Origin of the sequence: uncultured Martelella sp. (genome assembly GCF_963677965.2) — a bacterium.
Classification (GTDB): domain Bacteria; phylum Pseudomonadota; class Alphaproteobacteria; order Rhizobiales; family Rhizobiaceae; genus Martelella; species Martelella mangrovi.
Genome location: NZ_OY782683.2, coordinates 114,311 through 171,981 on the forward strand (window position 1 = coordinate 114,311; position 57,671 = coordinate 171,981).

At 60.5% G+C, this 57,671-nt stretch carries 48 protein-coding genes and 2 pseudogenes (1 of these 50 cut by a window edge); 30 read left to right on the forward strand and 20 right to left on the reverse strand.

The features are described from left to right. Positions 1-53: 53 nt before the first annotated feature. Positions 54-779, forward strand: a complete 726-nt coding sequence (locus ACHZCU_RS21580) for a response regulator transcription factor (RefSeq protein WP_319520674.1) — start codon at positions 54-56, stop codon at positions 777-779. Then, complete coding sequence (locus tag ACHZCU_RS21585) at positions 776-2,122, forward strand: HAMP domain-containing sensor histidine kinase (protein ID WP_319520675.1); 1,347 nt, start codon at positions 776-778, stop codon at positions 2,120-2,122. The genes ACHZCU_RS21580 and ACHZCU_RS21585 overlap by 4 nt, the downstream gene beginning before the upstream one ends. A 58-nt stretch (positions 2,123-2,180) precedes the next feature. Here ACHZCU_RS21585 and ACHZCU_RS21590 read toward each other — a convergent pair whose 3' ends face one another. The 3 genes from ACHZCU_RS21590 to ACHZCU_RS21600 all read right to left on the reverse strand — a co-directional run bounded on the left by ACHZCU_RS21590 (position 2,181) and on the right by ACHZCU_RS21600 (position 5,578). Next, positions 2,181-3,218 (reverse strand): Ldh family oxidoreductase, encoded by a 1,038-nt coding sequence (locus ACHZCU_RS21590; RefSeq protein WP_319520676.1) that lies wholly within the window; start codon positions 3,216-3,218, stop codon positions 2,181-2,183. A 35-nt stretch (positions 3,219-3,253) separates the two neighbouring features. Next, on the reverse strand, positions 3,254-4,249 hold the full coding sequence (locus ACHZCU_RS21595) for a 4-hydroxyproline epimerase (protein ID WP_394706172.1): 996 nt from the start codon (positions 4,247-4,249) through the stop codon (positions 3,254-3,256). Between the two features lie 189 nt (positions 4,250-4,438). After that, positions 4,439-5,578: a Xaa-Pro peptidase family protein gene (locus tag ACHZCU_RS21600; RefSeq protein ID WP_319520677.1), complete on the reverse strand. Its 1,140-nt coding sequence runs from the start codon at positions 5,576-5,578 to the stop codon at positions 4,439-4,441. Between the two features lie 180 nt (positions 5,579-5,758). Between ACHZCU_RS21600 and ACHZCU_RS21605 the strand changes: the two genes are divergently transcribed. The 5 genes from ACHZCU_RS21605 (at position 5,759) to ACHZCU_RS21625 (ending at position 13,360) form a co-directional block, all read left to right on the forward strand. Then, positions 5,759-7,501, forward strand: a complete 1,743-nt coding sequence (locus ACHZCU_RS21605) for an ABC transporter substrate-binding protein (RefSeq protein ID WP_319520678.1) — start codon at positions 5,759-5,761, stop codon at positions 7,499-7,501. A gap of 250 nt (positions 7,502-7,751) precedes the next feature. Next, a complete protein-coding gene (locus tag ACHZCU_RS21610) occupies positions 7,752-9,617 on the forward strand; it encodes an ABC transporter ATP-binding protein (RefSeq protein WP_319520679.1) in 1,866 nt (621 codons plus the stop codon). Beyond that, a complete protein-coding gene (locus ACHZCU_RS21615; RefSeq protein WP_319520680.1) occupies positions 9,614-10,591 on the forward strand; it encodes an ABC transporter permease in 978 nt (325 codons plus the stop codon). Before ACHZCU_RS21610 ends, ACHZCU_RS21615 begins: the two co-directional genes overlap by 4 nt. Beyond that, positions 10,588-11,547 (forward strand): ABC transporter permease, encoded by a 960-nt coding sequence (locus tag ACHZCU_RS21620; protein ID WP_319520681.1) that lies wholly within the window; start codon positions 10,588-10,590, stop codon positions 11,545-11,547. The genes ACHZCU_RS21615 and ACHZCU_RS21620 overlap by 4 nt, the downstream gene beginning before the upstream one ends. A gap of 16 nt (positions 11,548-11,563) precedes the next feature. Next, a complete protein-coding gene (locus ACHZCU_RS21625) occupies positions 11,564-13,360 on the forward strand; it encodes an aminopeptidase P family protein (protein ID WP_319520682.1) in 1,797 nt (598 codons plus the stop codon). Between the two features lie 4 nt (positions 13,361-13,364). On the opposite strand, the gene ACHZCU_RS21630 is transcribed toward ACHZCU_RS21625, so the two are convergent. Continuing rightward, complete coding sequence (locus ACHZCU_RS21630; RefSeq protein WP_319520683.1) at positions 13,365-14,624, reverse strand: FAD-binding oxidoreductase; 1,260 nt, start codon at positions 14,622-14,624, stop codon at positions 13,365-13,367. A gap of 162 nt (positions 14,625-14,786) precedes the next feature. Further along, positions 14,787-15,494: a GntR family transcriptional regulator gene (locus ACHZCU_RS21635; protein ID WP_319520684.1), complete on the reverse strand. Its 708-nt coding sequence runs from the start codon at positions 15,492-15,494 to the stop codon at positions 14,787-14,789. A 2,310-nt stretch (positions 15,495-17,804) separates the two neighbouring features. Between ACHZCU_RS21635 and repA the strand changes: the two genes are divergently transcribed. The 5 genes from repA to ACHZCU_RS21660 all read left to right on the forward strand — a co-directional run bounded on the left by repA (position 17,805) and on the right by ACHZCU_RS21660 (position 22,303). Further along, on the forward strand, positions 17,805-19,022 hold the full coding sequence (repA, locus tag ACHZCU_RS21640) for a plasmid partitioning protein RepA (RefSeq protein ID WP_319520685.1): 1,218 nt from the start codon (positions 17,805-17,807) through the stop codon (positions 19,020-19,022). Next, positions 19,019-20,032 (forward strand): plasmid partitioning protein RepB, encoded by a 1,014-nt coding sequence (repB, locus tag ACHZCU_RS21645; protein WP_319520686.1) that lies wholly within the window; start codon positions 19,019-19,021, stop codon positions 20,030-20,032. The genes repA and repB overlap by 4 nt, the downstream gene beginning before the upstream one ends. A 206-nt stretch (positions 20,033-20,238) precedes the next feature. Further along, entirely contained in the window at positions 20,239-21,534 is a 1,296-nt protein-coding gene (repC, locus tag ACHZCU_RS21650) for a plasmid replication protein RepC (protein WP_319520687.1), read from the forward strand. 95 nt (positions 21,535-21,629) lie between these two features. Next, complete coding sequence (locus tag ACHZCU_RS21655) at positions 21,630-21,872, forward strand: type II toxin-antitoxin system Phd/YefM family antitoxin (RefSeq protein ID WP_319520688.1); 243 nt, start codon at positions 21,630-21,632, stop codon at positions 21,870-21,872. Next, on the forward strand, positions 21,872-22,303 hold the full coding sequence (locus ACHZCU_RS21660) for a type II toxin-antitoxin system VapC family toxin (RefSeq protein WP_319520689.1): 432 nt from the start codon (positions 21,872-21,874) through the stop codon (positions 22,301-22,303). Before ACHZCU_RS21655 ends, ACHZCU_RS21660 begins: the two co-directional genes overlap by 1 nt. 404 nt (positions 22,304-22,707) lie before the next feature. Here the strand turns inward: ACHZCU_RS21660 and ACHZCU_RS21665 are convergent, their stop codons facing one another. Further along, entirely contained in the window at positions 22,708-23,310 is a 603-nt protein-coding gene (locus ACHZCU_RS21665; RefSeq protein ID WP_319520690.1) for a sulfotransferase, read from the reverse strand. Positions 23,311-23,611: 301 nt separating this feature from the next. Beyond that, the gene (locus tag ACHZCU_RS21670; protein ID WP_319520691.1) at positions 23,612-24,691 is read right to left on the reverse strand and encodes a site-specific integrase; all 1,080 of its coding nucleotides are present in this window, start codon (positions 24,689-24,691) and stop codon (positions 23,612-23,614) included. 179 nt (positions 24,692-24,870) lie between these two features. On the opposite strand from ACHZCU_RS21670, the gene ACHZCU_RS21675 reads away from it, so the two are divergent. After that, a complete protein-coding gene (locus ACHZCU_RS21675) occupies positions 24,871-25,788 on the forward strand; it encodes a DUF1403 family protein (protein ID WP_319520692.1) in 918 nt (305 codons plus the stop codon). A gap of 2 nt (positions 25,789-25,790) precedes the next feature. Next, positions 25,791-26,477, forward strand: coding sequence for an SMC-Scp complex subunit ScpB (locus ACHZCU_RS21680; protein ID WP_319520693.1), 687 nt, complete (start codon positions 25,791-25,793; stop codon positions 26,475-26,477). Positions 26,478-26,773: 296 nt separating this feature from the next. Here the strand turns inward: ACHZCU_RS21680 and ACHZCU_RS21685 are convergent, their stop codons facing one another. Further along, the gene (locus ACHZCU_RS21685; protein WP_319520694.1) at positions 26,774-27,334 is read right to left on the reverse strand and encodes a recombinase family protein; all 561 of its coding nucleotides are present in this window, start codon (positions 27,332-27,334) and stop codon (positions 26,774-26,776) included. Positions 27,335-27,468: 134 nt separating this feature from the next. Continuing rightward, positions 27,469-27,687: a hypothetical protein gene (locus tag ACHZCU_RS21690; RefSeq protein ID WP_319520695.1), complete on the reverse strand. Its 219-nt coding sequence runs from the start codon at positions 27,685-27,687 to the stop codon at positions 27,469-27,471. Between the two features lie 213 nt (positions 27,688-27,900). Between ACHZCU_RS21690 and ACHZCU_RS21695 the strand changes: the two genes are divergently transcribed. From ACHZCU_RS21695 to ACHZCU_RS21745, 11 genes are all read left to right on the forward strand, one after another. After that, positions 27,901-28,344 (forward strand): Rrf2 family transcriptional regulator, encoded by a 444-nt coding sequence (locus ACHZCU_RS21695; protein WP_319520696.1) that lies wholly within the window; start codon positions 27,901-27,903, stop codon positions 28,342-28,344. A 256-nt stretch (positions 28,345-28,600) separates the two neighbouring features. Then, the gene (locus ACHZCU_RS21700) at positions 28,601-29,644 is read left to right on the forward strand and encodes a sulfate ABC transporter substrate-binding protein (RefSeq protein ID WP_319520697.1); all 1,044 of its coding nucleotides are present in this window, start codon (positions 28,601-28,603) and stop codon (positions 29,642-29,644) included. 1 nt (position 29,645) lies between these two features. Continuing rightward, positions 29,646-30,503: a sulfate ABC transporter permease subunit CysT gene (cysT, locus tag ACHZCU_RS21705; RefSeq protein WP_319520698.1), complete on the forward strand. Its 858-nt coding sequence runs from the start codon at positions 29,646-29,648 to the stop codon at positions 30,501-30,503. After that, the gene (gene cysW / locus ACHZCU_RS21710) at positions 30,496-31,356 is read left to right on the forward strand and encodes a sulfate ABC transporter permease subunit CysW (RefSeq protein WP_319520699.1); all 861 of its coding nucleotides are present in this window, start codon (positions 30,496-30,498) and stop codon (positions 31,354-31,356) included. The genes cysT and cysW overlap by 8 nt, the downstream gene beginning before the upstream one ends. A 16-nt stretch (positions 31,357-31,372) precedes the next feature. Beyond that, positions 31,373-32,455 carry a sulfate/molybdate ABC transporter ATP-binding protein gene (locus ACHZCU_RS21715; protein WP_319520700.1) on the forward strand — a complete coding sequence of 361 codons (1,083 nt, stop codon included), beginning with the start codon at positions 31,373-31,375 and terminating at the stop codon, positions 32,453-32,455. Between the two features lie 49 nt (positions 32,456-32,504). After that, positions 32,505-32,960, forward strand: coding sequence for a hypothetical protein (locus ACHZCU_RS21720; protein ID WP_319520701.1), 456 nt, complete (start codon positions 32,505-32,507; stop codon positions 32,958-32,960). After that, on the forward strand, positions 32,933-34,801 hold the full coding sequence (locus tag ACHZCU_RS21725; RefSeq protein WP_319520702.1) for an SLC13 family permease: 1,869 nt from the start codon (positions 32,933-32,935) through the stop codon (positions 34,799-34,801). The genes ACHZCU_RS21720 and ACHZCU_RS21725 overlap by 28 nt, the downstream gene beginning before the upstream one ends. 547 nt (positions 34,802-35,348) lie before the next feature. Next, on the forward strand, positions 35,349-36,356 hold the full coding sequence (locus tag ACHZCU_RS21730; protein WP_319520703.1) for an ABC transporter substrate-binding protein: 1,008 nt from the start codon (positions 35,349-35,351) through the stop codon (positions 36,354-36,356). A gap of 137 nt (positions 36,357-36,493) precedes the next feature. After that, positions 36,494-37,543, forward strand: a complete 1,050-nt coding sequence (locus tag ACHZCU_RS21735; RefSeq protein ID WP_319520704.1) for an ATP-binding cassette domain-containing protein — start codon at positions 36,494-36,496, stop codon at positions 37,541-37,543. Next, positions 37,540-39,222, forward strand: a complete 1,683-nt coding sequence (locus tag ACHZCU_RS21740) for an ABC transporter permease subunit (RefSeq protein WP_319520705.1) — start codon at positions 37,540-37,542, stop codon at positions 39,220-39,222. Before ACHZCU_RS21735 ends, ACHZCU_RS21740 begins: the two co-directional genes overlap by 4 nt. A 14-nt stretch (positions 39,223-39,236) precedes the next feature. Continuing rightward, on the forward strand, positions 39,237-39,965 hold the full coding sequence (locus ACHZCU_RS21745) for an HAD family hydrolase (RefSeq protein WP_319520706.1): 729 nt from the start codon (positions 39,237-39,239) through the stop codon (positions 39,963-39,965). Positions 39,966-40,009: 44 nt separating this feature from the next. Here the strand turns inward: ACHZCU_RS21745 and ACHZCU_RS21750 are convergent, their stop codons facing one another. Continuing rightward, a complete protein-coding gene (locus ACHZCU_RS21750) occupies positions 40,010-40,786 on the reverse strand; it encodes a DeoR/GlpR family DNA-binding transcription regulator (protein WP_183487863.1) in 777 nt (258 codons plus the stop codon). Positions 40,787-40,978: 192 nt separating this feature from the next. On the opposite strand from ACHZCU_RS21750, the gene ACHZCU_RS21755 reads away from it, so the two are divergent. Continuing rightward, a complete protein-coding gene (locus ACHZCU_RS21755; protein WP_319520707.1) occupies positions 40,979-44,716 on the forward strand; it encodes an autotransporter domain-containing protein in 3,738 nt (1,245 codons plus the stop codon). Between the two features lie 401 nt (positions 44,717-45,117). Here the strand turns inward: ACHZCU_RS21755 and ACHZCU_RS21760 are convergent, their stop codons facing one another. After that, the gene (locus ACHZCU_RS21760; RefSeq protein WP_394706173.1) at positions 45,118-45,654 is read right to left on the reverse strand and encodes a hypothetical protein; all 537 of its coding nucleotides are present in this window, start codon (positions 45,652-45,654) and stop codon (positions 45,118-45,120) included. Between the two features lie 472 nt (positions 45,655-46,126). Between ACHZCU_RS21760 and ACHZCU_RS21765 the strand changes: the two are divergent. Continuing rightward, a pseudogene (locus tag ACHZCU_RS21765) lies at positions 46,127-46,324 on the forward strand (transposase); the annotation flags it as partial. Between the two features lie 48 nt (positions 46,325-46,372). Next, positions 46,373-46,595, forward strand: a pseudogene (locus tag ACHZCU_RS21770) (IS3 family transposase); the annotation flags it as partial. 157 nt (positions 46,596-46,752) lie between these two features. Here the strand turns inward: ACHZCU_RS21770 and ACHZCU_RS21775 are convergent. The 6 genes from ACHZCU_RS21775 to ACHZCU_RS21800 all read right to left on the reverse strand — a co-directional run bounded on the left by ACHZCU_RS21775 (position 46,753) and on the right by ACHZCU_RS21800 (position 52,753). Then, a complete protein-coding gene (locus ACHZCU_RS21775) occupies positions 46,753-47,787 on the reverse strand; it encodes a carbon-nitrogen hydrolase family protein (RefSeq protein ID WP_394706174.1) in 1,035 nt (344 codons plus the stop codon). An 84-nt stretch (positions 47,788-47,871) separates the two neighbouring features. Next, a complete protein-coding gene (locus tag ACHZCU_RS21780; protein WP_319520709.1) occupies positions 47,872-49,062 on the reverse strand; it encodes a M20 aminoacylase family protein in 1,191 nt (396 codons plus the stop codon). Positions 49,063-49,156: 94 nt separating this feature from the next. Further along, positions 49,157-49,936 carry an amino acid ABC transporter ATP-binding protein gene (locus ACHZCU_RS21785; protein ID WP_319520710.1) on the reverse strand — a complete coding sequence of 260 codons (780 nt, stop codon included), beginning with the start codon at positions 49,934-49,936 and terminating at the stop codon, positions 49,157-49,159. Next, positions 49,933-50,871, reverse strand: coding sequence for an amino acid ABC transporter permease (locus tag ACHZCU_RS21790; RefSeq protein ID WP_319520711.1), 939 nt, complete (start codon positions 50,869-50,871; stop codon positions 49,933-49,935). The genes ACHZCU_RS21785 and ACHZCU_RS21790 overlap by 4 nt, the downstream gene beginning before the upstream one ends. Beyond that, positions 50,868-51,755 carry an ABC transporter substrate-binding protein gene (locus ACHZCU_RS21795; protein ID WP_319520712.1) on the reverse strand — a complete coding sequence of 296 codons (888 nt, stop codon included), beginning with the start codon at positions 51,753-51,755 and terminating at the stop codon, positions 50,868-50,870. Before ACHZCU_RS21795 ends, ACHZCU_RS21790 begins: the two co-directional genes overlap by 4 nt. 44 nt (positions 51,756-51,799) lie before the next feature. Beyond that, on the reverse strand, positions 51,800-52,753 hold the full coding sequence (locus ACHZCU_RS21800) for a nitrate ABC transporter substrate-binding protein (protein ID WP_319520713.1): 954 nt from the start codon (positions 52,751-52,753) through the stop codon (positions 51,800-51,802). A gap of 98 nt (positions 52,754-52,851) precedes the next feature. Between ACHZCU_RS21800 and ACHZCU_RS21805 the strand changes: the two genes are divergently transcribed. Together ACHZCU_RS21805 and ACHZCU_RS21810 are read left to right on the forward strand one after the other, a co-directional pair. After that, a complete protein-coding gene (locus ACHZCU_RS21805; protein ID WP_319520714.1) occupies positions 52,852-54,180 on the forward strand; it encodes a PLP-dependent aminotransferase family protein in 1,329 nt (442 codons plus the stop codon). A gap of 156 nt (positions 54,181-54,336) precedes the next feature. After that, positions 54,337-55,158: a M55 family metallopeptidase gene (locus tag ACHZCU_RS21810; RefSeq protein WP_319520715.1), complete on the forward strand. Its 822-nt coding sequence runs from the start codon at positions 54,337-54,339 to the stop codon at positions 55,156-55,158. A 14-nt stretch (positions 55,159-55,172) separates the two neighbouring features. Here the strand turns inward: ACHZCU_RS21810 and ACHZCU_RS21815 are convergent, their stop codons facing one another. The 3 genes in view from ACHZCU_RS21815 to ACHZCU_RS21825 are tightly spaced (at most 10 nt apart) and all read right to left on the reverse strand, a layout consistent with a single transcriptional unit that may run on beyond the window. Continuing rightward, positions 55,173-56,201, reverse strand: coding sequence for a P1 family peptidase (locus ACHZCU_RS21815; RefSeq protein ID WP_319520716.1), 1,029 nt, complete (start codon positions 56,199-56,201; stop codon positions 55,173-55,175). A gap of 7 nt (positions 56,202-56,208) precedes the next feature. After that, the gene (locus ACHZCU_RS21820) at positions 56,209-57,108 is read right to left on the reverse strand and encodes an ABC transporter permease subunit (RefSeq protein WP_319520717.1); all 900 of its coding nucleotides are present in this window, start codon (positions 57,106-57,108) and stop codon (positions 56,209-56,211) included. Between the two features lie 10 nt (positions 57,109-57,118). Continuing rightward, positions 57,119-57,671: the 3' portion of an ABC transporter permease subunit gene (locus ACHZCU_RS21825; RefSeq protein ID WP_319520718.1), read on the reverse strand. The gene runs 368 nt beyond the window's last position; only the last 553 of its 921 coding nucleotides appear in the window; the start codon falls outside the window, past its right edge; its stop codon occupies positions 57,119-57,121.

The window sequence follows — 57,671 nt, forward strand, 5'->3', positions numbered from 1 at the left end:
ACTGGCGTGCCGGAGATATCCGGCCTCCCCTCACCCGGCTTCGGAGAACGAAATTGAACACCAATGATTACAGATCCGGGCATATTCTGATTGTCGAGGACGATACCGAGATTGCCGATCTGCTGGTGGAAACCATCCGCCAGAACGGCATGCACGCCACCCATGTCCAGGACGGGCAGGCCATGCGCCGGGCGATGCTGGGCCAGAATTTCGATCTCATCATCCTCGACGTCATGCTGCCGGGCGAGGATGGCATCAGCCTGTGCCGCGGCATCCGCGCCGGCAATACCATTCCGATCATCCTGCTGACGGCGCTTGGCGAAGAGGTCGACCGCATTGTCGGGCTCGAGGTCGGGGCCGACGACTACATCACCAAGCCCTTCAGCCCGCGTGAGGTGATCGCCCGCATTCGCAGCCTGCTGAGGCGCGCGGCCTATGGCGTGAAGACCAACCATGCCCCGACCGCCTTCCGGTTCGAGGACTGGCGGCTCGACCCGATGCGCCGGCAGCTTCACGATCCGAGCCATGCCCGCGTCTCGCTGACGACGACCGAATTCGATATTCTGGTTGCCCTTTGCCAGAACCCCGGCCGCGTCATCTCGCGCGAGGAACTGCTGATGCTCACCCATTCCGGCCTTGCCGGGCCGATCGAGCGCAGTATCGACGTTCATGTCAGCCGGCTGCGCCAGAAGATCGAGAAGGACCCGAAGGAGCCGCAGCTTCTCCAGACCGTGCGTCTCGGCGGCTATGTGTTCACGGCGGCGGTGGAGCGCGAATGACCTGGCTGAGACGGTTTCTGCCGACAACGATCCGCACCCAGATGGTGCTGCTCATCGTGGTGGCCATCATCGTGGTCGTAAAGGCGGGTTCATTGCTGGAAAACCTGGAAGGCGGGGAATATTCGGACGACAATGATGTGACCGTGGCGCGCGCCGAAACGGTGGCGGCCCTGTTCGCGCAGACCCCGCCCGAGGACCACGCGGCATTGCTTGCCGGCGCCCGGCGCGCCGGCATGGATATTGCGCTCACCGATCAGCGGGATTTCGAAAGCCTTGTCGAAGCCGAGCGCACCGGCGGCTTTTTGAGCCGGATGCTCTCCCTGCTGTTTTCGGCCGAATATCACGATATGTCGCCGGGAACCGAGATCGTTCTGCATGATGGCAGCCCGGCGATTTTCGTGCCGATCACGCAACAGAACGCACTTCTCTACATGCCGGACGCCTCGACTTTTGTCGTTCACGACTTTACGTCGCGCTACACCTACTACTTCATTTCCTTCGTCACATTCGTGGCGCTGTTTTCGGTTTTCGGCATCAGGGCCATCACCGCGCCGCTCAGAAACCTGATGCGCGAACTGGCCTCGACAAAGGCCTTTCTCGATAATGACGCACCGCTGAAGGCGCAGGGCAGCCGCGAGATTGCCGACCTGACGAATGTTCTGAACGAACTCAAATTCCGCATCCGTGCGATGATGGCGGGCCAGACCCGCATGCTGCGCGCCGTCAGCCATGATCTGAGAACCCCGCTGACCCGCATTCGCCTGCGCAGCGAACGGATTGAAAACGCGGAGCTGCGCGACCAGATCGTCGCCGATGTCGGCAATGTCAACAAGCTCATCAACGCGACGCTGGATTATATCCGCAATGACAGGGACACCGAGCAGCCCGAACGCACCGATCTTGCCAGCATGCTGGAAACCATCGTCGCCGATTATTCCGATCTCGGCTCCGACATCACCTATGACGGGCCGCCGCGCCTGATCTGGACGGTCAAGCCAAACGCCTTCCAGCGCGCCATCGTCAATCTCTGCGACAACGGCCTGAAATTCGGCACCTCTGTCACTGTCACGCTGAGGGACACCGGAACCGGCGTGAAAATCGAAATCCGCGACAATGGCCCGGGCGTTCCCGAAACATCGCGCGGCCGCCTCATCGAACCCTTCTTCAAGCTTGATGATGCGCGTAGCGAAAAAAACGCGCCCTCCGGTTTCGGCCTTGGCCTGTCGATCGTCGACGACATCGTCCGCGATCACGGCGGCACGGTTTCGTTTCACGACAACGAACCGCACGGGCTCGTTGTCGCGCTGACATTCACCGACGATACGCTGGCGCCATCATCGTGATCAGAACCGGTAGCCGAGCGACAACGTGACCTGCGGCGCACCTGTCCGGGGCTGCAATTCAGCGCGTATCAAGCCGGGCGGCGCGTGTTCTAAGCTCTTCGAGCACATTCTGCTTTATCGGCATGGTGCCCGACTTTTGGTTGCGGGTCCGGGCCATGTATCGGCGGGCAGATGGCAACCGGGCCCCCTGCCCTTCTATGGCGCCAAACAGCGCTTCGCCGCGTTTCAGATTGTCTGCCGCCATCGCCTGGCCCGCAAACGAGGTCGGGTCGAGCGCGATAATCAGCTCTCCGTGCAACGGCACGACCTTTGCATCGTCATCGAAGGCGATGGATTCTGCACTGGTCATATCCCCGATCAGCGGTCCGGCGATAAGTTCGATCATGGTCGAGAGCGCCGACCCCTTGTGCCCGCCGAAGGTCAGCATGGCGCCGTCAACTGCCGCCTTCGCGTCGGTGGTGGGCGCACCATCTGCATCGATCGCAGTGCCCTGCGGCAACGGCGTGCCGGTGCGGCGATGCAGTTCGATATCGCCGCGGGCAATGGCCGACGTGGCAAAATCGAACACGAAAGGATGTTTGCCCGGCCGCGGCCAGCCGAATGAGAACGGATTGGTGCCGAAAACCGGCTTGCTGCCGCCGGCCGGCGCAACCCAGGCGTGGCTGACGGTGGTTACGATTGCGACCAGCCCCTTGTTGGCAATCATTTCGGCTTCCGGCCAGAGTGCGGAGAAATGAAAACAATTGTTGATCGCAAGCGCCGCGATGCCGCAGTTTCGGGCCTTTTCGGCCAGCACCGGAAGTCCCGCCTCGAAAGCCTGCAGCGAAATGCCCTTGCAGGCATCGACCCGGACAATGGCCGGCGCCCTGTCTTCGACGTGCGGTGTGGCGACAGGATCGACCTTGCCGCGCTCGATCAGTTCGCAGCAGCTGATCAGCCGGTAAAGACCGTGAGAATGGCATTCGTCGATCTGCGCCTTTACGACCCAGTCGGTGATGGTGCGGGCATGGGCTTCGGAATATCCGGCTGCCAGCAGAAGGCGGTGCCCGAGTGACCGCGCCTCGTCAATTGAAATCGCTTCCAGGTCTTCGCCCATGCAGCCTCCTTGCAATCGTGATATAGGACAAGCGCTTATCTGACCTGAAAGCCCTGCCACAGGGGGTCATCATCATCGATGAAGATCGTATTGAAACCCGTCGCGATTGCCGATCCTTCGATGGACGGAATAATGGCATCATGATCGCCCAGTCGGGCCGGTTCTTCCACCCGCCCGGTGAAGGTGGTGCCGATATAGCTTTCATGGACGAAGCTGTCGCCCGGCTTCAGTCTGCCTTTTGCCGCAAGATGCGCCATGCGCGCCGAAGTGCCGGTTCCGCAGGGGGAACGGTCGATCGCCTTGTCGCCGTAGAAAACGGCATTGCGTCCGTCTCCGCCATGCTTCGGGGCGTCGGTCCACATTACGTGTGAAACGCCGGCAATGGTCGGGTCGAGCGGATGCACGGGCGTGAACTTTTCCCGCACCAGCGCGCGGACCGTGTTGGAAAGATCGATGATCCGCGCGGCGCCCAGAGCGTTCAGCCCCTCATAGGCGCCCTGCGGCTCGATAATGGCGTAGTAATTGCCGCCATAGGCGACATCGAGCGTGAGCGGGCCGAAATCCGGCACGTCGATCTCGATGCCGGTTGCCGCCAGATAGGCCGGGACATTGGTGATCTTCACCGCCGTAACCCGCTTGCCCTCCTGCCGATAGTCGATTGCAATCAGCCCGGCGGGGACTTCCAGCTTCAGATGACCCGGCGTTTTGGGCCGGATCAGCCCGTTTTCAAGCGCGAATGTCACAATCCCGATCGTGCCGTGGCCGCACATCGGCAGGCAGCCGCTGGTCTCGATATAAAGAATGCCCGCGTCGGTATCATCCTGTGTCGGCGGATACAGAAATCCGCCCGACATCATGTCATGGCCGCGTGGTTCGAAGCACAGTCCGGTGCGGATCCAGTCGAAGCGCTTCAGAAAATCCTGACGGCGTTCGGACATCGATGCGCCCGCCAGAAGCGGTGCGCCGCCGGCCACCAGCCGGACGGGATTGCCGGCCGTGTGACCGTCGATGCAAAAGAATGTACTGCGCATGATGTTCCTGTCCTTCATCACCAGCGAAGACAGAAAGCGGCGCGGCCTTACCGGCTGCCGCTTTCTGAACGTTCAGATCAGCGTAATCGCCTCCCGACAGACATCAAGCCGTGCCTGTCGAGGTGCAGTCCTGTTTTCCGGCCGGATCTCCACGATAGTGCGAAAATATACCGGGGAACGGAAATTCATTCAGGCAAACGGTTCGGTCGGGCTTTTGCCGGGTTTTGTGAACCACACCGGCCCGCTCTCGCCCATATGGATGATATCCTCAAGGCGCACGCCGAAACGGTCGGGCACGACAATCATCGGCTCGTTGGAAAAGCACATGCCGGAGACAAGCGGCGTGGTGTTGCCGCGCACGATGAACGGGGCTTCGTGGATATCCATGCCGAGCCCGTGGCCTGCCCTGTGCGGCAGGCCGGGCAACTGGTAGTCGGGGCCAAGGCCGTGGGCGGCGATCACGCGGCGGGCGGCATCGTCCAGAGTTTCCGCCGCAACGCCCGGTTTCGCGGCATCGAACACGGCCTGCTGCGCTTCCCGCTCGATGGCCCAGATCCGCACGAATTCGGCTGCGGGCTCCGCCTTCACATAGGTGCGCGTCATGTCCGACTGATAGCCGCCGACAATCGTGCCGGTATCGACCAGGATGATATCGCCCTCGGCATAGGTCTGGTCGTCATCGACACCGTGCGGCAGCGATGTCGCCGCGCCGAAGGAGCAGATTGCGAATGTGCTGCCCGAGCCGCAGAGCGCCCGGTGTGTCTCATCGATGAACTGCACCACGTCGGAGGCGCGGATGCCCGGCTCGATCAGCGCATGGACGCGTTTGTGCACCTCAAGCGTGGCGTCCATGGCATATTGCATCAGCGCGATCTCGGCCGGCGATTTTACCGCCCGGAGCGCCGAGATCATCGGTCCGCCATCGGTGAGCCGCTCCGGCGCGATCTGTCGCGCCAGCGCCGAATAGACGAAAAAGGGCAGTGCATCGTCGAGCGCCAGTGTCTGTTCGCGGCCGAGAAGCCTTGCCACGAGTGCGGCGGCATTTTCATGCTCTTCCCATGCCGCGATATCGCCGTCGATCCGCTCGAGCGTTTCGATTTTCGAGACCTCGAAGGCCGGGGCGATATAGGTCAGGCTGTCGGCGGTGATCAGGGCGCCGACCAGACGTTCGCTGGCATGCCAGATGAGCCCGGTAAAATAGCTCAGGCTGGTGGTCGAACCCAGCAGTATGGCATCCGCACCCGCTGCCTGCATGGCCGTGCGCAGGCGCGCAATCCGGTTCCCGTGTTCATCTTTGCTGATCGGCGCAGGACGGCTATCAGAGATCATCGCGGCAACGTCTCCCGTTTTCATTTGCTTGCAGGCTGCGGCCTGTCATTGGTCAAACGGCTTTAGCATCTTTGTCGCCAGTTTGTCGACATTATCATTGACAAGTTTTGGACAATCGCAAAAATTGTGGTCGGGACCCAATCGGCATGAACATGCCACCATAATGAAGGGAACAGTTCCATGACTGCATTCACGGGAAGAAAACTGCTGAGGCTCGCTGTCTCTGTGCTCGCTGCCTCCACCGCCACGGCCGCACTTGCGGCATCGCCCCAGACCGGCGGAACGCTGAAGATTGTCGGAACTGCCGATATCGACCATTTCGATCCGACATCTGCGGCTCTTGTCACCTCGAACAATTTTCTGCGCGCGGTCAGCCGCCAGCTGATCAGCTACGCGGCATCGACCGATGACGAAGCCATGCTGGAGCCGAAGGGCGATCTGGCGACCGAAGTGCCCCAGCCCACCAATGGCGGGCTGACCTACACGTTTACCTTGCGCGACGGCGTTGCCTGGGATGCCCCGGACGGTCCGCGGCCGATGGTTGCCGCCGATTTCGAGCGCGGCATGAAGCGGATGTGCAATCCTTTTCTCGGCTCGGCCGCGCTGACCTATTATGTCGATCTGATCGAGGGCATGCGCGGCTTCTGCGACGGCTTTGCCGCGGTCGAACCGACCGCCGCGGCAATGAAGGATTATATCGAAAACAACGATATTTCCGGCATCGAAACACCGAATGACAAGACCATCGTCATCAATCTCACCGAAACGGCGGGCGATTTCGTCTACATGCTGTCGTTGCCGACCTCGGCGCCGGCACCCGTCGAAGTGCTCGATTACATGCCCGACGGCCCGGACTACCGCGACAATTTCATCGCTTCCGGTCCCTATACCGTTGAAACCTATGTGCCCGACAGCACGATCAAGCTGATGCGCAACCCGGCATGGACCACCGAATCCGACCCGCTGCGCGGCGGCTATGTCGACAATATCGACATCACCTTCGGCATTCAGCCGGATGCGGCCATCCAGCAGCTTCAGGCCGGCGATGCCGACATGACCTACGACATCATCATTCCGCCGGCGATCCTGCAGATGCTGACGGCGACGGGAGACGACAAGCTGACCACCATGTCGGTCGGCCGCACATCATTCCTGTGGTTCAATACGCTGACGGACAACAATGACGGCGCGCTGCGTGATCTGCGCATCCGCCAGGCGGTGCAGTATGCCATCGACAAGGCGGCAATCGTGCAGCAGATGGGCGGGCCGATGGTGGCAGCCCCGCAGAACGGTATTTTCGGCCCCGGCGTTCTCGGCTTCCACGCATTCGATCTCTACCCGAGCGAAGATTCCGCAGGCGACCCCGAAAAGGCGAAGGCGCTGCTTGCCGAGGCCGGCTATCCGGATGGCATCACGCTGAAAATGCCGTTCCGCAACCAGAATGCCGAACCGGCGATTGCCCAGACCATTCAGGCCAGCCTGAAAAAGGCCGGTATCGAAATCGAACTGACGCCGGTGGCGCCGTCGGACTATTATTCGAAGTTCATGACCAATCAGGAAAACACCAAGGCGGGGCTTTGGGATATCGCGCCGGTGGGCTGGTCGCCGGACTGGGTCGGCGGCGCGGCGCGCTCGGTGTTCCAGCCGCAGTTTACCTATAACGGCACGCACCAGACCTATAACTATGTCGACTACGACAACCCGGAGGCCAACACGATCGCCAAACAGGCCATCAACGCCACCACGCCGGAACAGGCGGCAAAGCTCTGGGGCGAGGTCGATGAGCTGGTGATGCAGGATTCGCCGGTCGCGCCCTACACCACCGAAAACGTGATCCTCTACCACGGTGCGGCGGTGGAAAATTTCCAGCCCTATGCGCTCGGCGCCCAGGGCGACTGGACCAATGTCTGGCTGAGCCGCTGACAATTGCCGCGGTGACCCGGTGCGGTTTTCCACCCGGGCGCTGCCATTCAATCCGTCGGGCGGGGACGTTTTCGCCTGACTGTTGGCAAAGTCCCTCTTGCGTCATGCTCGGGCTCGACCCGAGCATCCACAGGCCAATGCTGTATGGACCCTCGGATCAGGTCCGAGGGTGACGCTGAAGAGGAGGAAAGCTTGCCAATAGACTGAGGCGATATCGCCCTCACCCGGTTCCGTTATGGAGGCAGTTTTTTTGACATCCATCCTCGACGCGCGCGATCTGACCGTTGAAATTCCGACGGAAGACGGCATCGTTCACGCGACCGAAAAGGTATCCTTCAGCGTCGAAAAGGGCTCGCTGTTCGGCATTGCCGGCGAGTCCGGTTCGGGCAAGAGCGTGCTGACGCAGGCGATCATGGGGTTCCTGCCCAATGCCGCGATCTCGGGTCAGGTGACATTCGAAGGCGAAGACCTGCTCACCCTTTCGAGACGGCGATTGAGAACGCTGCGTGGTTCGCGCATCGGCATGATCTTTCAGGACCCGCTGTCCAGCCTGCATCCCTATTATACGATCGGCGACCAGATCGCCGAGATGATCCACACCCATGAAAAGGTCAGCCGGAAGGCGGCCCGTGAACGGGTGATCGCGATGCTGACACGGGTCGGCATCCGCGATGCGGCGCACCGGTTCGATGACTATCCGCATCAGTTTTCCGGCGGCATGCGCCAGCGCGTGATGATCGCCATGGCGCTGATCCTCAATCCGCCGCTGATCATCGCCGACGAGCCGACGACCGCGCTCGATGTCACCGTTCAGGCGCAGATCATCGCGCTGCTGGACGAGATGCGCCGCGAGCTCGGCACGACCGTGATCATGATCACCCACGACCTGTCGCTGCTGTCGTCCATCGCTGACAGGGTCATGGTGATGTATGCCGGAAACCGCATGGAAATCGGGCCCGCCGGAACGTTGTTCTCCGCGCCGGTTCACCCCTATACCGCCGGTCTTCTGAATTCCTCGCCATCGCGATATACGCCCGGCGCCATGATCGAGCCGATCACCGGACGCCCGCCCAGCCTGCTTTCGCCGCCGAAAGGCTGCGTTTTCCGCCCGCGCTGCGCAAAGGCAATGGACATCTGTCGCAAGGCCCCGCCGCTGCGGCGATATGACGACGGCACGCAGGCGCTGTGCTGGCTGGAGACGGAAAGCGCCGCACCTGACGCCGCCGCGACCGGCAACATAGCGGTGGCAGACGAGACGCCGGAAAGCACACCCCGCAAACGCATGATCGAGGCCGTCGATATTCACCTGCACTATGAGACCGGCGGCAGCATCAAAGGTACGCCGAACACCCTGCATGTTCTCAAAGACATCGACCTGACGCTCTACAAGGGTGAAACGCTGGGCCTTGTCGGCGAATCCGGCTGCGGAAAATCGACGCTGGCGCGGGTTCTGGCCGGTCTCGTTCCGGCCAGTTCCGGCGATGTGGTCGTCGAAGGCGAGATGCTCGGCACCCTCACCCGGGCCGACTGGCGGGCGATGCGCAAGCGTATTCAGCTTGTCTTTCAGGACCCGTTCGGCTCGCTCAATCCGCGCCGCCGCGTCAGTTCGATCATCGGCGATCCGTTCCGCATCCACGGCATCTGTTCGGGCGCGGAGAAAAAGCGCCGGGTGCAGGCGTTGATGGAGCGCGTCGGCCTCAACCCCGAACACTATAACCGCTACCCGTCGGAATTTTCCGGCGGTCAACGTCAGCGCATCGGCATCGCACGGGCGCTGGCGCTCAATCCCGACATCATCATCTTCGATGAGCCGGTATCCGCGCTCGATGTCTCGATCCAGGCGCAGATCCTCAATCTGATGCGCCGCCTGCAGCAGGAACTCGACCTCACCTATCTGTTCATCTCGCACGATCTGTCCGTCGTCCGTCATGTCTGCGACCGGATCGCGGTGATGAACAAGGGCCGGATCGTCGAACTCGACAGCGCCGAAAACATCTATGCGCACCCGCGCGATCCCTACACACGCGAGCTGATGGCGGCATCCATGCATGAAATCGCGACGGACACGATGCCCGCGCGGCGGCTCATTGAAAGCACGGGAGGCGAAACGGCATGAGCGCTCTCACACATGATCCCGCCGAAGACGATGACGACACCGGCCATGTCGTGCAGCGCGGCCCGCTGGAACTGACGCTGAGGCGGCTTGCGCGCGACCGCGCCAGTCTTGCCGCCGCCTGTTTCATTCTGCTGCTGATCGCCTTTGCGCTGGCCGCCCCTCTGGTGGCCGACATCACCGGTCATACGGCGATCGAGCAATACCGCAAGATCGGCATGAGCCCGATGGGGCTGCCGGTCGGCCCGAACCACGATTTCTGGCTGGGAGCCGATCATCTCGGCCGCGACGTTCTGGTGCGCCTGGCCTATGGCGCGCGCATCTCGCTGATTGTCGGCGTCGTCGCCTCGCTGGCTGCCGCGCTGATCGGCATCACCATCGGCACCATTGCGGGCTTCGCCGGCGGCAAGGTGGACATGGTTTTAAGCCGGATCATGGATCTGGTGATGAGCGTGCCATTTCTTCTGTGCGCGCTGGCGCTGGTCTCGGTTTTCGGCCCAAGCCTGTCGCTGAGCATCGGCGTGATCGTGTTCTTCTCGTGGACGACGATGGGCCGCGTGATCCGCGCTGAAGTGGCCTCGCTGCGCCGCCGCGAATTCATCGCCGCCAGCCGTTCGCTGGGCGCCGGACCGATTTCCATCGTGCTGCGCGATATCCTGCCCAATCTTTCCGTGCCGATCATCGTCTACACCACCATGATGATCCCGACGGCCATCGTTTTCGAGGCCACGCTGTCCTTTCTCGGGCTCGGCATTGTGCCGCCGACGCCAAGCTGGGGCAGCATGCTGGCCGATGCCTCAGCCAATTCGATCTATCTGGTTGCCTGGTGGCTGGTGGTGTTTCCGGGGCTGGCGCTGCTGTTGACCACGCTTGCCTTCAACATTCTGGGCGACGGCCTGCGCGACGCGCTTGATCCGAAAGCGCGGCCGGTCCGCAAATCGCTTCTGAAGCGACTGAAGAAGGAGGCGCGTTCATGAGCCGCTATCTCGCCCAGCGCATCGGCTTTGCCGTTCTCATCCTGTTTTCGCTGAGCATCTTCGTGTTCGTGCTGTTTTTCGTCGCCCCGGGCGACCCCGCCCGCATGATCGCCGGCGACAAGGCGACCGAAACCCAGCTGGAACAGATCCGCTCCAATCTCGGTCTCGATCAGCCGATCTATGTGCAATATGGCCGGTTTATCGCCAAGGCGGCGACCGGCGATCTCGGCTTTTCATACCGCAACCAGCAACCGGTGACGGAACTGATCGTGCGCCGTCTGCCGGCCACCATCTCGCTGGTCATCGGCGGTGTGATTTTCTGGCTGGCGCTCGGCATTCCCATCGGCATCATGTCGGCACGGTTTCCCGGCGGTTTCCGCGACCGGCTGGGACAGGGCTTTATTCTGCTCGGCCTGTCGTTTCCGACCTTCGTGCTCGGCATGCTGTCGCTCTATGTCTTCTATTTCCTGCCGCGCAAGGCCGGTTTCATGCTGTTTCCGCCCGGCGGCTACAAGCCGTTTCTGGCCGATCCGGTGGACTGGGCCTGGCACCTGTTCCTGCCGTGGACCACGCTGGCGCTGGTGACGGCTGCCATCTATGCCCGCCTGACGCGCGGCAAGCTGATCGAGGTTCTGGGCGAGGACTATATCCGCACCGCCCGCGCCAAGGGGCTTTCGGAGGCCAAGGTGGTCTACAAGCACGGCCTGCGCGCCACGCTGACGCCGCTGATCACCCAACTCGGCGCCGATATCGCGCTACTTCTGGGCGGTGTCATCGTCATCGAACAGATTTACGGGCTGCAGGGCGTCGGTGCGCTTGCGGTGCAATCGGTGCGCAATCTCGACCGGCCGGTGATCATCGGCATCGTGCTGATGGGCGGTTTTTTCATCGTCGTCACCAATATCATCGTCGATCTGCTTTATGCCGTTCTCGACCCGCGCGTGCGCGGCGCCTGACGGTGAGGGAAATTTCATGACAGCCAATCCCCAAATCGCCACACGCCTTGCCGCACTGCGGACTTTGCTGAAAACCGAAGGTCTGGACGGGCTGATCGTGCCGCGCGCCGATGCCCATCAAAGCGAGGTAACCGCGCCGCATGACGACCGGCTGGCCTTCATCACCGGCTTTTCCGGCTCCGCCGGTCTGGCGCTGGTTCTGGAAGATACGGCGTTCATTTTCGTCGATGGCCGCTACGAAATTCAGGTGCGCCACGAGGTCGACCCCACGCTTTACGACGTCCACCACCTGCACAATGACCCAATCGACGGCTGGCTTTCGGCCCATGGCCGGAAGGGCTGGCGGATCGGCTTCGATCCGATGTTGATCGACACTGCCCTTTATGACCGGCTTGTGGGGTCGGCCGAAAGAGCTGGTTTCACGCTCGTGCCTGTATCCAGTGACCCGTTCGACGCGATCTGGCCCGACCGACCCGAAAAACCGCTCGACCTTGTCCGCCCCATGCCCCCTGCCCTTTCCGGCGAAACCGTTTCGGCAAAAACGGTGCGCATGGGCAACAAGATTGCCGAGGCCGGGGCCGACATGATGGCGGAAACGCTGCCGGACAATATCGCCTGGCTGCTCAATCTGCGCGGCAGCGATATTGCGATGAACCCGGTGCCTCAGTCGTTCATGATCCTTCGGGCAGACGGTGGCGTCGACTGGTTTGTCGACAGCCGCAAACTGCCCAATGATCTTTCCGCATTCGAGCTTGAAGGCATCCGCCTCAAGCCTGTCGAGGAATTTATTCCTTCCGTGGCGGCGGCATCCAAAGGCAAAACGATGCTGATCGACCAGTCATTCGCCCCGGTGGCCCTGCGTTTTACGGTGGAAAATGCCGGCGGTACGGTCCTTGCCGCCGGTAATCCGCTGACTATCGCCAAAGCACGGAAAACGCCCGCTGAACTTGCCGGCTACCGCGACTGCCATCTTGAAGACGGCGTTGCCCTGACGGAATTTCTCGCATGGCTGGAACGTGAGGCACTGTTGCGCGCGGCTGCCGGCAATCCGATCCGTGAAATCGAGGCGGAGGACAGACTTCTGTCGCTCCGCGCGCGCCGGACGGGCTTTCTTGAAGCCAGCTTCCGTTCGATTTCGGCATCGGGTGCCAATGCGGCGATGTGCCATTACAATGCCGGGCCGCAAAGCGATGCGGCGATCACGCCGGACGGGCCCTACCTGATTGATTCCGGCGGCCAGTATGAAAACGGCACCACCGACGTCACCAGAACCCTGTTTCTGGCTATTCCCGAAAAGCCCGTCCGCGACACCTATACCGCTGTGTTGAAAGGCTTCATCGCGCTGATTTCAGCCACGTTTCCCGAAGGCACATATGGCCATCAGCTCGACGCGCTTGCCCGCCTGCCGCTCTGGCAGATGGGCCTTGATTACGACCACGGCACGGGCCACGGCGTTGGGCATAATCTTCTGGTGCACGAATACCCGCATCGCTTTGCCAAGAAGGCCAACACTTACGGCCTTGAGCCGGGAAATATCATGACCATTGAACCCGGCTACTACGAGGCCGGCGCCTACGGCTTGCGGATCGAAAACCAGGTGGAAGTGACCGCCGCTCTGCCCGGCTTCTGCCGGTTCCGTTCGCTGACACTTGCGCCGATCGACCTCAAACCGGTGGATGTCGCCGCCCTCTCAGCGCAGGACATTGCGTTCATCAACGACTACCACACGCTGGTGCGCGAAAAGCTCATCGGCCTTGTCAGCGAGGACGCCCGCGATTTTCTGATCCGGTCGACGCTAGCTCTTGAGGCCTGAGGCGTCAGAGCCAGCTGAACCGGTCGAAGCGCAGGTCATCGAGGTCGATGGAGGGTTTCTGCCCGGCGCTCAGCTCTGAAACCAGCCGCGCGGTGGCCGCCGACTGGGTCAGCCCCAGATGGCCGTGGCCGAAGGCATAGATCACGTTCGGGGCCGCCTTCGAACGGCCGATCACCGGCAGGCAATCGGGCATGGACGGGCGCAAACCCATCCACTGTTCGCCGCCGCCGGTTTCAAGGCCGGGCAAAAACCGTTTGGCAAGTTTCATCAGCATGTCGGAGCGTTTGAAATTGGCCGGCAGATCGATACCGCCGAATTCCACCGCGCCGCCTATGCGAACGCCGTCTTTCAGGGGCGTGACCACGAAGGAATGGTCGTTGAAATAAAGCTGCCGCTTCAACGGGAAAGACGCCGCCGGCAAGGTGGTGTTGTAACCACGTTCGGTATCGAGCGGCGTGGCCTCGCCGAGGCTTTTGGCAAGCCGCTTCGACCATGCGCCGCAGGCGACCACAACGGTGCGGGCCGCAAGCGCGCTGCCATCGGCGAGGCGAATGCGTGCCCCCTCCCCCGTCGGCTCGATGGCCGCTGCCTCTGCGATGCGGATTTTGATCCCGTCCCGTTGCAGCTTATCGGCAATTGCACGGGTGAAACCGGCGGGATCGGAAACCTGCAAGCCGTCATCGCTGTAGATTGCATGTTCAAACTGCGGCGCCAGTCCGGGCTGAAGCTCTTCGATCTCGCGGCGGCCGACGCGGTGGAAATCGAACCCCGCCTTGCGCTTGCGGGCCCAGTCGGGCGCGGCGGCGTTGAAACTCTTTTCGCTGTCATAAAGATCGAGCGTGCCGGTGTTGACCACGAATGGCGCGAGATGCTCGTCCTTGCGGACATGTTCGAATTCCGAGATCGCAAGCCGCATCAGCGCGGTCTGAACCTTGAGGCCATGCTCGAAATTCTTCCGGAAGCTGGCGCGCCAGAAATGCCAGAACCACGGCACCAGTCTTGCTGCATAGGCCGGACGGATCGTCAGCGGCCCCAGCGGATCGAGTAGCCAGACCGGCGCTTTCCAGGTGATCCCCGGCGACGGGATCGGCACGATCTCCGGAAAGGCGAGAATGCCGGCATTGCCCGCGCTGCTGCCGGCTGCGATTTCGCCGCGCTCCAGGATCGTCACCGCGCGTCCGGCCTCAGCCAGATAGCGCGCAATCATGCATCCGATAATGCCGCCGCCAATGACAACGGCATCTGCTCCAGATACGTCTTCCATCATGTTCCCCGTGTTTTGCCGGCCGATGACGGCAGCATGTCACCGCATCGCCGAAACATCCCACCTGCCCTGCCGCCCGATGGCGCGTTCTCGGCTGCGAGATGTTAAGTATTTGTTGTTATTAAACTTTCCGGACATTGATACACCCGGGAAGGTATTGTTTCAGTCGAGCGACAGTGCGCGCGCCTGTTCCGTTTCGCGGGCCAGATATTCCTGTATCTGGCGCACGATCTGGTCGGCATGGGCAATCGCCAGCCGGTCGGCCTTTTCGGTGTCGCCGTTCTCGATCGTTGCAATCATCTCTTCGTGCTCGTCGACATATTGCCGCGGCAGCCGGTCATCGAAGGTAGAATAATAAAGCCGGAGGATACGACGCCCCTCGTCGAGAAGCCGTGAGAAGAAACCGGTGTAATAGCTGTTGCCGGCGAGGTTCGCGATGGCGACGTGAAATTCGCGATTGGCCTCGATCATGGCAAAGGCATCCTGTGCCTCCACCGCGGCGACGAACTCGCTTTGCCGGTTGCGAATGTTGGCCATCATGGTTTGTTCGTGCGGCGCACGTGATGCCGCCCCTCTGGTCGTGATCCTGTACATCAACGTCAGGGCCTCGAAATAAGATGGCATATCGGCAAAATTGATAGCGGAAACAATGGTATTGCGGTTGGGCAGCGTGGTCACCAATGCGTCGCCCGAAAGCTTCAGCAGCGCCTCGCGCACCGGCGTGCGGGACATGCCGAAGCGCTCCGAAAGCCTCACTTCGTCCAGCGGACTGCCCGGCATCAGGTCCATCGCCAGAATTTCCCGCCGTAGTGCTTCGTAAACCTTCTGGGTTCCCGATCCGCGTGTCTTTGCTTTCGCCGTTTCCGCCATCGCTGCCTCTGCCTTTCGTTTCACTGTCGCGCATTATCGCCGGTCTGTTGTATCGTAGCGCAGAAACCGAGGATACCGCGACCGCGCGGAAGACTCGCTGATTTTGACCATACGTCGGCCGATTAGCATTGTCGACAGTTTGTGTTCAAAAATATTCTGTTTTGCCGCGATAGCAGTATTGGTCGGGACCTTGTTTGCAAAAGCAGATCGAATTCGCACTGATCTGGACCGGGTGTCTTTCTCCGATGCCGTAAACGACAACGACAACAGCGTTCGCGCTGTGGCGGAACATGGATGCGAACTTCTTCCCTTTCTAAGCTTGATAGAGGTGGACGAGCCGTGTTGTCTCGGGGAATATAGCTGCGACCGTCACGCCTTCGCAGTCAAGCGAGACGTTCAAAGCGTTTCGTTTGCATCGAAGTGATAGGCGTTTGATGGTCGTTCAGTCGATACGTGAGGCGGCGGCGGTGCTCTCATCCAAATACGAATGTCACTGGCGTGTTGCGACCGTGTCGAATGCCATAGTCAAGCTGGTCACGGCACCACGCAATGTGTTCGTATGCATTGTGGCGGTCATGCCGGTTGGAACTGGTCAGCGGTTGATCGAGTGATCGCGATCGTTCCGAAATGCAAACTCCCCTCGCCCGCGAGGGGCCCAGCTGTTCTTCGGTTTAGCGACAATGATTTCGTTCAGACGAGGAAGGTCGTTGATGGCGCTGTGAGGACTGCCGTGTCGTTTGGGTTTTCGGTTAGCGTTGAACTTAGACGCCGGGACTGAAGACGGCCGGGCTGAGAAAATGTACCGAGAATGTATCCAGCCGTTTCTGTCTGCATCTCTCCGGAGTGGCGAAGAACAGTGGATTGATTTCGGGATGTCGGTTCGATCCCTCAGATAGCCTGTTTCGCAGATGTCCTTAACCATGCGCGTTGCATAGCCTGCACCATTTCTGCCGATCACTGGCTTAGGTCGTGTCCGTTGACCCAGATTAAGAATCTGGAACTGAGTCCTTTGCCGACCTGATGCGGAGCATCTGTCTGGCGACGATAATTCTTCCAGGATTCTTCGGTGCAGTCTCCGAAGGCGAGCGACCTCGTGTTGGATGATGGCGCGATAGCGAGGGCGGCGGTTTCTAGGCGAGGCCCGGTATGTGATTTCAGGTTCGGGGTCAGCTATTATAGGCTACGACTTTAATTGAGTTGTCGTGTTTCTTTGGGATGCGATCCATGGTCTTCATCGGAAGTCTTCGGCGCAATGGCGATGAACCGCTCGACGTAATGTTTTCAATTGAAAACTTTTGAGTTCCTCATCCGAAAACGTCTCTGACCGTATGGAAAGTTTTCAACTGAAAACACATCATGATGTTCGTTGCTGGCATATCTTCGATATCGTGAAGAAACAGAGCGCCCTGGCAGTATGGCTTGGCTTTACGTTGGAGGCTGTTTTGTTCAGCGGTCGTTTCAGCATATCGTGCGACGTTAAGGTGAGCCGCCCTAAGCGTTCACCTCGCAAATCCGTACGCCTGCGTTCAACTGTTGCAACAAGTATCTCGCAAATTAGAAAGAGCGGAGGTGCCGCCATGCCGGTGGAGGGTTTTGATCGGATGCGCTATTGGTTTGACAATTAAGGGACGCTCATGGTGCCGATGGCGTCACTACTGTTTGTCGCTCGAACAGTGCTATCTTGTTGGCGAATCTTCGGGGCCTATGGAGCGATGATGTAAAGGTTGAGATGGAAAATCTTCTGGATGGTATCAAAAAATACATAACCGCGCGAACAGTTCGGTGCATCAGGCGCCACTACCGCGGAGGCAGTCGTTGATGATATCTGTAAAATTAAGCCGATTCGCCATGGACAAAAAGGGTAGGTGGTGCAGCATTCCTTATTCATGCAGGATGGACGCACGGGCGGCGCAGGACGGTGTCGCGGATCTCAGTATGAATTTCTACGTTCACTCTTCCACAGCGTCGGTTGAAATGATTGTTGGCCGGAACAGCTGAGCGTGTCATTGCCGATACGCCGACACCTCCATGCGACGCCCTGAAACGAAGCTGCGCACATGTCCAGCGCCGTCGGATTTCATCGCCCTGTCCCGCTCGGATCGACAATCACATACCAACCGCCCGTCGTCATAAAGCGAGCATCTGGACATGATACAAATCCCTGGCGCGATGGATGGGAGAGGCGGCGGGGGCGGGGGAGAAAACACGTGTCGGGCGTTAACCTTTCATTAACGAAAAAAGGCTTGCAGAATCGGTGCGAGTCATCCACGCTTGACGCCAACATTCCATTTTTGGTTCGGAAACCGTCAGATGAACGAAAAACCCGCACACGTCACCTCGGGCGACACCGCGGAAAAGATCGCCGATTACACCGACAAGCTCTCCGCCGAGCTTCAGGTGATGCGTCATCGTATCTATCCGCCGGAAGCACACAAGGCCTTTACGCGGACATTTTCGACGCTTGATCTGGTCAAGATGCTCGACGTTCCCGAAAGCACCTTGCGGTCGATGAGCATCGATGGCAAGGGGCCGCAGCCGCATCGCGCGGAAAACAATCGCAGGATCTATTCCGTCGAACAATTGTCGGAGCTCAGGCAATATCTCGCCGAACACCGGCCTGACGATGCGTTGAAACTCTGGCCGCGCCGTCGCGAGGGCGAAAAGCTTCAGGTGATCGCCACGGCCAATTTCAAGGGCGGCAGTTCCAAGACCACGACATCCATTCATCTGGCGCATTATCTGGCGCTGCAGGGTTACCGCGTACTTTGCATCGATCTCGACCCTCAGGCGTCGATGACCTCGATCTTCGGCCTGCAGCCGGAATTCGATGTGGCCGAGAACGAGACGGTCTATGCGGCCCTGCGTTATGACAATGAGCGCCGCGCGCTGGCCGACGTCATTCGCGAAACCTATTTCCCCGGCATCCATCTCGTGCCCGGCAATCTGGAACTGATGGATTTCGAATTCGATACGCCCGCCTATCTGGCGCGGCGCGAGCGCGACGAGCTCGGCCTGTTCTTCGAACGGCTGCGGCATGCCATTCACTCCGTCGAAGAGCATTACGATTTTGTCGTGCTCGATACGCCGCCGTCGCTGGGTTATGCCACGCTGGCCGCCCTTTATGCGGCGACGGGGCTGGTCGTGACCGTGCATCCGGCGATGCTCGATGTCGCGTCCTGCAACCAGTTCCTGATCATGATCTCCGATCTTGCCGAGACGCTGGCCGAATTCGGGGCGCATTTCGAGCATGACTTCGTCAAGTTCCTGCTGACCCGGGTCAATCCCAATGATGGGCCGCAGAAATACATGGCAAGCGTCATGCGCCGGCTGTTCGACAATGACGTGTTGGTCTACGAGGCGGTCGAATCCACCGCGATTGCCGGGGCAGGGGTGGCCAAGAAGACGCTTTACGAACTGGAAAGCGGAGAAGTCGGCCGCGAGACCCTGAAGCGCGCGCTGGAGAGCGCCGACAATGTCAATGGCGAGGTGCTTGCACTTCTGTGGCAGGTCTGGGGCAGGGCATCATGAAGAAAAGCATTCTGAAAATGATGGCGGAAGCCAGTCCCGAAGATGCGGACAAGGATAGCAGCGAGCCGCAGGCATCGCCGCTTGCCCGCGGTCGGCGCGGTTCCCCGGTCATCAGCAATGTCGGCAAGGCGCTGAACAGCCTTTCGGAAAGCAGCATCACCGTGCTGGATCCGGAAAAGATCGATGCCTCGCCCTATAATGACCGGTTTGAAAGCGACAGCGCCGTCGCCGAGGAAATCGAAAGCCTCGCCGCCTCGATCAAGGCCGAGGGGCAGAAGATTCCGGTTCTGGTGCGCCCGCATCCGAAAGAGCAGGGGCGCTATCAGCTGGCTTATGGCCATCGGCGCCTGGCGGCTGTCAGGCTGTTGGCCGCCGAAAGCGAAACGCCGGGTGAAATCCGTGTTCGCGCCTATATCCGTCCGCTTTCCGACAAGGAACTGCTGGTCGAACAGTCGCTGGAAAACGGCGTTCGTGAAAACCTCACCTGGATCGAGCAGGCGCTTTGGGCCCAGCAATTGCGCGCCGCCGGCTTTTCCGGTGTTGCCATCGAGCCCGTGCTTGGCGTTTCCAAGACGCCGCTGTCGCTGATGCTGAAGGTCGCGCGCGCGCTGCCGACGGATATCGTCCGGGCGATAGGCCGGGCAAAGGGCGTGGGACGGCCGAAATGGATGTCGCTGGCCGATGCCTGCAGCGAAGGCGGCGATGCGGCGATCAAACGCGTGCGTGCCTTGATGGATAATCCGGCTTTCAAATCTGCTGATTCCGCCCATCGCGTCGATCTGGCGCTGAAGGCCGCGCGTGGTCCGTCTGCCAACAAGGACGAGGCCGAAACGCGCGATATTTCCGGCAATGGCCGTGTTCTCGGGCGGGTAACCCGCAGCCGCTCCGGCACGACGATTTCCATTCCCGGCCGGGAAGCTGCATTCGCCGAATGGCTGGAGACGCGGCTCGACGCACTGGCCGATGAGTTTTTTTCAACGTCTTCCGGCAAAAACAAGCGCAAGCAATAAGCGCGCTGCCGGTTGGTGATGTGTGTTGAAACAGGAGAGCAGAGGAGAGATCAGGTAAAAGAAAAGGCCCCCCGAGCGGTTCACACGGAGAGCCTCAAAGTCCTAAGCAACCTTTGAGTCGCATTTCTTCGAATCGCAGTCAAGTCCCTGCCGGCAGTTTTGTCGGTCGGATGGCCGGTTTCTTTTGCCTTTTGAAAGGTGAAACCATGGAACATGCGACTGTAGCGACGCCCTTTGGGCGGCGGCCGATGTCCCTTGCCATGATGGCAAGCCAGAAGGCTGCAAGCGCCATGCCGGAAGGGGCATGTGTGCACAAATGGAAGACTTTTCATCTGATCCGCGAGGCGCGCGAACGCCTGGGCGCCACTGATCGCGGTCTGTCGGTGCTCAATGCGCTCTTGTCGTTTCATCCGGAAACGGAGCTTGCGGCCGACGGCCAGCTGATCGTCTGGCCCTCCAACACCCAGCTTGCAGCCCGCGCAAACGGCATGTCGCCGGCGACGCTGAGGCGCCACCTGGCGGTACTCGTCGATTGCGGCCTGATCATCCGTCGCGACAGCCCGAACGGCAAACGTTTCGCCCGCAAGGGCAGGGGAGGGGATGTCGAACAGGCCTATGGCTTCGATTTATCGCCGATCGTCGCCAGGGCGGCCGAGTTCGAGGCGCTGGCGGAAGAAGTTGCTGCGGAAAAGCGGGCTTACAGGCTTCAACGCGAGCGGCTGACCTTGTTAAGGCGCGATATCGTCAAGCTGATCGAGGCCGGGCTAAATGAGGGCGTTCCCGGTGACTGGAACAGGATGTCGGAGATGTATGCTTCGATTGTCGGCCGGCTTCCGCGCTCCCCGTCACTGTCTTTGCTGGATGATCTTTGCGATGCGCTCGAACTTTTGCTGAATGAAGTGCGTGATGCATTGGAAAATCAGCTAAATTCAGAAAATATGAACGCCAATGAGTCTCATTTTGAGCGTCACATACAGAATTCAAACCCACAATCTCAATTTGAATCTGAATACGGCTCTAGAAAAAATCAAGAAGAGAGCGGCAATGCCGACGAAACCGACAACCTGCACAGTCTGCCGAAACGGGAATTGCCGCTGAACCTGGTTTTGGATGCCTGCGCAAACTGGCGTGACCTGGCGAAAGGTGGTGAAATCCGCCACTGGCGCGAATTCTTAGGCGTTTGCGAAACGGCGCGGCCAATGCTGGGCGTCAGTCCAAGCGCCTGGCGGGAAGCCTGCGAGGTTATGGGCGACAAACACGCAGCCATAACGCTGGCGGCGATCTATCAACGCGCCGACCAGATCAACAATGCCGGCGGTTATCTGCGCAGCCTGACGGAACGGGCCCGCGATGACCGGTTCTCGGTCTGGCCGATGATCATGGCCTTGCTGCGCGCCCGACTTGACGCGGGCCGGGACCGTTCCCGGGAGACGACCGAAAACGGCCCCCAGGCGGAAGGGATGGAAGTTTCGGCTGCGCTCAAGGCCCGGATGAAGACCTGAGGGCGGTGTTTCGGACCGGTGGAAACGCGGCACTTGAGAAAATCGCGCTGACAGACTATATATGACCACAGTGGTTACGGATCGGGATGACGATGATGAAGGAAATTCAGCTCAGAGATGCCAAGGCGACCTTTTCGGCGGTTGTCGATCAGGCAGTTCACGGCAAACCGTCCGTGATCACCCGCCATGGACGGAAGGAAGCGGTTGTTCTGTCCTATGAGGAATATGAAAAACTTGCGCATGTGCCCAGTTTCGGCCAGCTTCTGGCTGCCTATCCGGGCGATGAGGACACGATTGCCGAGCGTAGCGACAAACCCGGCCGGGATGTCGCATTCTGATGTATCTTGTTGATACCAATGTGATTTCAGCACTTGCGCCATCAAAACGCGGGCGTGAGACAGCGCTGATCGACTGGCTCGACCGGGCAAGCGACGATCTTTTTCTGTCGGCGGTGACGGCTGCGGAGGTGCGTGCCGGAATTGCCAAGGCCGAACGGGAACAGGCGAAGACGAAGGCCGAGCGTTTGCAGGCGTGGTGGCAGAGCATCGAATATCTCTATGGACAGAAGATTCTGCCCTTCGATCTTCGATGCGCCCATGCAGCCGGCGAGATCCTCGATGCCGCCCGCGCTCATCAGCCGGGCTTTGCCGATATCGCCATCGCTGCAACGGCAAAGGCTCACGGGCTGATGATCCTGACCCGTAATCTCCGCCACTTCGCACCGCTCGGCGTTCCGGTGCACGATCCGTTTCAGTCCTTGCCGGGCTGATGTTTGCTTTTTTAAGGGAAAGCCGTTCTGGAACCGACCGTATGAGTTTTTCTGTGTGCGTCGTCAGATCGTGTTTGTTCCGTTCATCCCCAGTGCGACAGAGAAAGGCCGGTCAGGTTCTCGACGCGCGGACGTTCCGGCGCAAATCGCCGGGTAAGGGCGTGTCGCGTCTGATCGCTCAATACGGGAACAGGGCGACCGCGACCTTCGAGATAGGGCCGGATACGCGATCTCACGCCTGGCGGCACGGCCCGCTTCAGCAGTGACTGAAACACCCCGGGATGCTTCAGCCGCCGCGCCAGTCCGGGGCGGGCCGAGACCTGCATCATATCGGTTGTGGTATTGACCCGTTCGTTGCGAAACAGCGGCCGATGCTCAAGAGCCAGGTGTCCGCAAAGCTGATGTCAGCACTGCTCCGGCGCATTCTGGAGATCGCGATAGTCCAAAAACAGTATCTGGTTTTCCGGAAAGAATGCGAGATACCGTTCGATCTGTGCAGCGTAGAAACCGTGGGTCGCGTATCCATGCCCCCAACTCCAGCCGTCGCGCAGTCGCTCTTCTTCTGCGTCGAGGGCTTGCTCAAAGGTCGAGCAGGTCTCAAGGCTGTCGCGCATGTGATGCATGAATTGCGAGAAAGCCCGCTCGACAGGATTGCGCAACAGGATGACGATGCGCGCATCGGGGCGAACGGCCGCGATACGAGCTGCCGCATCGCCGTCGATCAGATAGACTGGCGACACATCTCCCGTCAGCCGTCCTGCGGCCGTGTCAAAGAGAGACGCATAGGACGGGCCATCGGTGATGATCTGATTGCAATAGGCAGGGTCATAGGGGCCCTTCTCCGGGATCGCCGATCTGCCGGCATAGGCGAAGAAACCAGGTTCTTTCACGGCCGGCAGAAAGACGTTAGGGTGGCCCGCAAGCCAATGATAGATGGCCGTTGTGCCTGCCTTGGCGGCGCCGACGACAATGAAATCCGGAGCGAATTGTGTGTGCGCGTGTGTCATGCCCAAAGTCTTGCGTATGGGCATGGTGCTGTCACGCGCGCAAAGGTATAGGAGCGTGTCCGAATGGAGGGAAAATTTCCCTTTTGTCTATCGACTTCATACGGACTCTTCGCAAAGGGGAGGGGAGAAGACGGCCGCTTCTCAGCCACAATGCAGGTGGCGGTCCGCATCCCATCTGTGCCGAAACCCGGGCATCGCGAAAATCTTGGTCCTTTGAATGGGCTCTGTGCCTTTCCTCTTGATACGGCTCGGAAACCGGACTTTTGCGATCGCTCTGGACGTCGTTTTCTATCGTTGGCGTCTAAAGTCCTGCCGCCTTCGTCAAATTGACCCGGAACCGGTCGCGTCGTCTTTGATAGCGCCGCGTCATCTCCGCCGAGGCATGGCCGAGCTGTTTCTGAACATAGCGCTCGTCGACTTCCGCCGAGGTGGCGAGACCGGCGCGCAAGGAGTGGCCGGAAAACAGTCTGACGCGCTCGGCTTCCGGCAGATCGCCGCGAATGCCGGAGGCAAGCACCGCGCGCTTGACCAGACGGGCGACCTCCTGGTCCTTCAGTCGTTCGGCGCCGACGGCCTTGCCTTTCCCGGTAACGCGGCGGAACAGGGGGCCATGGGCGATCTTTGCGAATGTCATCCAGGTTTCGACGGCCGCCACGGGGCAGGTGAGGTCGGATGAGCCGCGGCCGATTTCAACCTCGCGCCAGCCGGTCTTGCCGCGCAGCGTCACGATCATGCCCTTGTCGAAAATTTCGACCCAGCCACGCCCGTCTTCCGTTTGGTCACGTCCGGCGTCGAGCGCGACGATTTCCGAACGCCTCAGACCGCCGGCAAAACCGATCAGCAGCATGGCGCGGTCGCGCAGGCCCCTGAGCGTGCCACGGTCCAGCGTTTCCAGCATGGCGATCAGTTCTTCCGGCAGGATGGCGTCCTTCTGGCGGGGCGGGGCGGCGTGGCTGTTGCGAATGCCGGCGAGAACCGTGGCGATATGACGGTCCCGGCGGTCGAGATGCAGCCCGCGCTGGGCAAAATTCCAGACAATCGCCGACAGCCGCCGCTCGATCGTGGCAACGGACGCGCCCTTGCCCTTTGGCGCCGCTGCGCCCGATGCAAGCGCAGTGATGTAGAGGCCGACCGTCTGGGGATCCGGCGTAAGCGCGGAAAGCCCCTGACGCCGGCACCATCCGGCAAAGTGTTTCCAGTCCGACGCATAAGCGCGCCGCGTATTGGCGGACGAGGCGGCCTCGACGTAGGAGCGGGCGCGGTCGACAAGCGGCGCAAGACTGGCGGCCGGGCCGGTCGACACCACGGAAAGCTCTGAATCATCCTGCCGCGGCGTGCCGTAAGACGGAGCGGAGGTCGGATCGACATCATTTTCGGGCATTTGCGGCCTCAAAACGCGGGTTTTCTTTATAAAGTGCATTATGAATGATAATACAACATTATCAATCATTTTATCAAAAAGACATGCTGTGCGGTTTTCTTCGAAATTTCTAGATTAAACCGCGCACATGTTGTAGCGTTGCGTTCATGGATTCGCGCGCTGAAACACATGGATCAACCTTGACGGAACCCGCCCGGTTGCCGGGCTGGGCTTTGCCGCAGGCGCTTGAGACAACGGAGGGGGATGCAGCCTTTTCCGCGGGTATCGCATTGAAAATGCTGGATGATATTGCGCGCTCCGATCCCGTTTGGGCTGGCTGCTGGCGCTCCCGTCAGGCGCTGAAATGTGCGGCAACGGCGCTGCGGCTGATGGGGCGCAGGGAGGATGAACGAGACCTGCGGGATGCCGTGTTGCTGCGCTCCGTTGACGATGATGCCGGGCCTGCCGGCCGCGTGTTCCTCGGCTATCGCAGAATGGCCATGCGTCGTCCCGCCCTGTCGGCGGACGCCATCGCGGCTCTCGCCGATCATTTCGGTCTGGCAGTTCCGGATGACCGGCTTGCCACCATTGCCGGGCATGCGGATGCGGTGCTGCAGTCGGGAAGGCCGGCGCCGTTTGCCGCCGCGGCTTTGATCAGGGCTATCTGCCACGATGCTGGCGAAGACGAACCGCTGGCCTTTGCGCTGGCCGACATGCTGATGGCGGCGATGCTGGGCTGGAGCCGGCCCGTGCCGCTGCTTCTGGCCGAGCGCTATGCCAGCGCGTTCCGGGTCGGCGCGGGCAGGGGACGCGTGGGCAGCGGCGATGCCGGTTTTGACCGGGCTGTCTGCCTGGCGCTGGTGTCGGCGGCCGGACACGCCTTGTCTTCGGCGCGTGACATTTCCCGGCGGGCGGCAACGCTTCTGGCCGTGGCGCCGAAGATCAGGACAAAAGGTGCCGATGCCGTTTTCCGCAAATTGCTGGAGGAAGACGCCGTGTCCGCCTCCGGTACGGATCTGTCGCGCTGGGCCTCGGCGCGCCTGTTCGAGCGACTGGAAGGGTTCGGCGCCGTGCGCGAACTCTCCGGGCGGTCTTCTTTCAGAATTTATGGGTTGTGACGATGGCGGGCTCCGGTTCCACACGCGGCAAACAGCAGCCGAAAAAGGGCGCGGGCGGCGAAGGCCTGTTCGACCGGGAACTGGCGGATATGCCGCCGGCGCTGCGCTGGCGCGAATGGATGCTGAGGGTCGAAGCGGTGATCTTCGCCTCGTCCGAGCCGGTGACGCGCGATGTTCTGGCGCGGGTCGTCGGCACGGACTGCAGCCTCGACCTGTTGATCGATGATCTGCGCGAGGAGCTGCGTGACCGTCCTTATGAGCTGGTCGCGGTCGCCGGCGGCTGGCAGCACCGTACGCGCCCCCGGTTTTCCGAGGCCATTCGCGCATCGGCCGCGCCGACCCGCGCACCCGCCGCAGCGCTTTCGGAATTCGAGTCCATGGTGCTGATGGCCATCGGCTATTTCCAGCCCGTCACCCGCAGCGCCCTGTCGGATATTTTCGGCCGCACGGTCAGCCGCGACACCATAGCGTCGCTGCGCAGCAGCGGCCTCATCGCCTCCGGCCCCCGCAGCCCGACACCCGGCGCGCCCTATACATACGTCACGACCAAGCAATTCCTCTCCGCCTTCGGCATGCAGACCCTGCGCGACCTGCCCGATATCGAGGCGATGGAAGAGGCGGGGTTGCTCAGCCGGGTCGCCGCGCAGGAAGCATTGCTTTCAGCCGAGGCGGAGAGTGAGGAGGAATGAGGCTGTTGCCGCAGAGTTCGCGCAACGCCTTGACCGTTTATAGCAACTGCCACCCCTGACCTGTCTTCGGTTGAAGGCGGCCTGAAACTGGGCAGTCATCAGCGAAACATGGGCTTCAAGCGGCGACATAATTCAGCATTGCCTTTGGGCAGCCTTGTATTAGCCATGATATCTCTTCCGGGTAGCGCATCAGGCAAAGATTGATGGAGAAACCACGTCAAACGTGCGGCGGGGCTTTTAGAAAAAGAAAGAACGGAGTCTCTGGGGGCGGTTCCGGCTGAGGGCGAAATGACACTCTAAGCTTTTTCGGTTCTGAGCGCTTGGTAAAGGGCGGTTTTGCCGATCTTGAGAAGGGCAGCGGCTTCCCGTACGTTGAGTCCGGCTGCCAGGTGCTGGCGGGCCTTGGCAAGCTTATCGGGTGTGACGACAGCCTGGCGGCCACCGCGCCGGCCACGTTCCCCCGCAGCCTTCAAGCCTGCGCGCGTCCTCTCTGTAACGAGATCGCGTTCAAACTGCGCCAGCGCTCCGAACAGGTGAAAAACCAACCGACCGCCGGATGTCGTCGTATCGATATTTTCGTTGATGGAGCGGAATCCAAGGTTCTTCGCTTCCAGTTCCGCGACGATCTCGATCAGGTGCTTCATCGACCTGCCGAGACGGTCAAGTTTCCAGACCGTGAGGGTGTCGCCGTCTCGCACATAGCTGACGGCATCAGCCAGTCCCGGCCTTTCTGTCTTCACCCCGGAGGCCTTCTTGTCTTCGAAGATCTTCTCACAACCTGCATTGAGCAGGGCGTCGAGCTGTAACGCGGTGTCCTGTTCGCCCGTAGAAACTCTTGCATAGCCGACTGCAGTCATGTGCCTGTGTTCGTTTTTCTGTTGATTACGGACAATTTCCGACTTTCCGTCAGATCACAAGCTTTACGGACAAAATCAGCGTGAACCGTCAAACGAGCCTTTGACGAACAGCAGGATCGAGTGCGACGGCGCGCTCACGCATCATCATAATTCAGCTTGCCGAGCGTGTTCGCCGTCGCCTGCCGCGCATCGATCAGCGCTTTTAGTTGCGCATTCAGCGTTGCATATTTTTCCGGCGTGATGTCGATTTCCGGCGGCGCCTTGCGTGCGGCGATGAGAATGCCGACACCAACGACGTGCTTGCCGGTCTCGAAAATCGCGGTGTCATTCGGCGCGGTGTCGGGCCCCCACACACTTTAAATATTTCAGAGACTTATCGTGTCGATCGGCGTCGAACCCCTATACCAATTTACACCTTTGGTGCTGGTTAATGCGTCAATCGCCGCTCGGAAGGGCATCTGGAAGAGAGACAGCGTTCTCAAGCCTGAGGTAGTCTCTATCAAAAACCCGACTAATCTGATAGGAAAAATCGCCAAAGAGGCCTCCATGAGAAAAATGTACCTTTCATGATCTCACAAAAAGCTCAATACGCCCTCCGTGCCCTGATTGCGCTCGCGCGGGCTGATCCTGGTGAGGCCTCTCTGATTTCGGATATCGCTGAGGCGCAGAATATCCCGAAAAAGTTTCTGGAGCAGATCCTGCTTGATCTGAAGCATCACGGTATCGTGCAAAGCCGTCGCGGCAAGATGGGCGGTTATCTGCTGCTCAAATCCGCAGAGGATATCACCTTCGGCGAGGTTTTGCGCATTGTCGACGGTCCGCTGGCACCGCTGCCCTGTCTGAGCAAGATCGCCTATCGCCGCTGCGAAGGCTGTGTGGATGAGGCGACGTGCGAAATCCGCGGCGTCTTTGCCCGCGTTGCGGATGCCACGCGCGCGGTGCTCGATACGGTGACCATCGCCGAGGCGATCAGCAATCCGGGAAATGAGGCTATTCCCAGGCTGGCATGAGGCTCAAGCTGTTGCGAATTCCATTGCGCTCTCATCACAGAGTTCACGTCTTTTTCTAACGAGCCAGCTGAAAATAGAAAACGGTTTTCGGTACGCACAATGCGAAGCTTCAGGGGGGAATCGTCCTTTCCCTTTGTTTTACCGAATTTTTTTGGGTGGCAGATGACTGTCTGTGGGGGCTGAATGCTGTTACTTGACAATCTCTACCTTGTAGATAGAGATTAAGGTCATTGGCAATGTAACAGGGAAAACGTCGATGACACGATACCGAAACATCAAGGCCGCTATCGGTTCCGCGCTCGTCATTGGAGCCACGGCACTCGCGCTGACCCTCCGGCTCGGGGCGCCGGCGGTAGCGGCCGACATCACGCTCCTCAACGTCAGCTATGATCCGACGCGGGAACTCTACCGGGCGTACAATCCGCTGTTTGCGGAACACTGGAAAGAGGTGTCGGGCGATGACGTGACCATCCAGATGTCGCATGGCGGCTCGGGCAAACAGGCCCGCTCCGTTATCGACGGTCTGGAAGCCGATGTTGTCACGCTGGCGCTCGAGGCCGACATCAACGCCATTGTCGAAAACACCGGCAAGATCTCCGAAAACTGGCGCGGCAGGCTTGAAAACAACAATGCCCCCTATACTTCGACCATCGTGTTTCTGGTCCGCAAGGGAAACCCGAAAAGCATCCAGGACTGGCCCGATCTCATCGGTGACGGCATTGAGGTGATCACCCCGAACCCGAAGACCTCGGGCGGCGCGCGCTGGAACTTTCTGGCCGCCTGGGGCTGGGCGGAGCAGGCGTTCGACGGCGATGAGGCTGCGGTTCGCGACTATGTCACAACCCTCTTCAACCATGTTCCCGTTCTCGATACCGGCGCGCGCGGTTCGACCACGACCTTCGTGCAGCGCGGCATCGGCGATGTCCTGCTGGCCTGGGAAAACGAGGCGTTTCTGGCGCTCGAGGAACTCGGTCCCGACCAGTTCGAAATCGTCGTGCCGTCCGTCTCGATCAAGGCAGAGCCTCCGGTCGCGCTTGTCGACGCCAATGCAGAGGCGAAGGGAACGACAGAGGTTGCGCGCGCCTATCTCGAATATCTCTACAGCGCCGATGGCCAGCGCATTGCGGCAAAGAATTACTACCGGCCCTTCAGTCCCGAACTTGCCGACCCGGCCGACCTCGAACGCTTTCCCGATCTGACCCTCGTAACTGTTGACGATTTCGGCGGCTGGAAGGAGGCTCAGCCCGCTCTCTTCGGCGATGGCGGCATCTTCGACCAGATCTATACGCCGGTGCAATGATATGACAACCACCATCGCGAACGGGCGCTGGTGGTTCCGCAAACCGAGCGTCATTCCCGGCTTCGGAGTGACGTTTGGTTTTGCGGTCTGCTACCTGACGCTGCTCATTCTCATTCCGCTTTCAGCGCTCGTCTGGCGATCGGCCGATCTCGGCTGGAATGCGTTCTGGTCGCTTGCCACAGATCCCCGAACCCTTTCCGCATTGAAGACCAGTTTCGGCAGTGCATTTATTGCGGCGCTCATCAACATGGTGTTCGGCCTGATCGTTGCCTGGGTACTGGTGCGTTATTCCTTTCCCGGCCGCCGCATCGTCGATGCCATCGTCGATCTGCCCTTTGCGCTGCCGACCGCTGTGGCCGGGATTTCGCTTGCCATGCTTTACGGTCCCAATGGCCCCATTGGCGGGGTTCTGGCCCAGGCCGGCATCAAGATTGCCTTCACGCCGGCGGGTATTGTCGTTGCACTTGTCTTCATCGGTCTGCCCTTTGTCGTGCGCACCGTTCAGCCCGTGCTGGAAGAAATCGACCGTGAGGTGGAGGAGGCCGCAGCAACGCTTGGCGCATCCCGGTTCAAAACGGTGTCGCGGGTTCTTCTGCCCGGCATGACGCCTGCCATCCTCACCGGCTTTGCGCTGGCTTTGGCAAGGGGCATTGGCGAATATGGATCGGTCATCTTCATCGCGGGCAATATTCCCTATGTCTCGGAAATCGCGCCGCTTCTGATCGTCATCCGGCTGGAAGAGTTCAATTATGCTGCCGCCACTGCCGTCGGCGCGATCATGCTGGCGATTTCCTTCGCCATGCTGCTGTTCATCAACGTCATCCAGGCGTGGAGCCGACGGAGGTTCGGACATGTCTGACACGAAAATGCCTCGCCAGTCCCCCGTCAGCGAAACGGCGCCGGCGCGGCGGATGCTGATTGCCGTAGCGCTGGTCTTTCTCGCCCTGTTCCTGTTCCTGCCGCTCGTCGCCGTCTTTGCCGAGGCGTTTCGCAACGGGGCAGGGGCCTGGCTTCAGGCCGTCGCCAATCCCGATGCGCTGGCGGCCGTGCGGTTGACACTTCTCGTTGCCGCGATTTCTGTCCCCCTCAATCTCGTCTTCGGCGTTGCCGCAGCCTGGGCGGTCGCCAAGTTCGAGTTTCGCAGCAAGGCGTTTTTCATAACGCTGATCGATCTGCCGTTTTCCGTCTCGCCGGTCATCTCCGGCCTTGTCTATGTCCTGCTTTTCGGCTCCGGCAGCCTGCTCGGGCCATGGTTCAAGAGCTATGGCATCGAGGTTCTCTTCGCCGTGCCAGGCATTGTGCTGGCGACGATGTTCGTCACCTTTCCCTTCGTCGCACGTGAACTCATTCCGGTGATGCAGGATCAGGGCACGGCGGACGAGGAAGCTGCACTTAGCCTCGGCGCCAGCGGCTGGCAGACCTTCCGGCGGGTGACGCTGCCCAACATCCGCTGGGGCCTGCTTTATGGCGTTCTGCTCTGCAATGCCCGTGCGATGGGCGAATTCGGCGCGGTTTCGGTGGTGTCCGGGCACATTCGCGGGCTGACCAACACCATGCCGCTGCATATCGAGATCCTCTACAACGAATATAATTTCGCCGCGGCCTTCGCCGTCGCGTCGCTTCTGGCGGGGCTTGCGCTCGTCACCCTCGTCCTCAAGTCAGCAATCGAACTGCGCTACGCCGATCAGCTCTCGGCGGTCCGTGGGCATTAAGCCGGAGATTAGCGACATGGAACTTAAAATCCAGAATGTTACCAAGGCCTTTGAGGGAAGCGCTGCCCTCAAAGATGTCTCCCTCGATATCCGCGCCGGCGAACTCATCGCGCTGCTCGGTCCCTCCGGCTCCGGCAAGACCACGCTTTTGAGGCTGATTGCCGGTCTCGAAACGCCGAGTTCGGGTCGCGTGCTTTTTGGTGATGAGGATGCCTCCCGCCATCCCGTGCAGAAACGGCAAGTCGGCTTCGTCTTCCAGCATTATGCGCTGTTCAGGCATATGACCGTGCTCGACAATATCGGCTTCGGCCTGAGCGTTCGCCCACGCGGAACGCGGCCGGCAAAGAGGGACATCGAAAACCGCGCCCGCGAACTGCTCGATCTCGTGCAACTTTCCGGTCTCGAGAAGCGCTATCCGGCGCAATTGTCCGGCGGTCAGCGTCAGCGCGTTGCGCTTGCCCGTGCCATGGCGATCGAACCGAAGGTTCTGCTGCTCGATGAACCTTTCGGCGCGCTCGATGCGCAGGTGCGCAAGGATTTGCGCCGCTGGCTTCGGCAGATTCACGACCAGACCGGCCACACCACCGTTTTCGTCACCCATGATCAGGAGGAGGCCCTCGAACTTGCTGACCGGGTCGTGGTGATGAGCAAGGGCGCAATCGAACAGGTCGGAACCCCGGATGAGGTATACGACCACCCGGTCGCTCCCTTCGTTCATGGTTTCATCGGCGAATCCTCCGATATTCCCGTGCGCATCGAAAACGGAAAAATATGGCTCGATGATCGCGCCACCGGTCTTGCCGCAGAAGGGACGGGGCCAGCGCGCCTGTTCTTCCGTCCGCATCAGGTGGAGATAGTCGATGGGTGCGGCGGATGCCTGGCGGGTACGGTTGTCGCCAGCCGCCGGGTTGGCGGTACGCGGCGGCTGGAGCTTGAACTCGGCGGCGCCCGGCACAGGGTCGAGATCGATGTACCGAGCGACCATCCCGCAGTGCAGCGCAGCGCGGTCTCCTTCCGCCCGAAGGTGTGGCGTATTTTTCCGGACGATCTGCGCGGCAATGAAGAGCCGGTTCTGCCGGTGGCGTCTGCCCATGGCTGATGCCGGTCCAGGGGGCGCAGATCCGCGATGGCGCGGGAGGTCATAACCGATGATGACGGCGAATGATCGTAGTGAGTCCGACGCAACCCGGCCACCGGGACCGGGTCTGATCGTTCGCCTGCTCATCATCGCCAGCACGGTCCCGTGGCGTAACGAAACGCGGCTTGTGGAACCGGTGCGCGGGCGGCTGCTGGCGCTGAAGGCAGCCGGATGGTCTGTGCGTCAGGCTTCTGCCCGGAATTTCCTGATCTGGCGCTCCGCCGTTTGCTCCTCGGCCATATCAGGGGTCATCGTCTTGCCATCGCGCCATATCGCGCTTGATCGCGACGAGCGTAGCGCGATTGCGATTGATATGCTCGCTGCGGCGGGAGCCATCGCCTCGACGTCGGAACTTGAAGGCGCGCTCGGCGGGGCGTTCCCTTTTGAAGGCTTTTATCGCAGCGGAATGGCGAAGGTGCAGCAGGCAATTGCCTATGGATGGGCGATCAGGACTGGAAGCCCTTGAAGGTTGCGGGAAAATCGGCCGCAAAAACTGCCTTCGCGAACCGCCTGTTTTATGATTTTGTATTTCAACGCATTCCTTTCCGGGAAGATAAAACGAAGTTGAATCTCGATCAGTCGCTTATCCTTATACTGCTGCTGGCGCTTCTGGCCGTTTTCGCGCTCGACCGGTTTCGTGTCGAACTGGTTGCGGCCTCCGGCCTTGCCGCCGGCGTTCTGCTCGGGCTCGTTCCATTCAACAAAGTCTTCTCCGGTCTTGCCAATCCCGCTGTCATTACCGTTCTCGAAATCCTTCTCATCGTTCAGGCGCTGCAAAACAGTCATCTGCTGGACCGCCTCTCGGGTATCTTGAGTGACAGATTCCGCTCGCCGCGAAGCCTTGTTGTCGCGATCTGCTTGATCGGGGCCTTGCTGTCGGCCTTCATGAACAATATCGGCGCCTTCGCACTGATGTTGCCGGTTGCGTTTTCGGTGGCGCGCAGTGCCGCTATCGATCCCCGGACGATGATCATGCCGCTGTCGTTCTCGACGCTGCTTGGCGGGCTGTGCACGGTTGTCGGCACGCCGCCCAACCTCATCGTCAGCGAAGCGCTTCATGCGTCCACCGGAAAGCCATTCGATTTCCTGGCTTTCGCGCCGACGGGGCTTGCGGTCACCGCTGCCGGCCTTGCCGTGCTTGCGGTCTGGGGACCGCGCGCGCTTGCTTTCGCGGCGCCGGAACGCGCACGCGACAGCCATCGCCGGACCGTAACCGAAGTTCTCGTGTCCAGCGATGGACACGCTCCCGCCACGATCCCACAGGCTGAAATCGCGCTCGGCGGTGTGGTCCACACCATCGTCAGAAGCGGAAAGAGGGTATTTCCGTTGCGCCCCGAAACGCGTCTTCATCCGGGAGACCGGCTGCTCGTGGAAGCTGATGAGAGCCTTCTGGCCGAAGGCCTATCTTCCGGCACTTTCACATCGGGTCGCTCATCCATGCGCGGACAGGGCGAGGCCCGCATACAGGCTGTGATACTGCCCAACAGCGTTATCGCCGGTTCTGCCGTCGGCAATATTATCGACTTTTCGGAGCGCGGGATTGCCGTTCTCGCCGTCTCGACCCAATCGCCGAGAGTGGAGGGCGGGCTCGATGACCTTCGGCTTTCCGTCGGTGACGTTCTCCATCTGGCCGGTGACCATGACGAGATCCACGATGCGATTGCCGATGCCGGCCTGGTCGAAGTCGCGGCTTTCAATCAGGTGGCCCCAAGTTCCCGCAGCGTCTGGCCGTTCCTGACATTTGCAGCCGGTATCGCCGTTGCTGCTTTTGGAGCCGCGCCGCCGGAGGTTGCCTATGGCGGTGTCGTCACTTGCCTGCTGCTTGGCCGGGCGCTCGACCTGCGCACCGCGCTGGCGCAACTGAACTGGCCGATCATCGTGCTTCTCGTAGCCATGCTGCCGCTGGGCGGGGCCGTGGCGGGCACCGGCGCGGCCACTACCATCGCCCATGGCCTGCTTCACGCGCTGCCGTGGTCCTCGCCCATGGTGTTGACGCTGGGAGTTCTCGTTCTGGCGGTCGCGATCACGCCTTTCGTCAACAATGCGACGACGGCGGTGGTGCTCGCGCCGATTGCCATCGAGCTTGCCGATGCCGCGGGCGTCTCTCCGGCGATGCTGTTGATGGCTGTCGCCATCGGTGCCTCCAGCGACTTTCTCACCCCCTTCGGCCACCACAACAACACGCTGGCCTATGCGCTCGGTCCTTACCGTTTCCGCGATTTCCCCCGGCTGGGCTGGCCGCTGACAATCACGACCGTGCTGATTGGCTCGGCTGTCTCTCTGCTTGTGTGGAGGATGCCCACATGAAAGGCGTCGAAAGCGGCGACTGCCTTCTCTATTTGTGTTTGTTTAAGCCCAGCCAGGCAACGCAGATCAAGGCGGCATGAGCGGACAAGCGTCTGGATTGATGCCTCGCAGCTAAGAATGCACGTTAACAAGACAACTGTCATGTTGGCCGCCAGGTTGGCGTGTATCGTCTGTGTTGTGTTGACAAAGCCAGGTGCAATGTACACGCGCCAAGCCTACGGCAGGCCTATCGCCTCGCGGCACACTGTCGTCGTCCTGCATCGGAAAACTTCGATGTCTTCATCGCTTCCACTCCTTCTCCCAACCGGGAAAATACAGCGGAAAACTCCAACATGAAGCGGTTCAGCTTTCAGGGGCAGGGCAAGCTGTTCGATCGCGCACAGGCGAACCAACGCTCATGAAGACCATCTTCCTCGATCAAAAGAGCATGATTTTTAGGCCTTGTATCTGACAAAAAACAATGACATTGTCACTAAACATTCATTTTGTGGTGATAAATGTCGTTTAAATTACATTTAAGCTGCTTCAAACACAAAGGAGAATACGGATGAAGAATTTTGCCTTCTGGACACTGGGCGCACTGACCGGAGCGTTGATTTCGAGTGCAGCCTATGCCGAGACAATCACGGTCTACACCTCCTATGAAGAAGACGAAGCGGCGGCCTTTCTTGAAAAAGCCAAGGAGGCTCTCCCCGATATCGATGTGAACCTGCTGCGGCTTTCCACCGGCGATCTTGCTGCCCGCATCATCGCGGAAAAGGCCAATCCCCAGCATGACGTGCTTTGGGGTTTTGCAATCACCTCCATGGTCAATCCGCAGATTGAGGAAACGCTGGAGGCCTATGAGCCGAAGGGCCTCGATACCGTTCCCGAACAGTTCCGCGATCCCGATAACAAGTGGTTTGCCGTCACCGGTTACATGGCCGCGTTCTGCGTCAACAACGAGCGCCTCGAGGCCGAGGGGCTGGAGATGCCGACCTCGTGGGCGGACCTGACCGATCCCGCATTTGCCGATGAAGTCGTCATGCCAAACCCGGCAAGCTCGGGCACCGGCTATATCCAGATCGATGCGCTTCTCCAGATGATGGGCGAAGACGAGGGCTGGAGCTTCCTGGATGAACTCGACAAGAATGTCGCGCAGTACATCAAGTCCGGTTCCCGTCCGTGCAATGTCGCTTCGATGGGCGAATACACCGTCGGCGCGTCCTACGCGATGCGCGCCATCAAGAACATCGAGGAAGGTTATCCGATCACCATGGTCGTGCCATCCGAGGGCGCGGGCAACGAGCTGGAAGGCAATGCGCTGGTCGCTTCCTCCGAGCACAAGGATGCGGCAAAACGCTTCCTCGACTGGACGCTCAGCCCCGAGGCTGCCACCGCCTATTACGACTGGAAGACGATCGTGACGGTTCCCGGCGGCGATGTGCCGGAGCGTTTCATCTCCGCAGGCCTGCCTGAGGATGTCCCGGCCGCCCTGTTTCCGGTCGACTTCCGCGCCGCGGCTGAAGACCGCACGGAGATCGTCAATGCCTGGCAGGAGCGCTACGAGCGCTAGAACAGGCCAGCTGGCAAGACAGCCGGCGGGCGTTGATGCCCGCCGGCGCTTTCAGATTTTCAATGCGCCTGGATAGATTCCGTCCCCCGTTTTCCCGGGCGTGCTCAACTGAAAAAAACATCAGGAGAAGTCGCGCGATGGACCTTTCGATCCGCAATCTTGTCAAGCGCTTCGACAGGCTGACAGCTCTCGACAATGTCACGCTCGATGTCGCGCATGGAAGTTTTGTCTGTTTTCTCGGCCCGTCGGGCTGCGGAAAGACCACGCTGCTGCGCGTTATCGCAGGGCTGGAGGATGCCAATGAAGGCACCATTCAGCTCGGTGGCGAGGACCTGACGGCAGTGCCCACGCGGGCGCGCAATTTCGGCGTCGTGTTCCAGTCCTACTCCCTGTTTCCCAACATGAGTGCCGCGCGCAATGTCGGCTACGGGCTTGAATGCCGGCGCTGGGACAAGACAAAGATCGGCGCCCGCGTCGATGAAATGCTCGATCTGGTTCACCTTGCCGACCACCGTGCCAAGCTGCCGGCGCAGATGTCGGGCGGGCAACAGCAGCGCATCGCGCTGGCGCGCGCGCTTGCCCCCGATCCTTCGCTGCTTCTGCTCGACGAACCACTTTCCGCGCTTGATGCCAAGGTCCGCGAGGATCTGCGCGTGGAAATCCGAAGCCTGCAGCAGCGGCTCAACCTGACCACGATCATGGTGACCCACGATCAGGAGGAAGCGCTGGCGATGGCGGATGTCATCGTCGTCATGAACAAGGGTGCGATTGAACAGATCGGTTCCCCGCGCGCGCTTTATGCCGATCCGAAAACCGCCTTCGTTGCCGATTTCATCGGCCGCATGAATATTTTGAGGCTGGATGAAAGCGATCGCGGGAATCCGAGCTTCGGCGGCGTTGCGCTCAAGGTCGCGAATATTGAAAACGCCGCAAATGATGCCAGGGCGCTTGGCGTGCGGCCGGAAATGATTTCCCTGAGCGATGCCGGAGCCGGCGGTGAGAACACGTTGCCGGCAACCGTCAGCGGCATCACCTATCTCGGCAATATCACCCGTATCGAAGCCGTGAGCGATGCGCAGCCGGATACACCCATCACGGTTGAATTGCATGGAGCCAGCGCAGTGCCGAAACCGGGAGAGCGTCTCGGCCTTGTCATCCCCGCCGAAGCCTTGAGGGTGCTCGCATGAGCAACCCCGCACAGTCCACAAGCCGTCCCGCGCGCGGCACGGATATCGCCGATCGCGCCAGCATCTGGGCGATGACGCTGTTCGTTGCCGTCCTCCTCGTCATCTTCCTGCTGTTGCCGCTGCTGGGCATCCTGTTGCGCAGCCTGGAGACCCCCGACGGTCTTGGTCTCGGCAATTTCGTCTCCACCTTTTCTGCGGTGCGTTTCTGGCAGCTTGTCGGCGACAGTATTCTGGTGTCGCTGACCTCAACGGCAATCGTGGTGATGGTGGCCTATGGCTACGCCTATGCGCTTCAGCGCGCGATCATCCCCGGCAAATGGCTACTGCGGATTGTGGTGCTGGTGCCGCTGTTCGCGCCGTCTCTGGTGCAGGCGCAGGGCCTCATCCTGCTTCTGGGGCGCAACGGCATTCTCAACCGCTATCTCGGCTTCGATCTGGATATCTACGGTTTCTGGGGCGTGGCGATCGCCAATGCGCTTTATGCGTTTCCCTATGCCTTCCTGATCCTGTCGGCGGCATTGGCGGTGGCGGATGCCCGGATCTACGAGAGCGCTGAAGCGCTTGGCGCCGGTCCATTGCGCATTTTCCGCGACGTGACGCTGCCCGCCACCCGTTACGGGCTGGCAGCCACGCTGTTCATCGTGTTCATGCTGGCGATTACCGATTTCGGCAATCCGATGGTGATCGGTGGCGATTTCAATGTGCTGGCGACGGAAGTCTACAATCAGGTTATCGGTCAGGCCCAGTTCGGTCTCGGCGCGGTCATCGGCGTGGCACTTCTGGTGCCCGCGATGCTTGCCAAGCTGATCGAAAAACGGCTGACGGCGCGCCAGCACGCGCTTGTCACCGAGCAGTCGCGTCCCCTGACGCCGAGACCTTCGGCGCGACGTGACCTGTTTTTCTCACTCTATGCCTATCTGGTCGCGGGTCTCGTTCTGTCCGTCGTCGCCATCGTCGTCTTCGCCAGTTTCGTGCATCTGTGGCCCTATAATATGAGCTTCACGCTGCGCCATTACCGCTTCGATGTTCAAAACGGGACAGAACCGCTCTGGAACAGTGTTTTTGTCGCTTTTGCAACTGCCATTGTCGGCATCATCGTCACCGGTCTCGGCGCGATTGTCGTGCACAAGTTCAAGACCGCGCTCACGGGACCGCTGTCTTTCCTGGCGATCCTGCCGGCGGCGGTGCCCGGCATCGTCATCGGGCTTGGCTATATTCTGGTCTTCAATGCCCCCTCCAATCCGTTCAATTTTCTCTACGGCACCTTTGCGCTGATCGTCATTCTCGAGGTCTATTATAACCACGCCCATGCCTTCCTGATTTCATCGACCAGCCTGAAGCAGATCGGCGCGACATTCGATGAGGCCTCGACGACGCTCGGCGGCACCTCGATGACAACCTTGCGCAAGGTCACTTTGCCACTCATCTGGCCGACCCTTCTGGGCGTGGGCGTGTTCTATTTCATGCGCTCCATGGTCTCGCTTTCGGCGGTGATCTTTCTCGTCACGCCCTCGACCCAGCTTGCCTCCGTATCGGTCCTGCAATTGTCCGACCGCGGCGCGATCAATCAGGCCGCAGCCTTTTCGGTGTGCATCATGGGGATCGTGGTGGCCTGCCTGATCGTCGTGCGCGCGCTGATGTGGCTGGCCGGTGTCAGAAACGTAAATCTCATTCGATAAGAGCGGAAAACGCCATGCCTTCATCCCCCATCAAGGCCATCCTTTTCGACAAGGATGGCACCCTTCTCGATTACCAGCGCACCTGGGCGCCGCTCAACCGCGCGGCAGCCGATCTTGCCGCAGGCGGTGATCCGGCGCTTGCCGCGCATTTTCTGCGCGTCGGCGGCATGGACCCTGAAAGTGGGCAGACCGCGTCCAACAGCCTGTTGGCGGCGGGAAACACAGATGAAATTGCAAGGGCCTGGATCGATGCCGGCGCGCGTTTCAGTGTCAGCGAGCTGACCGAAGCGCTCGATACGCTGTTTACCGCTGCCGTTTCCGATGCCGTGCCGGTGACCAATCTGGTCAGGCTTTTCCGGGATCTGCATGAACGCGGTTTCCGGCTGGGGATCGCCAGCAGCGATAGCCAGTCGGCAATCGAGGGGCTGGTGAAACGCCTGTCGCTGACGCCGTGGATTGATTTCATTGCCGGTTATGACAGCGGCTACGGTGTCAAGCCGGAACCGGGTATGTTGCTGGCGTTCTGCGAGGCGATGGGCGTCGCGCCATCGCAAGCCGCTGTCATTGGCGATAATCCGCATGACATGAACATGGCGATCTCGGGGGGCGCGGGCCTCAAGGTCGGCGTTTTGACGGGAACGGGAACGCGTGAGGCATTACAGCCGCTTTGCGATATCTGCCTTCCCGGAATCCAGATGCTCGCTACCGACGTATTCGAAGGTGACCCGGTTTCCAAGCCATGAAACGGACAGGACGAAGCCGGATGAAGACGCGCTTCGCATGCGCGTCAGCAAACGATCTCGACGCCGTTTTCATCGAGAAGACGGCGGATTTCGCCTTCCGGCATCTGGTCGGTGACAAGGGTGTTTATATTGGAAATCGTGCCGAGCCGCACCATGGCGCGCTTGCCGAACTTGCTGCTGTCGACCGCCAGAACCGTGCGGCCCGATTGCGCCATTGCCGCCGTCGCCACCACGCTTTCGGCATGATCGTCATCGCAAAGATCGCCGTCATTATCGATGCCGCTCACCGAAATAATCGCGCTGTCAAACTTGAAGTTGCGGATGAATTCGGGGGTCTCTTCCTGAAAGATGCCGCCATGGATCGGGCGGACGAAGCCGCCGGGAACGGCCAGCGTGAAATTGGTGTTCTCGTTCAGGATCGTTGCCACCCGCAGGCTGTAGGTCAGAACCCGCAAATGATTGCGGCGCGACAGCGCGCGGGCGATCGCCTCGCAGGTGGTTCCGGAATCGATGAAGATCGACGCGCCATCGGGAATAAGTTCGGCGACCAGTTCGCCGATGCGCTGCTTTTGCGCGGAATTGTCGACGCGACGACGCCGGTAGACGGTTTCCTCCAGAGGGCCGACAAGAACCGCGCCCCCGTGCAGCCGGCGCACGCGACCGGCTTTTTCAAGCGCCAGAATATCACGCCGGGCCGTCTGCGTGGTGACCGTGAAAAACTCCGAGATCTCTTCCACGGAGATATAGAAGTTCTTTTCCATCAGGCGCAATATCGACGACTGACGGCTTTCCTTCTTTCGTTCCTCGCCGGTTTTTTCCACGTCCCCACCACCTTCGAGCACCAATTTCGATTCCGTGTCCCCTTTTTGAAACACCGGGCGCGGCTACGCAAGAAATCTATAAAAATGTTGTAAATATGACATATAATGGGGTTATGTGTCGCTTTGGAAACATGTTAGCCTGACGACGTAAATCAAAATTTCATAGCATTCCGATTACGAAAGGAATTACCGATGAATGGTATCATTCAGCGGCTGGGAAGCCGCGCGCAGATTTCAGGGAAGATGCTCGGTCTTCTCAGTGGCGTTTCCCTGCTGGCTGTGAGTGCTGTTCCGGCCCAGGCCGAGGACAATGCGCTGCGCATCATCTCGCTCAACACATGGGGAGCGTCGACGCTGGTTCCCGAAGCAGCCGAACTGCTGTCATCAGGCAATTACGATTTCATCACCATTCAGGAATACCGCAACAGCTATGGCGCCGACATCCAGGACAAGATGTCCGACCGTGGCGCTGGCGACTATGCGCTCCATTCAAAGGGCGATACCGGCATGGCATGGCGTGACAAGGACATCATCTCCCTGAGTGATGATGATGAGCCGGTTCATGTGGTTGTCGGCGGCGAAAACGGCCGGCCGCAGACGATCATCGCCACGGAACACCTCGATTACCGCGAGGATCCCTTTCTTCATCGCATCCGCGAAGCCCATGAACTGAACGACTGGGCCGCCGACAAGGCCAGCCCCATCATCATGACCGGGGACTTCAACGCGGGTGACGTTGCCGAACGCGGTCTGCTGGAGGTGGTGCAGCAGGAATTCCTGATGCAGCGCGCGAGAGAGACCGGCAATGCGGACTACAAGACCTGGGCGCTGCAATATGTCGCGCGCAATCATGCGATCGGTTCGGACAAATATGCCGCCGCCGAAGCCTATATCGACGGCGCGTCGGACACCGCGCCGGATAATCTGTTTACCGACGAGACCTATCCCGTTGCGGGCAACACGCCCTACACGATGAACCTTCTGAAGAAGCAATATCAGATCCTGCAGAACCCCGAGGATCGCGAACGCTTCGCGCCGCACAAGCTGGCCGATGGCAGCACGACATGGCCGAGCGTCGGGGAAGATGACGAAGCCTTCAAATGGCCGTCCTGGGGCCGCACCCAGATCGACCATTTCATCGTCTCCCGGCCTTATGCAAAATGGTGGGAATTGACCGATGCGGCGGATGATCCCTATGTCGGCGGCGTTCTCGATCAGGACCTCAGCACGACGGCAGGCGGCACAGCACTTTCCGACCACGAACCTCTTGCCCATGAAATCCGCTGGAAAGGCCCCGGCGTCGAGGAAATCGGTGACGGCAGCGGCAAGGTCCGGCTGGTGTTCGACGCGCAAACGAGCGATTCCGCCGAGCGTGCCGGCGAATTCCGGCTGTCGCGCAACAACCACCGCACGGATGTCTATCTCGGCCAGCTTTCCGATGACAATGGCCGGCCGATCTATGCGCAGAGGCCCGAGGTCACCGAGGACCGGCTCGGCTTCCTGCTGGCCAATGCGGTTTACGATCGGCATGATCCCGAAGCCTTCCAGGACGAACTCGGCCTTTACGTGCCTGCCGATCAGCAGGCAATTTATGCCGATTACCTCGATCGGCTGACAGACACGTCCAATCCGGAATTCTTCCGCAATGTCCTTCAAGACTATTTTGATGCACATCGCGACGAATTCCCCGGCATTGGCGGCATCAGCGACATGAGCTGGCAGCAATGGGGCGATATCCTCATGGATTATGTCGATGAGGACCTCGCCTTTGAGACCAAGCCTGAAAATCCGGCCTGGGATGAGCTTGTGGCGACGCTCGGCCTTGATGATCCCGCTACGCGCGCTGCTCTCAGCGCGCAAACCGGGCTCGATTTCGAAAACGATCCCTTCGCCCCCCTCAAGTTGGCGCTCGATTGCGCCGACGCGCAGCATCTTTCGCTTCAGGGCGCCCGCGCGATGTGCGTGGACGATCACGAACGCTTCCGCGATATCGTCGTTACCGCCGGCAAGACCGTCGCCATCGACGAAGGCGCAGCCCTTGGTTCCGCCGATGGCCTGATCACGCTGGATAATGGCGGCATCCGCACCGCCGGACCGGACGATGACTGGGCAAAGTGGACCGGTCCTGTCACCGAGATCGACAAGGCCATCCGTTTCGACGGCAAGGGCTGGATCGATATTTCTCATCCGACGGTTCCCGTTACGGCGCTGAAGGCTTTCTCCGGCGAAGGCACGTTTGAAAAGCGCGGCCTCGGCACCCTGCTGCTGACCGCCGACAGTTCCGGTTTCGCCGGCAACACGCTCGTCAACCAGGGCACGCTTCTGGTGGGTGACGAAAATGGCGAGGGCGCGCTGGGCGGCAGCATGACCGTCAATGACGGCGGTATTCTGGGCGGTTCCGGCACGGTCGGCTCCGGCGCGGGGTCGCAGGTCGCGATCGCTTCGGGCGGTACACTGTCGCCGGGCAATTCCATCGGAACGCTGACGATCGACGGCGATCTTTCCTTTGCCGCCGGATCGACCTTTGCAGTCGAAGTGGACCCGGAAGCTGGCCGCAGCGATGCCGTGACCGTGACCGGAAAGGCCTCGCTTGGCGGCGGAACACTGGCGCATATCGGGTTTGACGGGATCTACGATCCGCGCTCGACCTACACCATCCTTTCGGCCGCCGAAATGGAAGGCGCGTTTGAAAGCGTCACCTCCGACTTCGCGTTCCTGACGCCCGATCTTCTCTATGATTACGACGCGGGAGAAATCGACCTGAAGCTGCAACGCAATGACCGGGACTTTGCATCGCTGGCGCAAACCGGAAATCAGGCAGCGGTTGCCGAAAGCATCGAGGCGATCGGCTTTACCGCCGGAAACGCGCTCTACGATGCGATTGTCCTGCTGCCGGAGGATGATGATTTCATTCGGGCGAGCTTCGATCAGCTTTCCGGCGAGATCCATGCTTCGGTAAAAACGGCGCTGATCGAGGAAAGCGGCATTGTTCGCGGCGCTCAGTCCGATCGCCTTCGCGCTGCTTTCGGCACGGTTGGCGCCTCCACCGCGCCGGTGCTGGCCTATGGGCCTGACGGGGTTAACCTTGCGGCCGCCGATCAGGCGGATGGCATTGCCGCATGGGGCAGCGCCTTCGGGTCGTGGAACAGCTTCGACGGCAACGCCAATGCCGCCGGCATGGACAGTGCGACGGGTGGCCTGCTTGTCGGCGCGGACATTCCGGTTCTCGAAAACTGGCGGGTCGGTGCAATGGCCGGTTACAGCCATTCGAGCTTCGACAGCGACGCGCACGCCGCCTCGGGTTCAAGCGACAACTATTCGCTCGGCCTCTATGCCGGTTCGCAATGGGGCGGGCTCGGCTTCCGCTCGGGCCTTGCCTATACGTGGCATCAGATCGACACGGATCGCTCGGTGTTCATCCCCGGCCTGTCGAATGCGCTCGACAGCAGCTATGACGCTGGCACCTTCCAGGCGTTCGGAGAACTTGGCTACCAGTTCGATCTCTCCGGCGCCGCGCTCGAGCCGTTCGCCAATCTCGCCTATGTCAACCTGGATAGCGACGGCTACAACGAGACCGGCGGCGCTGCGGCGCTGAGCGGCGCCGGTGGCAGCTCCGACACCACCTTCACCACCGTGGGCCTTCGCGTCTCCTCCGACTTCATGGTGGGCGCGACGCGGGCCAAGGCAAGCGGGATGATCGGCTGGCGTCATGCTTTCGGCGACACTACGCCGTTCGCCACGCAGTCCTTTGCGGGTTCATCGCCGTTCACCATCACCGGCGTCGCCGTTGCCGAGGACGCCGCCGTGGTCGAAACCGGTCTCGATTTCGACCTGTCGGCCACCACCACCATTGGCGTCTCCTACCAGGGTCAGTTCGGCGACGACGTCAGCTATAACGGCGTCAATGCCAGACTTCAGGTGAAATTCTGAGACTGAAACGGCCATTGCCGGGCGGGAACGATCCCGCCCGGTGAAGCTGATCATCGCTACAACCTATCCGAAATGACTGCAGCAACCTTGTCGACTTATGTTTGAAGCGCTTCTCCCTCAAAGTCTATGGTTAACAGGGCATTAGCGTGGCAGTTGGTATCTTCTGGGATGTGCACGAGGTCGAATTGGTCCCCCGGACCAGGATATCGATGCCGTCGGAAACGCAAGCGCCCTACTGTGGAGCAACGGGCAGATCAGCTTTCGCTTTACACTTCAAACTGGGAGTCGGACAGCTTTTGGAAAAACGTTACACCTCAATAGAAACTTTTGGGCCCTGAGTCTCAATTGAGGTGTAACGTTATGCTGGCTATGCGAATGCGGCCTTTTTCCAAAGCTGGCTTCTAGGATTCAATGTTTTCGTCAGTGACTCGTTCTGTGCCATCCTGGATCGCTTCGATTGCAAGTTCGTTCAGTATCCCGAATAAACGCGTAGTTATCAATGCCCCTCTCATCCAGCCAAGCCATCTTGTCGTAAACCGCGTGCAGGAGGCAAAGGCCAATTGATGTTCTCGACGGGGCTTCCAATGACAAATGGAAACCGCGACCATTCTGGTGCAAACATCGATGGCAATTGTCAGCACTGGCCGTCCGATGGGCTGACGATACTGTTCATCGACAACGATGACAATCGACGATTGTGTGGTCGACCTGCCAAAGGGCGTTTGGTCTGTGGCAACAGATAACTGGCCAGGATTTGGCTTTGATGCAGCTTCGATCGATCTCTCGTTCCCGCGCTTGCAGGCCGCGGAAATCGGGATCAGTTCAGAAACTCTTCGCTGTGCTGTCCTACGGGCCGGAGCAGACAGGCTCTCTGCAAGGCAGGCTTCCCGGATTCGTCGTAATAGTGCAGCAAAGCTCGGCCTTTCCTTCTTGAGCAAGAAGTCATCCACTTGTTCGACGATAACCCGCTCCGTTCTCGGATTCAGACGGGGCACGCCTTCCTGCGTCCCTCGTTTTCTAGGTTTGAGGCTTGAGGTGCGCTGCGTTTTCTAAACCGCGCAACGATCCGGAATAACGTTGAGCGCGGGATACCATATTCTTCACGTGCCTCTGCGACCACCTCAGCAGTTATCGTTCCACCGCTATGGCGCAAAAGATCTCGAAGGAATTCTTGTGGACCGTCGTCCCCAGTGTCTTGGCCGTTTTCGGGGTCTTCGAAGGATGAAATCATACACCGACATTACGGTCGATCGACCGGTCGACCAATCCCAATTTAAGTGTAAAAATAGCCCTCTGGAGTCTCATTTGAAGTGAAAGGCGTTACACTTCAGTCTCACGCAAATCCTTGAAAACGCTCAAGGCGCGAGTCCCGGTTTCAAAGGCAACTCGACAATCAGGGCGCGTGGTCCATGGGTGCTGTTTCTGCCGCGCTATTCACCGGACCTGAACCCCATTGAGAAAGCGTTCTCCAAGTTCAAGGCGCTTCTCAGAAAGGCAAAGGCGCGAACCTATGACGACCTGTGGAGAGCGGTCGGCCACGTTTGCAAGCTGTTCACCCCACAGGAATGCTGGAATTACTTCAAATCAACAGCATGCGTTGCAGAATAAACGCCCGATGCTCGAGCTGCCGGGAACAGGAGATATCATGACGTGACGACCGCGCTGGAATTGTCCCAGCAGTTCGACGTGCACGCCAACCAGATCATGCAATGGAAGGATCAGCTCCTTGAGAGGGTGACCTGCGTTTTGGCGCTGAAACCAAGGCGGAACCGGCGGGGCCAACTGTCGATCTAAAAAGGCCTTCATGCCAGGATCGGCGAGCTGATGCTGGAGAACGATTTTTAGCCGGAGCGCTCGGCAAGGCGGGATTGCTGGGGGATAAGAAAAGATCGACCGTTCACACAAACTGTCGGTCACCTGTCTGACTCCGGAGCAGGCTTACTTCAACGCGGTGGCACCAATGATGGTGGCAGCATAATCGAGGCGGAAATCCACCTAGAAAAACATTCGAAACTGTTCAGACAAACCGAGCCACTTCATTGCGGATCGATCGACTCCTGTTCACTGACGAGTGCCTTGCGTTTGGCGGAGTTTCCGGGCTCCGGTTGCGCAGGCCCGTCGAAAACCACGGCCTTTTTCGGGCGGGTGTCGACCGACAGGCTGAAGACGTCGGGGCGGGCGTAGTGGCCGGCGACGTCGAGGTCGTATTTGCCTTTGGCGATCAGGCTCCGGTCGAGGTCCGCCAGTTTGATTGTCTCGCCGGTAAAATCGGGTTCGACCAGCACATTGCCGAGGGGATCGATAATGCACGAGCCGCCGCGGATCAGGACGGTGTCGGGATCATCGCCCTGAATAGGAAAATAACCCGCCGGCCCGTCGCTGCGTTTGAAATACTGGCAGGCCGAGATGACGAAGCAGCGACCCTCGATGGCAATCGTGCGCATGGTCGGCAGCCATGTGTCGCGATCGTCCACGGTGGGTGCGCAATAAAGTTCGACACCCTGCGCATACATCGCCATGCGCAACAGCGGCATATAGTTTTCCCAGCAGATGACGCTGCCGATGCGGCCGATAGCCGTTTCGGCAACGCCAATGGTCGAACCGTCGCCAAAGCCCCAGACAAGCCGTTCCAGCGCCGTCGGCATCAGCTTGCGGTGTTTCGAAACGAGATCACCTGAGGGAGCATAGGTGAGCGAGCTGCAATAAAGCGTGCCGCCATCGCGTTCGATCACGCCGACGATAAGATGAATGCCGTTGTCGCGCGCGATTTCACCGAGGCGGGCGGCCTCCGGGCCGGGAACGTCAATGGCGCTTTCATAATAGCGGCGGAAATCGCCGCGACCCTCCGGGCTGCGGATCCCCAGACGGGCGCCGAAATCGAGCCCCTTGGGATAGCCGCCGACGAAGGCCTCCGGCAAAACGACCAGATCCGCCCCCTGTGGTGCTGCTTCACGGACAAGCCCTTCCAGCTTGGTCATCGTCTTCGCGGTATCGAACAGGACCGGCCCGGCCTGTACCACGGCGGCGCGGATCGTCTGGTGGGGCTGGCGGTTGTTCAGGAAATCGGACAAGGGTTTCATCTCCGGATGCGCGTTGGAAAACAGACTGGCAAGCGCTGCAGCATCGTCAGGGTGGTCAGCAGATACCGGCGTCTGTCAGCCGGCGTCTTCTTCCAGAAAGCGTTCCGCAAGCCGCGCCCAAAGCGCTGCCCCGACAGTGAGACTTTCGTCGGCAAAGTCAAATTTCGAACTGTGCAGGACAGCAGAATCGACGCCGTTGCCGAGACGGACGAAACAGCCGGGACGGAACTCCAGATAGTGGGAAAAATCCTCGCTGCCGGGGATCAGGTTGCAGGTGCCGACATTGTCCTCGCCGACAAGTTCCTCCGCGACGGAGCGGGCGAGGGCGGTCGGTTCTGCAGCATTGAAGACCACCGGATGCCCGCGCTGGTAATCCACTTCCGCGACGGCGCCGTGGGCCGCGGCGACAGACGTAATCATCTGCTTTATTCGGGTCTCGAGGTTTGCCCGGACATCCTCGTCGAAAGAGCGGACGGTGATGGCAAAACGCGCCGTTTCCGGAATGACGTTGACGGCCTCACCCGCATGGATCGTGCCGACGGTCACCACGGCGGTCTGGGTGGGATCAGTGAACCGGGAGACGACCATCTGCAGGGCGACGACCATGTGGCACGCGGTCACCAGCGGATCGACGGTCAGATGCGGGCGCGAAGCATGACCGCCGCGTCCTTTCACCAGAACCTCGATCGTATCGGCGGCCGCCATGAGCGGGCCTTCGCGGAAGAGAAGCTGGCCTTCCGGGGCGCCGGGATGATTATGCAGCCCGAAGATCATGTCGAAGGGAAACCGCTCCAGCAGGCCGTCCTCGATCATCTTCTGCGCGCCGCTGGTGGTGCCGGCCTCTTCGGCTGGCTGGAAAATCAGCGTCAACGTGCCGTCGAAGCGGCGGGTGCGGGCGAGATATTCGGCGGCCCCCAGCAGGATCGTCGTATGGCCGTCATGGCCGCAGGCGTGCATCACGCCGTCATTGGCGCTGGCGTGGTCAAGCCCGGTCTCCTCGCGGATGGGCAGCGCATCCATATCGGCCCGGACGGCGATGCCGCGCTTGCCCGTGCCATTCGACAGGACCGCAACGACGCCGTATCCGCCGACATTCTCGGTGACGTCGTAGCCCCAGGATTTCAGCTTGTCGGCGACGAAACGCGCCGTCTTTTCCTCCTTGTGGGAAAGCTCGGGATTCTGGTGAAGATAATGGCGGATGGCCGTTAGTTCTTCCTTCCTGTCGTCAAAATCGGCAAGACGGGCTTTGGTGTTGTCATGAAGCATGACCTGTTCCTTCGGATATCTTGGATGAGACCGGCTGCGCGCGGCCTGACATGCGATCTGCCGGCAGACCTTTCGGGCATTGCCGGCAGCGGGATCACAGAAAGCGGGAGAGGAAAGCGCGGGTGCGTTCGTGCTGCGGGTTGTCGATCACCGCATCCGGCGGCCCCATTTCGACAATGTTGCCGCCATCCATGAACACCACCCGGTCGGCGGCCTCGCGGGCAAAGCCGATCTCGTGGGTGACGACGATCATGGTGAGGCCACGTTTGGCGAGATCGCGCATCGTGTTCAAAACCTCGCCGACAAGTTCCGGATCGAGCGCCGATGTCGGTTCGTCGAACAGCATCAGCTTCGGCCGGATCGCCAGCGCCCTGGCAATGGCGACGCGCTGCTGCTGACCGCCGGAAAGCTGGGCCGGATAATTGTCCGCCTTGTCGGAAAGCCCGACGCGCTCCAGAAGCTGGCGCGCATGGGCAATCGCATCGCTGCGTTTCTCGCCATGAACGCCGACCGGCGCCTCGATGAGGTTCTGCAGCACGGTCATATGCGGATAGAGGTTGAACTGCTGGAAGACCATGCCGATCTTGCGGCGCTGGCGGGCAATCGCATTGCCGGAAAGCCGGACCAGCCGGTCGCCCTTCCGGGCGTAACCCATCTGCTCGCCATCGACGATCACCGCGCCGCGCTGGATCGCTTCGAGATGGTTGATACAGCGCAGGAAGGTCGATTTTCCCGAACCCGACGGGCCGAGGATGACGACGACCTCGCCCGGCATGATGTCGAGGTCGATGCCCTTCAGCACGTCCAGATGGTCGAAGGATTTGTGAACGTTGCGTGCGCATACGAGAGGCTGGCTGTCATTGGTAACGGTCAATGGCTTGCCTCCTCTGCCAGTTCTTCTTCCTGCGGCCGGGTCAGTTTGCGGCTGCCGCGGCTGCGGTCGCCACGGCTGTAATAGCGTTCGATATAGCCCTGTCCGACATTGAGGATCGATGTGATGAACAGATACCAGATGACGGCGACAAGCAGCATCGGCACAATTTCAAAGGTGCGGTTGTAGATCGACTGCACCGAATAAAGCAGGTCGGCCATGGCGATGACACTGACAAGCGAGGTGGCCTTGATCATGCTGATCAGCTGGTTGCCTGTGGGCGGCACGATTGAGCGCATGGCCTGGGGAATGATGATCCGCCACAGCGCGCGGCCGTGCTTCATGCCGAAGGCGGCGGCGGTTTCGCTCTGCCCCTTGTCGACGGAGAGCAGGCCGCCGCGGATGATTTCCGCCATATAGGCGGCTTCGTTGAGGGCAAGCCCGGCAATCGCCGCCGTCAGCGGCGAGATTACCGAATTGGTGTCCCAGCTCGCCAGCGTCGGCCCGAAGGGGATGGTGATCGAAAGTTCCGGAAACAGCGTCGACATGTTGTACCAGAAGATCAGCTGGACAAGCAGCGGCGTGCCGCGGAAGAACCAGATGTAAAGCCCGGCGATCGAACCCGTCAGCCGATCGCTGGAAAGCCGCATCACCGCAAGGACAAGCCCGAGAATGACGCCGATCACCATCGAAACGACGGTCAGGCCGAGGCTGACATAGAGGCCGCTCAGAACGATGGGATTGAACAGATATTCGCCGATGACCGGCCAGCCGAAATTCTCGTTATGGGCGATGATCCAGATGAAATCGACGACGACAATCGCCGCGATGATCCAGGCCAGAACGCGCCCCAGCGGGAATGGACTGGAAGCATCGGCAACGTCGATGAAATCCGCGTCGCCCGAAGGCGACGCGCTGCTGTTCTCCGATACGCTCATTTCGGAAGGTTTCCGCCGAGGTTGATGGCGGTCTTGTCGAGCATGTTGTTCTCCAGACCCCATTTCTTCATGACGGTGGCATAGGTGCCGTTATCGATCAGGATCTGAATGCCGTCCTTCAGGATGCCGGCCATTTCCGAACCCTTGGGCACGACAGCGCCCTGATAGAGATCGTTGAAGCCGTTCTTCTGGCCGACGCCGGAAAGCTCAAGCTGGCCGTTGGCCTGCGACACGAAATAGGTCAACGGTGCCTGCGAGGAGAAGAAGGCATCGGCGCGCTTCGAACGGACGGCCAGGATGGAGCTCGGCTGGTCGGTATAGGACTGGACGTCGACTTCGGCCTTGCCATCGGCCACGCATTTTTCCGATGCGGCCTTGATCACGCGTTCGGCCGAACCGCCGGCCATCACGGCAATGCGGGTTCCGCAGGTCGTATCGAGGGAGGTAATGCCCTCGGGATTGCCCTTCTGTACGACGAAAACGACATATTCCTGAACCCAGTCGACAAAATCGTTTGCCTCTTCGCGGCTGGCGAAGTCACCGATCGGCCCGAAGGCGAACTGGTAGCGGCCGGAGTTCACGCCGGACAGGAGCGCAGGCAGGCCGCCGACGGTTGCATGATTAATCTCAACGCCGAGAATCTGGCCCAGCGCATGGGTCAGGTCGGCGCTGGCACCATCCATCTGGGTTCCGGTGACGATCTCATAGGGCGGGAAGGAACCGTTGTTTACCGACGTCATCTTGCCGGCGTCGAGAATGTCGGCGGGCAGGCGGGCGCGCAGCGCGTCGTTCTGTTCCTGCTGCGGAATGGCGATGTCTTCGGCAAGGGCGTGCCCGGCAATGGCGATGCCGAGGGCGGCAGTGGCAATGGTCAACAGTTTCATGAATTCGTTCCCTTCTTGTTGGTTGGCATGTTGAGTTGGCTGGTTCATGTGAAGCGTGGAAACAGGTCTTCCGGCGACAGAAGGCGCGGCAGGATTTTCTGTTCGTAAAGCTCGCGGGCGAAATCGGCGATCATGGTCCGGTTGGCGGCAAGGCCGTTCTCCTGCCAGTCATCCGGCAGCGCCATGGCGGAGCGGCGCAGTTCGTCGAGCATGAACGGCGTCGTATCGGCATATTTGCGGCGCTTGGCGGTCCACATCCGGCCGCTTTCCTCGATCATCCGGCTGAGTTCTTCCGGTAGCCACGGATTGGCATCGATGATGTCCGCCTTCACGGCAATAAGATGCATGCCCGGCACATAGCCGACATCGCGGAAATAACGGGTCTCGGCCGCGACGAAGTCCTCGACAACCTGACGGAAGGGCGATGTCCCTTCGAAAAATCCGGAGGGCATGAACGGCGTGAACACGGCATCGAGAAAACCGTCCTCGAGAAGTTCGGTCATCGGCCGCTCGTCCGGGCAGGCCTCGATCAGACCGGGACGGCCAAACCCGTCGAGACGGTCGGTGATCGGATGTTCGGCCGTCAGGCGGCCGGCAAACCAGCGGGCATCCTCGATTTCCACGCCCTCGCGGCGGAGCGCGGCGCGCGTCCAGCTATTGCCGGAATCGCGCCAGCCGGTGACGCCGATGTTTTTGCCCTTCAGGTCGGCAAGGCTTTTCAGCGGGCTTTTCCGGGTCGTGATGATGCAGCGGTGGCGAAAACCGCGCATGATGAAGGCGGGGATGCCGACAATGTCATCACGGCCGTCATGAATGATCTGCGTATAGCGGCTGAAAGATTGTTCCGCCGCGTCGAATGTTTCACTTTTTCCCAGATCGCCGATCAGGGTACCGACGCGTTCGATTTCCAGCGAAACCCGGTCCGAGCGCACATCCTTCAGGATCAGTGGCGTGATGTAGTCCCAATCGCGTAGCGCTATGCGCAGTTTCAGTGTCATTGCCTGTCCATTTCCGATCATGCTGGATCGAAAATTAAATGTTTATTTTGATAAAACAAATGTTATTACGTTATTGAACATTTAAAACGGGAGGATGGATGTCCGAAATTGTCGAAGCGGAATGGTTCGCCGGGAAAATCAGCGACACCTCCATCCACGGTATTGCGCTGGAAACAACGGCACTGATCCGCTCCGGGCTGCTGCCCGTCGGCGCGCGTCTTCCGGCGGTGCGCGACCTTGCCTTTGCGCTCGGCGTCAGTCCGGCGACCATTTCCAATGCCTGGCGCGAACTTCGGCGCCAGCAGGTGCTGAGCGGGCGCGGGCGCAACGGCACGTGGGTGATCGGCGACCGGCTCGTCGCCCAGCCCAAAAGACTGGCAAGCTCCGGCGATTACGGCGCGGACGTCATCGACCTGTCGCGCGCGGTTCCCGATCCGGCATTGCTGCCGCCGTTGGCCGAAGCGCTGGCGAAAAGCGTCGAGACGGAGGGCGTCAATCTCTACACCCGCAGCCGCATCGTTCCCGAACTGGAAGCTGCCGTGCGGGCGTCGTGGCCCTACGAGGCCGATGCGTTTCTGGCGACCAATGGCGGTTACAACGCCGTCTACACCCTGCTGCATGCGATCTTGCTGCCCGGCGCCTGCGTCGCCATCGAGCATCCGACCGCCATGCGCCTGCTCGACATCCTGGAAGATCGCGGCGTCGAGATTGTTCCGGTGCAGTGCGACAGCGAGGGGCCGGTTCCGCAATCGCTGGCGGCAGCCCTTAAACGCCATCCGAGCGTCTTCATCATCCAGCCGCGCCTGCACTCGGTCACGGCGGCAACGGTTTCGCCCGAGAGGCTTGCCGCTCTCGGCGATGTCCTGGAAGGCCACGATACGCTGATCCTGGAAGACGATGGCGTGGCGGATATCTCCGCCGCGCCGCGCCAGTCGCTCGGCAGCCGGTTTCCGGAGCGAACCGTTCATATCTTCTCGTTTTCCAAGACGCTCGGACCGGACTTAAGGCTGGCGGTGATGTCCGGCCCGGCCTCTGTCATCAACCAGACCCAGTCCTATCGCAGCTTTTCCGCCGGCTGGACGAGCCGCCTGCTGCAGGGCGCGGCAAGCTGGCTTTTGCGACGGGAAGAAACCGCCGACACCATCGCCAATGCCCGCGCTCTTTATCGCGACCGCTCGCGCGCCCTGCGGCAGGCACTGGCGGAGCGCGGCCTGCATATCGACGGGGAGGATAACGGCCTGTGCCTGTGGGTGCCGGTCGAATCCGAGCAATTCGCCATGGTGACGCTCGCCGCCCGCGGCATTGCCGTCGAGCCCGGCGAGAAATTCTCGGTCACGCCCGTCAACCATATCCGCGTGGCGACAGGCTGCCTGACGGACCGTTACGACACGGTCGCCGACGCCATCATCCTGGCGCACAAAATGTAGATTTCGGCAAGGACACCAGCCCAGACCGCGCCGTCGGGATGCAAAGACGGCATAGCCCTTGCCGAAACGGAATTGGCCTGCCGCCCGGCCGGCCGCTAAGCTTGGCTTCACCAAGAACGCCGTCGGAACCGCAACCTGCTTGAGGACATGCCACAGATGAAAATTTTCATATCGATGGATATCGAGGGTGTGGCCGGCGTGGCCGAGAAACTGCAGGGCGCGCGCGGCAATCCCGAATACGAGGTTGCCCGCAGGCTGATGACCGAGGAAGCCAATGCCGCCATCCGCGGCGCGTTTGCCGGCGGCGCGAGCGACGTCACCGTGGCGGATTCGCACGGGCCGATGCGCAATATCATCGCCGAAGACCTCGATCCGCGGGCCCGGCTGATTTCCGGAAAGCCCCGGCCCCTGACCATGATCGACGGCATTACCGATGAGTATGCCGGCGCCTTGCTGATCGGCTATCACGCGGCGGCGGACAATTACGGCACGCTGTCGCACACGATCAGCGGCATCGCCTTCCGCCGGATCGAGATGAACGGCGTATTGACCGGCGAACCGACCCTTTTTGCCGGTTATGCCGCCTCCATCGGCGTGCCGCTCCTGGCCGTCAGCGGCGATGACCGGCTCGCCGGCGAAATCGCGGAGCAGTTTCCCGCCGCCCGCCGCATTGTGGTCAAGCGCGCGATCGGCGCCAATGCGACCGACAGCCTGTCGCCGTCCCAATCGCGTAAACTGATCGAAACCGATGTTGCCGAAGCGGTCACCGCGGCGCAAAATGCGCCGGTCGAGACACCGTGTACGCCGCCGCTGACCATGAAAGTCCTGTTTCATCACCAGCAGCAGACCGATGCGGTGGCACTATTGCCGTTCGTTACGCGCACCGGCCCGCGAGAAGTGACATTCGTGGTGGAGAGCCACCGCCAGGCCATCGGCACGCTTGCCGCCACGGCGTTGATCGCCGGCGCTTTCGCCTGAAGATTACCGGTCCATCAACGACCGGCTTCCGGCAGAATGTCACGCAGGGTCTTCAGCCGGCGGCCGGAATAGCCCTCGATGGTTTCGGCGTTCCACAGCGCATTGAGGACGGCTTCCTCCGTCGCCTCCACCGCGGCCTCGAAAAAAGCATCCATGGAGCGCTCGGCAAGACGGGTGGCCGGCAGGGTTTCGGCTCTCGCCTGCATGTCACGCATGTTCGCGGTCGAAAAGGCAAGCGCGATATCGCCGCTGCCATGGCCGAAATGACTGCCAAGCCGGCCAAGCCCGGCCCCGGCGCGACGCGCCAGACGCGCCAACTGGCGCGATTCCATCGGCGCGTCGGTCGCAAAAATGACGATGATCGATCCCTTGTCGGCGGGTGCTTTGCTGCTGTCTCCACTGACCCTGCGGCCAAAGACCCGCAGATGCGAGGCCTTGCCGAAATTGGAAAGCACCAGCGTTCCGAGCGTGAATGTGGTTTCTCGCGACAGCACGACGCGGCGCGAGGCGCTGCCGATCCCGCCGGCGAGCCCGAAGGTCGACATACCGGTTCCGGCGCCGATTGTGCCCTGCGCAAATTCGGTGTCGGCGTTTTCGATGGCCGACATCGCCAGCGCCGTGTCGACCGCCATAGCCTGAATATCATTGATCCGGCCGTCATTGCATTCGAAGGCCAGCGGATTGACGGTGCTGTCCCTGCGCCCGATAGCCGGATTGGCGCGGATGGCCGAACGGATCAGCGCTTCGGCGCAGGCATGGACGCCGAATGTGTTGGTCAGGAGGATCGGCGTTTCGATCTCTCCGAGCTCGGTGACCTGCACGAGGCCGAGGCTCTTGCCGAAGCCGTTGAGAACGGCGACGCCGGCCGGCGGCCGCAGCCGGAAAAGATCGCCGCCATGGGGCAGAAGCGCCGTCACACCGGTCCGGGCGGTTCCTTCCGTCAGCGTGGCATGGCCGACGGTGACACCCGCGACATCGGCAATCGTGTTGCGCGGTCCAGTCGGGATCGTCCACCAGTCGGCGGCGTGCGGCAGAAAACGCATTATATCGTCAGGCCTCGCTCAGCTTGGGATCGAGCGCGTCGCGCAGCCCGTCCCCCAGGACGTTGAAGCACAGCACGGTAACGAAAATCGCCAGTCCGGGGAAGAAAGTTAGGTACCATGCGCCGGCCAGCAGATATTCCCGTCCGGCCGCCAGCATCGCTCCCCATTCTGCCGTCGATGGCTCGACCCCGAGACCCATGAAGCTGAGGCTTGCCGCCGTCAGGATGGACGAGCCGATGCGCATGGTGAAATAGACGATAACGCTGCCCATCGTGCCCGGCAGAATGTGCCGGAACATGATGATATTGTTCGATGCACCTGCCGCGCGCGCTGCCTCGACATAGGTGCTCTGCTTCAGCGCCAGCGTTCCGCTGCGCACGATGCGCGCAAAGGCCGGCACGCTGAACGTTGCGACCGCGATGATGACATTGTCGAGACCAGGGCCGAGAATGGCGATGATGCCGATGGCCAGAAGAATACCCGGAAAGGCGAACAGCACATCGCAGATGCGCATGATCACCGCATCGAGCCAGTGGCCGTAAAACCCGGCCATAAGCCCCAGGACGACGCCGACCACGGCGCCGATCGAAACAGAAACGAAGCCGATATAGAGCGACAGTTGCGCGCCGAAAAGCAGGCGGGTGAAGATGTCGCGACCGAACTCGTCCGTGCCGGCCCAGTGTTTCAGGCTCGGTCCGGCCAGCGTATTGGCATAGTCGTAGCTGTTCGGTCCGTAGGGCATGTAGAAGGGCGCCGTCAGGGCCGCGACCAGCATGAGAAGAAGAATGCCGCCGGTGAAGAGCGCCAGCTTTTCCTTCGCCATGCGGCGCCGGAATTCGCCGAGAGGCGAGCGCAATCTGGTCTTTGGGGCCGTCTGCGTGTCCGGCGTCTGGGAAACGTCGCTCATCGTGATTGCCTCATTTGTACCGGATCGTCGGATTGATGAAACCGTACAGAATGTCGGTAACAAGGTTGATCAGCAGGAACTCGAAGGAAAACAGCATAAGTTCCGCCTGGATGACGGCATAGTCGCGAAAGTCGATCGCCTCCACCAGAACCGAGCCGAGGCCCGGCCAGCGAAACACCCGCTCGATGACGATCGAACCGCCAAGCAGAAAGCCGAACTGCAGGCCCGTCATGGTCACGATCGGGATCAGGGCATTGCGCAGCGCGTGTTTCCAGACGATGAGCCGCGGCGCGAGGCCCTTGGCGCGGGCCGTGCGGATATAGTCCTCCCGGATGACTTCCACGAGGGAAGACCGGGTGAAACGCGCCATCACGGCCGCCACGGATGACCCCAGCGTGATCGATGGCAGAATCAGGTCCTGCGGCTTCTCGAAACCGCTGGTTCCCAGCCAGTTCAGCTTCAGTGAGAATAGCTGCATCAACAGGATGCCGAGCCAGAAGTTCGGCATCGAGATGCCGGAGACGGCGAGCACCATGCCCACCCGGTCGGCGAAGCGGCCATGC

Coding starts and splice junctions, on each gene's coding strand:
- ACHZCU_RS21820 (WP_319520717.1), bottom strand. CDS start 57,108: ATGAGCGACGTTTCCCAGACGCCGGACACGCAGACGGCCCCAAAGACC.
- ACHZCU_RS21660 (WP_319520689.1), top strand. CDS start 21,872: ATGTATCTTGTTGATACCAATGTGATTTCAGCACTTGCGCCATCAAAA.
- ACHZCU_RS21745 (WP_319520706.1), top strand. CDS start 39,237: ATGCCTTCATCCCCCATCAAGGCCATCCTTTTCGACAAGGATGGCACC.
- ACHZCU_RS21680 (WP_319520693.1), top strand. CDS start 25,791: ATGGCGGGCTCCGGTTCCACACGCGGCAAACAGCAGCCGAAAAAGGGC.
- repC (WP_319520687.1), top strand. CDS start 20,239: ATGGAACATGCGACTGTAGCGACGCCCTTTGGGCGGCGGCCGATGTCC.
- ACHZCU_RS21655 (WP_319520688.1), top strand. CDS start 21,630: ATGAAGGAAATTCAGCTCAGAGATGCCAAGGCGACCTTTTCGGCGGTT.
- repB (WP_319520686.1), top strand. CDS start 19,019: ATGAAGAAAAGCATTCTGAAAATGATGGCGGAAGCCAGTCCCGAAGAT.
- ACHZCU_RS21725 (WP_319520702.1), top strand. CDS start 32,933: ATGGGCGATCAGGACTGGAAGCCCTTGAAGGTTGCGGGAAAATCGGCC.
- ACHZCU_RS21600 (WP_319520677.1), bottom strand. CDS start 5,578: ATGATCTCTGATAGCCGTCCTGCGCCGATCAGCAAAGATGAACACGGG.
- ACHZCU_RS21790 (WP_319520711.1), bottom strand. CDS start 50,871: ATGAGCGTATCGGAGAACAGCAGCGCGTCGCCTTCGGGCGACGCGGAT.
- ACHZCU_RS21665 (WP_319520690.1), bottom strand. CDS start 23,310: ATGACACACGCGCACACACAATTCGCTCCGGATTTCATTGTCGTCGGC.
- ACHZCU_RS21605 (WP_319520678.1), top strand. CDS start 5,759: ATGACTGCATTCACGGGAAGAAAACTGCTGAGGCTCGCTGTCTCTGTG.
- ACHZCU_RS21720 (WP_319520701.1), top strand. CDS start 32,505: ATGATGACGGCGAATGATCGTAGTGAGTCCGACGCAACCCGGCCACCG.
- ACHZCU_RS21670 (WP_319520691.1), bottom strand. CDS start 24,691: ATGCCCGAAAATGATGTCGATCCGACCTCCGCTCCGTCTTACGGCACG.
- ACHZCU_RS21735 (WP_319520704.1), top strand. CDS start 36,494: ATGGACCTTTCGATCCGCAATCTTGTCAAGCGCTTCGACAGGCTGACA.
- ACHZCU_RS21695 (WP_319520696.1), top strand. CDS start 27,901: ATGATCTCACAAAAAGCTCAATACGCCCTCCGTGCCCTGATTGCGCTC.
- ACHZCU_RS21630 (WP_319520683.1), bottom strand. CDS start 14,624: ATGGAAGACGTATCTGGAGCAGATGCCGTTGTCATTGGCGGCGGCATT.
- ACHZCU_RS21625 (WP_319520682.1), top strand. CDS start 11,564: ATGACAGCCAATCCCCAAATCGCCACACGCCTTGCCGCACTGCGGACT.
- ACHZCU_RS21780 (WP_319520709.1), bottom strand. CDS start 49,062: ATGCTTCATGACAACACCAAAGCCCGTCTTGCCGATTTTGACGACAGG.
- ACHZCU_RS21730 (WP_319520703.1), top strand. CDS start 35,349: ATGAAGAATTTTGCCTTCTGGACACTGGGCGCACTGACCGGAGCGTTG.
- cysT (WP_319520698.1), top strand. CDS start 29,646: ATGACAACCACCATCGCGAACGGGCGCTGGTGGTTCCGCAAACCGAGC.
- ACHZCU_RS21620 (WP_319520681.1), top strand. CDS start 10,588: ATGAGCCGCTATCTCGCCCAGCGCATCGGCTTTGCCGTTCTCATCCTG.
- ACHZCU_RS21590 (WP_319520676.1), bottom strand. CDS start 3,218: ATGGGCGAAGACCTGGAAGCGATTTCAATTGACGAGGCGCGGTCACTC.
- ACHZCU_RS21800 (WP_319520713.1), bottom strand. CDS start 52,753: ATGACACTGAAACTGCGCATAGCGCTACGCGATTGGGACTACATCACG.
- ACHZCU_RS21595 (WP_394706172.1), bottom strand. CDS start 4,249: ATGCGCAGTACATTCTTTTGCATCGACGGTCACACGGCCGGCAATCCC.
- ACHZCU_RS21635 (WP_319520684.1), bottom strand. CDS start 15,494: ATGGCGGAAACGGCGAAAGCAAAGACACGCGGATCGGGAACCCAGAAG.
- ACHZCU_RS21740 (WP_319520705.1), top strand. CDS start 37,540: ATGAGCAACCCCGCACAGTCCACAAGCCGTCCCGCGCGCGGCACGGAT.
- ACHZCU_RS21815 (WP_319520716.1), bottom strand. CDS start 56,201: ATGCGTTTTCTGCCGCACGCCGCCGACTGGTGGACGATCCCGACTGGA.
- ACHZCU_RS21685 (WP_319520694.1), bottom strand. CDS start 27,334: ATGACTGCAGTCGGCTATGCAAGAGTTTCTACGGGCGAACAGGACACC.
- cysW (WP_319520699.1), top strand. CDS start 30,496: ATGTCTGACACGAAAATGCCTCGCCAGTCCCCCGTCAGCGAAACGGCG.
- ACHZCU_RS21715 (WP_319520700.1), top strand. CDS start 31,373: ATGGAACTTAAAATCCAGAATGTTACCAAGGCCTTTGAGGGAAGCGCT.
- ACHZCU_RS21755 (WP_319520707.1), top strand. CDS start 40,979: ATGAATGGTATCATTCAGCGGCTGGGAAGCCGCGCGCAGATTTCAGGG.
- ACHZCU_RS21700 (WP_319520697.1), top strand. CDS start 28,601: ATGACACGATACCGAAACATCAAGGCCGCTATCGGTTCCGCGCTCGTC.
- repA (WP_319520685.1), top strand. CDS start 17,805: ATGAACGAAAAACCCGCACACGTCACCTCGGGCGACACCGCGGAAAAG.
- ACHZCU_RS21810 (WP_319520715.1), top strand. CDS start 54,337: ATGAAAATTTTCATATCGATGGATATCGAGGGTGTGGCCGGCGTGGCC.
- ACHZCU_RS21615 (WP_319520680.1), top strand. CDS start 9,614: ATGAGCGCTCTCACACATGATCCCGCCGAAGACGATGACGACACCGGC.
- ACHZCU_RS21585 (WP_319520675.1), top strand. CDS start 776: ATGACCTGGCTGAGACGGTTTCTGCCGACAACGATCCGCACCCAGATG.
- ACHZCU_RS21805 (WP_319520714.1), top strand. CDS start 52,852: ATGTCCGAAATTGTCGAAGCGGAATGGTTCGCCGGGAAAATCAGCGAC.
- ACHZCU_RS21795 (WP_319520712.1), bottom strand. CDS start 51,755: ATGAAACTGTTGACCATTGCCACTGCCGCCCTCGGCATCGCCATTGCC.